Annotated in this window: 40 protein-coding genes, 1 tRNA gene and 1 pseudogene (1 of these 42 running past the window's edge); 26 read left to right on the top strand and 16 right to left on the bottom strand. The window is 50.5% G+C overall.

Translation table 11 applies throughout. The features are described from left to right. Positions 1–325: 325 nt before the first annotated feature. Complete coding sequence (gene aqpZ, locus ACJHYW_RS07525) at positions 326–1,021, bottom strand: aquaporin Z (protein WP_001361933.1); 696 nt, start codon at positions 1,019–1,021, stop codon at positions 326–328. A 425-nt stretch (positions 1,022–1,446) separates the two neighbouring features. Here aqpZ and ACJHYW_RS07520 point away from each other — a divergent pair, with 425 nt between their 5' ends. Then, complete coding sequence (locus ACJHYW_RS07520; protein WP_061092627.1) at positions 1,447–3,105, top strand: ATP-dependent endonuclease; 1,659 nt, start codon at positions 1,447–1,449, stop codon at positions 3,103–3,105. Here the strand turns inward: ACJHYW_RS07520 and ACJHYW_RS07515 are convergent. Further along, positions 3,102–4,058, bottom strand: coding sequence for a VirK/YbjX family protein (locus ACJHYW_RS07515; protein ID WP_130090942.1), 957 nt, complete (start codon positions 4,056–4,058; stop codon positions 3,102–3,104). The genes ACJHYW_RS07520 and ACJHYW_RS07515 overlap by 4 nt on opposite strands. Before the next feature lie 150 nt (positions 4,059–4,208). Here ACJHYW_RS07515 and macA point away from each other — a divergent pair, with 150 nt between their 5' ends. Next, on the top strand, positions 4,209–5,324 hold the full coding sequence (gene macA / locus ACJHYW_RS07510) for a macrolide transporter subunit MacA (protein ID WP_000746460.1): 1,116 nt from the start codon (positions 4,209–4,211) through the stop codon (positions 5,322–5,324). Further along, a complete protein-coding gene (gene macB, locus ACJHYW_RS07505; RefSeq protein ID WP_000188136.1) occupies positions 5,321–7,267 on the top strand; it encodes a macrolide ABC transporter ATP-binding protein/permease MacB in 1,947 nt (648 codons plus the stop codon). The genes macA and macB overlap by 4 nt, the downstream gene beginning before the upstream one ends. Before the next feature lie 72 nt (positions 7,268–7,339). Here macB and cspD read toward each other — a convergent pair whose 3' ends face one another. After that, positions 7,340–7,564, bottom strand: a complete 225-nt coding sequence (gene cspD / locus ACJHYW_RS07500) for a cold shock-like protein CspD (protein ID WP_000410785.1) — start codon at positions 7,562–7,564, stop codon at positions 7,340–7,342. 149 nt (positions 7,565–7,713) lie between these two features. Here cspD and yljB point away from each other — a divergent pair, with 149 nt between their 5' ends. The 3 genes from yljB to clpA all read left to right on the top strand — a co-directional run bounded on the left by yljB (position 7,714) and on the right by clpA (position 10,514). Next, positions 7,714–7,788: a protein YljB gene (gene yljB, locus ACJHYW_RS07495; protein ID WP_001406719.1), complete on the top strand. Its 75-nt coding sequence runs from the start codon at positions 7,714–7,716 to the stop codon at positions 7,786–7,788. Positions 7,789–7,886: 98 nt separating this feature from the next. Next, positions 7,887–8,207 carry an ATP-dependent Clp protease adapter ClpS gene (clpS, locus tag ACJHYW_RS07490; RefSeq protein ID WP_000520781.1) on the top strand — a complete coding sequence of 107 codons (321 nt, stop codon included), beginning with the start codon at positions 7,887–7,889 and terminating at the stop codon, positions 8,205–8,207. 30 nt (positions 8,208–8,237) lie between these two features. Then, positions 8,238–10,514, top strand: a complete 2,277-nt coding sequence (gene clpA, locus ACJHYW_RS07485; RefSeq protein WP_000934036.1) for an ATP-dependent Clp protease ATP-binding subunit ClpA — start codon at positions 8,238–8,240, stop codon at positions 10,512–10,514. A gap of 283 nt (positions 10,515–10,797) precedes the next feature. Here clpA and ACJHYW_RS07480 read toward each other — a convergent pair. The 7 genes and pseudogenes from ACJHYW_RS07480 to trxB form a co-directional block, all read right to left on the bottom strand. After that, positions 10,798–10,885 (bottom strand) — tRNA-Ser (locus tag ACJHYW_RS07480). Positions 10,886–11,138: 253 nt separating this feature from the next. Continuing rightward, complete coding sequence (gene infA / locus ACJHYW_RS07475; RefSeq protein WP_001040187.1) at positions 11,139–11,357, bottom strand: translation initiation factor IF-1; 219 nt, start codon at positions 11,355–11,357, stop codon at positions 11,139–11,141. After that, positions 11,285–11,437 (bottom strand): annotated as a pseudogene (locus ACJHYW_RS07470) (hypothetical protein); the annotation flags it as partial. The pseudogene ACJHYW_RS07470 and the gene infA, both read right to left, overlap by 73 nt. Positions 11,438–11,640: 203 nt before the next feature. Beyond that, positions 11,641–12,345, bottom strand: a complete 705-nt coding sequence (aat, locus tag ACJHYW_RS07465) for a leucyl/phenylalanyl-tRNA--protein transferase (RefSeq protein WP_001241678.1) — start codon at positions 12,343–12,345, stop codon at positions 11,641–11,643. A gap of 41 nt (positions 12,346–12,386) precedes the next feature. Next, positions 12,387–14,108, bottom strand: coding sequence for a heme ABC transporter ATP-binding protein/permease CydC (gene cydC, locus ACJHYW_RS07460; protein ID WP_061092629.1), 1,722 nt, complete (start codon positions 14,106–14,108; stop codon positions 12,387–12,389). Next, positions 14,109–15,875 carry a heme ABC transporter permease/ATP-binding protein CydD gene (gene cydD / locus ACJHYW_RS07455; protein WP_061092630.1) on the bottom strand — a complete coding sequence of 589 codons (1,767 nt, stop codon included), beginning with the start codon at positions 15,873–15,875 and terminating at the stop codon, positions 14,109–14,111. Between the two features lie 122 nt (positions 15,876–15,997). Next, positions 15,998–16,963 carry a thioredoxin-disulfide reductase gene (trxB, locus tag ACJHYW_RS07450; protein ID WP_000537432.1) on the bottom strand — a complete coding sequence of 322 codons (966 nt, stop codon included), beginning with the start codon at positions 16,961–16,963 and terminating at the stop codon, positions 15,998–16,000. A gap of 544 nt (positions 16,964–17,507) precedes the next feature. On the opposite strand from trxB, the gene lrp reads away from it, so the two are divergent. From lrp to dmsC, 8 genes are all read left to right on the top strand, one after another. Further along, positions 17,508–18,002 (top strand): leucine-responsive transcriptional regulator Lrp, encoded by a 495-nt coding sequence (lrp, locus tag ACJHYW_RS07445; protein WP_000228473.1) that lies wholly within the window; start codon positions 17,508–17,510, stop codon positions 18,000–18,002. 134 nt (positions 18,003–18,136) lie between these two features. Continuing rightward, complete coding sequence (gene ftsK, locus ACJHYW_RS07440; protein WP_061093092.1) at positions 18,137–22,204, top strand: DNA translocase FtsK; 4,068 nt, start codon at positions 18,137–18,139, stop codon at positions 22,202–22,204. Positions 22,205–22,362: 158 nt separating this feature from the next. Further along, complete coding sequence (lolA, locus tag ACJHYW_RS07435; protein ID WP_001361928.1) at positions 22,363–22,974, top strand: outer membrane lipoprotein chaperone LolA; 612 nt, start codon at positions 22,363–22,365, stop codon at positions 22,972–22,974. A 10-nt stretch (positions 22,975–22,984) separates the two neighbouring features. Then, entirely contained in the window at positions 22,985–24,328 is a 1,344-nt protein-coding gene (rarA, locus tag ACJHYW_RS07430) for a replication-associated recombination protein RarA (protein ID WP_000067771.1), read from the top strand. 90 nt (positions 24,329–24,418) lie between these two features. After that, on the top strand, positions 24,419–25,711 hold the full coding sequence (gene serS, locus ACJHYW_RS07425) for a serine--tRNA ligase (protein ID WP_000886683.1): 1,293 nt from the start codon (positions 24,419–24,421) through the stop codon (positions 25,709–25,711). Between the two features lie 238 nt (positions 25,712–25,949). Beyond that, positions 25,950–28,394 carry a dimethylsulfoxide reductase subunit A gene (gene dmsA, locus ACJHYW_RS07420; RefSeq protein WP_000850332.1) on the top strand — a complete coding sequence of 815 codons (2,445 nt, stop codon included), beginning with the start codon at positions 25,950–25,952 and terminating at the stop codon, positions 28,392–28,394. A 10-nt stretch (positions 28,395–28,404) separates the two neighbouring features. Further along, a complete protein-coding gene (gene dmsB, locus ACJHYW_RS07415; protein ID WP_000213098.1) occupies positions 28,405–29,022 on the top strand; it encodes a dimethylsulfoxide reductase iron-sulfur subunit DmsB in 618 nt (205 codons plus the stop codon). Position 29,023: 1 nt separating this feature from the next. Beyond that, on the top strand, positions 29,024–29,887 hold the full coding sequence (gene dmsC / locus ACJHYW_RS07410) for a dimethyl sulfoxide reductase anchor subunit DmsC (protein WP_112916812.1): 864 nt from the start codon (positions 29,024–29,026) through the stop codon (positions 29,885–29,887). Between the two features lie 34 nt (positions 29,888–29,921). On the opposite strand, the gene ycaC is transcribed toward dmsC, so the two are convergent. Next, positions 29,922–30,548, bottom strand: a complete 627-nt coding sequence (gene ycaC / locus ACJHYW_RS07405) for an isochorismate family cysteine hydrolase YcaC (RefSeq protein WP_000165876.1) — start codon at positions 30,546–30,548, stop codon at positions 29,922–29,924. Between the two features lie 314 nt (positions 30,549–30,862). Between ycaC and ACJHYW_RS07400 the strand changes: the two genes are divergently transcribed. Continuing rightward, the gene (locus tag ACJHYW_RS07400) at positions 30,863–32,011 is read left to right on the top strand and encodes an MFS transporter (protein ID WP_000109288.1); all 1,149 of its coding nucleotides are present in this window, start codon (positions 30,863–30,865) and stop codon (positions 32,009–32,011) included. Between the two features lie 209 nt (positions 32,012–32,220). Continuing rightward, the gene (locus tag ACJHYW_RS07395; RefSeq protein WP_000918503.1) at positions 32,221–33,651 is read left to right on the top strand and encodes an APC family permease; all 1,431 of its coding nucleotides are present in this window, start codon (positions 32,221–32,223) and stop codon (positions 33,649–33,651) included. Here ACJHYW_RS07395 and ACJHYW_RS07390 read toward each other — a convergent pair whose 3' ends face one another. Continuing rightward, a complete protein-coding gene (locus ACJHYW_RS07390) occupies positions 33,652–34,560 on the bottom strand; it encodes a LysR family transcriptional regulator (protein WP_061092632.1) in 909 nt (302 codons plus the stop codon). It abuts the gene before it with no gap. A gap of 99 nt (positions 34,561–34,659) precedes the next feature. On the opposite strand from ACJHYW_RS07390, the gene ACJHYW_RS07385 reads away from it, so the two are divergent. Continuing rightward, positions 34,660–35,250, top strand: a complete 591-nt coding sequence (locus ACJHYW_RS07385) for an NAD(P)H oxidoreductase (RefSeq protein ID WP_022645458.1) — start codon at positions 34,660–34,662, stop codon at positions 35,248–35,250. 81 nt (positions 35,251–35,331) lie between these two features. Here ACJHYW_RS07385 and pflA read toward each other — a convergent pair whose 3' ends face one another. From pflA to ycaO, 4 genes are all read right to left on the bottom strand, one after another. After that, the gene (gene pflA, locus ACJHYW_RS07380) at positions 35,332–36,072 is read right to left on the bottom strand and encodes a pyruvate formate lyase 1-activating protein (protein WP_000111043.1); all 741 of its coding nucleotides are present in this window, start codon (positions 36,070–36,072) and stop codon (positions 35,332–35,334) included. 191 nt (positions 36,073–36,263) lie between these two features. Further along, positions 36,264–38,546 (bottom strand): formate C-acetyltransferase, encoded by a 2,283-nt coding sequence (pflB, locus tag ACJHYW_RS07375; protein ID WP_001292812.1) that lies wholly within the window; start codon positions 38,544–38,546, stop codon positions 36,264–36,266. A gap of 54 nt (positions 38,547–38,600) precedes the next feature. Further along, entirely contained in the window at positions 38,601–39,458 is an 858-nt protein-coding gene (focA, locus tag ACJHYW_RS07370; protein ID WP_000642546.1) for a formate transporter FocA, read from the bottom strand. A 405-nt stretch (positions 39,459–39,863) separates the two neighbouring features. Next, on the bottom strand, positions 39,864–41,624 hold the full coding sequence (ycaO, locus tag ACJHYW_RS07365) for a 30S ribosomal protein S12 methylthiotransferase accessory factor YcaO (RefSeq protein WP_061092633.1): 1,761 nt from the start codon (positions 41,622–41,624) through the stop codon (positions 39,864–39,866). Between the two features lie 129 nt (positions 41,625–41,753). Between ycaO and ACJHYW_RS07360 the strand changes: the two genes are divergently transcribed. The 9 genes from ACJHYW_RS07360 to msbA all read left to right on the top strand — a co-directional run. Further along, on the top strand, positions 41,754–42,446 hold the full coding sequence (locus tag ACJHYW_RS07360; RefSeq protein ID WP_000642852.1) for a DUF421 domain-containing protein: 693 nt from the start codon (positions 41,754–41,756) through the stop codon (positions 42,444–42,446). Positions 42,447–42,644: 198 nt separating this feature from the next. Continuing rightward, positions 42,645–43,733 carry a 3-phosphoserine/phosphohydroxythreonine transaminase gene (gene serC, locus ACJHYW_RS07355; RefSeq protein ID WP_061092634.1) on the top strand — a complete coding sequence of 363 codons (1,089 nt, stop codon included), beginning with the start codon at positions 42,645–42,647 and terminating at the stop codon, positions 43,731–43,733. Between the two features lie 70 nt (positions 43,734–43,803). Further along, a complete protein-coding gene (gene aroA / locus ACJHYW_RS07350; RefSeq protein ID WP_061092635.1) occupies positions 43,804–45,087 on the top strand; it encodes a 3-phosphoshikimate 1-carboxyvinyltransferase in 1,284 nt (427 codons plus the stop codon). A 168-nt stretch (positions 45,088–45,255) separates the two neighbouring features. Then, positions 45,256–46,020: a metallopeptidase YcaL gene (gene ycaL, locus ACJHYW_RS07345; RefSeq protein ID WP_001353317.1), complete on the top strand. Its 765-nt coding sequence runs from the start codon at positions 45,256–45,258 to the stop codon at positions 46,018–46,020. 172 nt (positions 46,021–46,192) lie between these two features. Then, positions 46,193–46,876 (top strand): (d)CMP kinase, encoded by a 684-nt coding sequence (gene cmk / locus ACJHYW_RS07340; protein WP_000125016.1) that lies wholly within the window; start codon positions 46,193–46,195, stop codon positions 46,874–46,876. A gap of 110 nt (positions 46,877–46,986) precedes the next feature. Beyond that, entirely contained in the window at positions 46,987–48,660 is a 1,674-nt protein-coding gene (gene rpsA / locus ACJHYW_RS07335) for a 30S ribosomal protein S1 (RefSeq protein WP_000140327.1), read from the top strand. 159 nt (positions 48,661–48,819) lie between these two features. Beyond that, complete coding sequence (gene ihfB, locus ACJHYW_RS07330; protein ID WP_000167336.1) at positions 48,820–49,104, top strand: integration host factor subunit beta; 285 nt, start codon at positions 48,820–48,822, stop codon at positions 49,102–49,104. Between the two features lie 205 nt (positions 49,105–49,309). Further along, entirely contained in the window at positions 49,310–51,574 is a 2,265-nt protein-coding gene (locus ACJHYW_RS07325; RefSeq protein ID WP_061092636.1) for a ComEC family protein, read from the top strand. Positions 51,575–51,610: 36 nt separating this feature from the next. Further along, on the top strand, positions 51,611–51,738 hold the start of the coding sequence (msbA, locus tag ACJHYW_RS07320; protein WP_000551273.1) for a lipid A ABC transporter ATP-binding protein/permease MsbA. It continues 1,621 nt past the right edge of the window; the window shows 128 of its 1,749 coding nt (coding positions 1–128); its start codon is at positions 51,611–51,613; its stop codon lies beyond the right edge, outside the window.

The raw sequence follows: 51,738 nt of genomic DNA, 5'->3' as shown, positions 1-51,738 counted from the left end.
CCCATCAGAAACCGGATATATGGCTGCACCTACCCGTTTTATTACATAACTGAAGAAAGCATTGCATTCCGGGAGCGTCCATATATGTTACCTCGCGCCCGACCCGGTAGCCGCAAGGGATAAGCCGAGGGTACCGCGCAGCGGCGATTTTGTTCGCCAGAGCCCGGGGGTGCAGGGGGCGGCGGCGATTGGCCGCCCCCTGCGCGCTCCTTGCGCCAGTGGCAATATGTGGCTTAGCTCATGAAAGGAGCGCAACAAGATGATGAATCAACATATAACAACATTTTAAAAAAAGCCTGACATTGCGCCAGGCCTTCTGCGTTAATTAATTACGTTTTTCCAGTAGAGTCCGGTAAATCAGACCACCGATAATACCGCCGACAATTGGCACCACCCAGAAGAACCACAGTTGTTCTAACGCCCAGCCGCCCCGGAAGATAGCAACCGCGGTGCTGCGCGCCGGGTTAACAGAAGTGTTAGTCACCGGAATACTGATTAAGTGAATCAGGGTTAAGGCCAGACCAATAGCGATCGGCGCAAAACCAGCAGGAGCGAATTTGTCGGTTGCGCCGTGGATCACCAGCAGGAAACCTGCACTCAATACCAGTTCAACTACCAGCGCGGAAAGCATGGAATAACCGCCTGGCGAATGCTCGCCATAACCGTTAGAAGCAAAACCGCTGGCTGCCGCGTCAAAACCCGTTTTACCACTGGCAATTAAATACAGCAGCGCCGCCGCAACAATACCGCCGACAACCTGGGCAATTACGTAGCCAACGACTTCTTTTGCCGGGAAACGTCCGCCAGCCCATAAACCAATAGTGACCGCCGGGTTAAAATGACCACCAGAAATATGACCAACAGCAAAGGCCATCGTCAGAACGGTCAGACCGAATGCCAGCGCCACGCCGGCAAAACCAATGCCTAATTCCGGGAAGCCTGCGGCCAGTACGGCACTACCACAGCCACCAAAAACAAGCCAGAAAGTACCAAAACATTCAGCTGCTAATTTTCTGAACATATCCACCTCAATTAAAAATTGACCCTGTGAAAAATATGGTCTTTTTATAGGGTCGTCGTAAAAAAGTGACGACGGAAATAATGCGCGGCTATTTTAAAAACGAAGGCGAGTCATTCACCAGATAAATAAATCCAGTAAATTTGATTTAGGGCAACAGCGGGTTGCCCCATATAGTCATTTGTCTGATTGACAGTGTAGTGCAAGCAAAAGATTTAATCCTTTAGGCGTAATAAAAAATAATTTATCATGCTAATTATTTGATTTTGTTGTTTTTGCAGGCTTATCAGCAAGAGGGAGTATAACGCGATTATTCGCTCATTTTTCAGACATTTGCCATGCTTAAATGTGATGTCATCACGTATTAGCATGGCCTTTCCCGTTATACTGCCAGCGTAAAGGATAAGTCACATATTTCTGGAGGGGATATGATTCTTGAGCGCGTTGAAATTGTGGGTTTTCGCGGTATCAACCGTTTGTCGTTGATGCTGGAACAAAACAACGTCCTGATTGGGGAGAACGCGTGGGGTAAATCCAGCTTGCTGGACGCCTTAACCCTGCTGCTATCGCCAGAATCAGATCTCTACCATTTTGAGCGCGACGATTTCTGGTTCCCGCCGGGAGATATCAACGGACGGGAACATCATCTGCATATTATTTTGACCTTCCGCGAATCGCTGCCAGGCCGACATCGGGTACGCCGCTATCGGCCACTGGAAGCGTGCTGGACGCCATGCACCGATGGCTATCACCGTATTTTTTATCGTCTGGAAGGGGAGAGTGCGGAAGACGGCAGCGTGATGACACTCCGCAGTTTTCTCGATAAAGACGGACATCCGATTGATGTCGAGGATATTAACGATCAGGCACGCCATCTGGTGCGTTTAATGCCGGTGCTGCGCTTGCGTGATGCCCGTTTTATGCGCCGTATTCGTAACGGCACGGTGCCAAATGTCCCTAATGTGGAAGTCACCGCGCGCCAGCTCGATTTCCTCGCCCGTGAGTTGTCCTCACATCCGCAAAATCTCTCTGATGGACAGATTCGTCAGGGACTTTCCGCAATGGTACAGCTGCTTGAGCATTATTTCTCTGAGCAGGGGGTCGGACAGGCGCGATATCGTTTAATGCGGCGGCGAGCCAGCAATGAGCAACGAAGCTGGCGCTATCTGGATATCATCAACCGGATGATTGACCGACCTGGTGGGCGCTCGTATCGGGTTATTTTGCTCGGCCTGTTTGCTACTTTGTTGCAGGCAAAAGGCACATTGCGACTGGATAAAGACGCCCGTCCATTGTTGCTGATCGAAGATCCAGAAACCCGTTTACACCCCATTATGCTTTCAGTTGCCTGGCATCTGTTGAATCTTCTGCCATTGCAGCGCATCGCTACTACCAACTCGGGAGAGTTGCTTTCGTTAACGCCGGTAGAGCATGTTTGCCGACTGGTACGTGAGTCCTCGCGCGTTGCCGCCTGGCGTCTGGGGCCGAGTGGTTTGAGTACCGAAGATAGCCGACGCATCTCTTTCCACATTCGTTTTAATCGTCCATCATCGCTGTTTGCACGCTGCTGGCTGCTGGTGGAAGGGGAAACAGAAACCTGGGTTATCAACGAACTGGCGCGCCAGTGTGGACACCATTTCGATGCCGAAGGGATTAAGGTCATTGAATTTGCCCAGTCCGGGCTAAAACCACTGGTGAAATTTGCCCGGCGAATGGGGATTGAATGGCATGTACTGGTCGATGGCGATGAAGCAGGGAAGAAATATGCCGCTACGGTACGCAGCCTGTTGAATAACGATCGGGAAGCCGAACGAGAACATTTAACGGCGTTACCGGCGCTGGATATGGAACATTTTATGTATCGCCAGGGATTTTCCGATGTGTTCCACCGCGTGGCGCAAATCCCGGAAAATGTACCGATAAATCTGCGCAAAATTATCTCGAAAGCGATCCATCGCTCTTCCAAACCCGATCTTGCCATTGAAGTGGCAATGGAGGCCGGACGTCGTGGTGTGGATTCCGTACCGACGCTGCTGAAAAAAATGTTCTCACGCGTGCTGTGGCTGGCGCGCGGTCGGGCCGACTAACTACAAAACATCGTGTCCATTTGTGGCTGAATAGCGTCGAGCATCTCATAGCGCCGACGGTATTCAGCCCGTTTTTTACTGGCGATTTCGGCAATCTCTTTTCGTGCTATCTGTGCCGGAAGGCGGTAATGGCGTTCAGCATCACATACGCCGCCAACCGACTCCCAGAACGCGTTGTAATCGGCATGGATCTTGCCTTCTTTATCACGATAACGCAGGCTGCGGTAAATATGCGTTTCATTGCTGACGGCAATAATCTGCTCTACCTGCAAACGTTGGGCAAACAGACAGGCCGCTTCCATCACAAGGCGTTTGGGAAATAGCCCGTGGCAGGCTTTCGTCGCATTCTGGATTTCCTGATGTGGAATTTCCCATTTTGCGCCTTGCAGTCCGCCAATAAACATTGTTCTTTTCCCCTGATATTCACACAGGGTAAACGTGATCTCTGCCAGAGGAATACCTTCGCTGTTGCGGAACAGGATTGTGCTGTCACCTTCTTTATCCATTGAGATCATCATGGTCAGCTCAAGTGTGAACTGCTCGCCGTTTTTGCCTTCCAGCTTCGCCAGTTGCAGCCCGGGGGTATTCAAATATAAGCTGAATTCTTCCGCCGACATACACCCGCGGAGTAACGCATAATGGTAACGTAACGCCTCCAGCAATTGCTTACGGCTAAGATTCGCCGCAAGGTAAGGGCGATGCAGACGCACAGGCAGTCGCGGCTGGCGCGTTAACAACACATTGAGATTGGGCCAGTGGGAAAGTTCGTTCATCCACTCAACGCTTAAACGCGGCATAATCAACGAGCGCAGCAAAAATTTCTGGCGAAAACTACGGCGATGCCAGAATTTACCCGGCCGACACTGTCCACGTGCCAGACTAAGAAAAAGTGACAGGCTGCTGAGAGATTCAGATGGCGTAAAGGTCCGTTCAGTTAGCTGCGACATATTCATGAAATCAATGGTTATACATGACGTCGATTTCACCATTGCGTATCTTAACCAAACATCAATAGTGTGATTACTAACGTAAATTTTAGGGTTTTGTTGATATTTCGTTGAAGTTAATGACCCGGATTGGCATATGGAGTATTCAGAATATTTATGAAAAAGCGGAAAACCGTGAAGAAGCGTTACGTTATTGCGCTGGTGATAGTCATTGCCGGGCTGATTACGTTATGGAGAATTCTTAACGCACCCGTGCCGACTTATCAGACGCTGATTGTGCGCCCCGGTGATTTACAGCAAAGCGTGCTGGCGACCGGAAAGCTGGACGCGCTGCGTAAGGTTGATGTGGGCGCGCAGGTCAGCGGTCAGTTGAAAACGCTGTCGGTGGCGATTGGCGATAAAGTAAAAAAAGACCAGCTTTTAGGGGTTATTGATCCTGAACAGGCTGAAAACCAGATCAAGGAGGTGGAAGCAACTCTGATGGAGCTACGCGCGCAGCGGCAGCAGGCGGAAGCGGAGCTGAAACTGGCGCGGGTGACGTATTCCCGTCAGCAACGTCTTGCACAAACGCAAGCGGTTTCACAGCAGGATCTCGATACCGCCGCGACGGAGATGGCTGTGAAACAGGCGCAAATTGGCACCATTGACGCGCAAATCAAGCGCAATCAGGCCTCACTCGATACGGCTAAAACCAATCTCGATTACACCCGCATCGTTGCCCCGATGGCCGGGGAAGTCACACAAATCACCACTCTGCAAGGCCAGACGGTGATTGCCGCACAACAAGCACCGAACATTCTGACGCTGGCAGATATGAGCACCATGCTGGTAAAAGCGCAGGTTTCTGAAGCGGATGTAATCCACCTGAAGCCGGGGCAAAAAGCCTGGTTTACGGTGCTTGGCGATCCACTGACGCGCTACGAGGGGCAAATCAAGGATGTGCTACCGACGCCGGAAAAGGTTAACGACGCTATTTTCTATTACGCCCGTTTTGAAGTACCCAACCCCAATGGTTTGCTGCGGCTGGATATGACCGCGCAAGTGCATATTCAGCTCACCGATGTGAAAAATGTGCTGACGATCCCTCTGTCGGCGTTAGGCGATCCGGTTGGCGATAATCGTTATAAAGTCAAATTGTTGCGTAATGGTGAAACACGCGAGCGTGAAGTGACGATTGGCGCACGTAACGATACCGATGTTGAGATTGTCAAAGGGCTGGAAGCGGGCGATGAAGTGGTGATTGGTGAGGCCAAACCAGGAGCTGCACAATGACGCCTTTGCTCGAATTAAAGGATATTCGTCGCAGCTATCCTGCCGGTGATGAGCAGGTTGAGGTGCTGAAGGGCATCAGCCTCGATATTTATGCCGGTGAGATGGTAGCGATTGTTGGCGCTTCGGGTTCCGGCAAATCGACCCTGATGAATATTCTCGGCTGCCTGGATAAGGCCACCAGCGGCACCTATCGCGTAGCCGGTCAGGATGTTGCCACGCTGGACGCCGATGCGCTGGCGCAACTGCGTCGCGAACACTTCGGCTTTATTTTCCAGCGTTACCATTTGCTTTCGCATTTAACCGCCGAGCAGAACGTTGAAGTACCCGCCGTCTATGCCGGTCTTGAGCGGAAACAGCGGCTGCTTCGCGCCCAGGAGTTGCTGCAACGACTGGGGCTGGAAGACCGTACAGAGTATTATCCGGCACAGCTTTCGGGTGGTCAGCAACAGCGTGTCAGCATCGCGCGGGCATTGATGAACGGCGGTCAGGTAATTCTTGCCGATGAACCAACCGGCGCACTGGACAGCCATTCTGGCGAAGAGGTGATGGCGATCCTGCATCAGCTGCGCGATCGCGGGCATACGGTGATTATCGTTACCCACGATCCGCAGGTCGCTGCTCAGGCCGAGCGGGTGATCGAAATTCGTGACGGTGAAATTGTGCGCAATCCTCCCGCCATTGAAAAAGTGAATGTTGCTGGCGGGACGGAACCTGTTGTCAACACGGCCTCTGGCTGGCGGCAATTTGTCAGCGGTTTTAACGAAGCGCTGACGATGGCATGGCGGGCGCTGGCAGCGAATAAAATGCGTACTTTACTGACCATGCTGGGGATTATTATCGGTATTGCGTCGGTGGTTTCCATTGTCGTGGTGGGCGACGCCGCCAAACAAATGGTGCTGGCGGATATTCGTTCTATTGGTACGAATACTATTGATGTCTATCCCGGGAAAGATTTTGGCGATGACGATCCGCAATATCAGCAGGCGCTGAAGTACGACGACTTAATCGCCATTCAAAAACAACCGTGGGTCGCCTCAGCCACACCTGCCGTCTCGCAAAACCTGCGCCTGCGTTATAACAATGTCGATGTGGCTGCCAGTGCCAATGGCGTGAGCGGCGATTATTTTAATGTCTATGGCATGACCTTCAGTGAAGGGAACACCTTTAATCAGGAGCAGCTGAACGGTCGTGCGCAGGTGGTGGTTCTCGACAGTAATACTCGCCGCCAGCTTTTCCCCCATAAAGCAGATGTGGTTGGCGAGGTGATTCTGGTCGGCAATATGCCCGCCAGAGTCATTGGTGTGGCGGAAGAAAAACAGTCGATGTTTGGTAGCAGTAAAGTGCTGCGTGTCTGGCTACCTTACAGCACGATGTCCGGGCGAGTTATGGGCCAGTCGTGGCTGAACTCCATTACTGTCAGGGTGAAAGAAGGATTTGACAGCGCCGAGGCGGAACAGCAACTCACGCGTTTACTTTCACTGCGCCACGGTAAGAAGGATTTCTTTACCTGGAACATGGATGGCGTCTTGAAAACCGTTGAAAAGACCACACGTACTTTACAACTGTTTCTGACGCTGGTGGCGGTGATTTCGCTGGTGGTGGGCGGTATTGGTGTAATGAATATTATGCTGGTGTCAGTGACCGAGCGGACGCGGGAAATTGGCATTCGCATGGCTGTAGGTGCGCGAGCAAGCGATGTTTTGCAACAGTTTCTGATCGAAGCCGTACTGGTTTGCCTGGTCGGTGGCGCGTTGGGAATAACACTGTCACTGTTAATTGCTTTCACCTTGCAGCTTTTCTTACCCGGCTGGGAGATTGGTTTTTCACCGTTGGCACTGCTGCTGGCGTTTCTCTGCTCGACGGTCACCGGGATTTTATTTGGCTGGTTACCCGCACGAAATGCGGCACGACTGGATCCAGTAGATGCTCTGGCACGAGAGTAATTTTTGCGATAAAAATGCCAGCCGATCGGGCTGGCATTTTGCCTTTAGGATGTACACAATGAGACAGAAGAGCTATGCGACTGCCGCTTCTACTTCGACGGGCACAATAACACTGGCGTGATTGCCTTTTGGCCCCTGGTGGACATCAAACTGAACGGATTGTCCAGCTTTTAGCGTTCTGTAACCATCCATCTGAATGGTGGAATAATGAGCGAAAATATCTTCGCCGCCGCCTTCAGGGCAGATGAAACCAAACCCTTTGGCATTGTTGAACCACTTAACAGTACCCTTTTCCATGCTTCGACATCCTTCGCAAATCTTATACAAGTAAGATGGAATAAACCGGGGTCAGAGAGGGGGCTGTTCAAAACCTCGCCAACTCTAGAAATACAATTTAGAGAATTAGGGCGAGCCGTCAAGCATTTGACAGGGGCCAGGGGGCAGGTATGAATCAAAAATTTGAAGCAGTTAACGCTATTGACAGGAATGTGACAGATGTCGCTGATGCCAACGATAGATGATAGTTATCTATCATGTGGAGTAGATTGGTCAGGCAAATAAGCTCTTGTCAGCGGCAGGGCGTTCTGCCGATAACCGTAACCGAAGATGATAACTGACAATGGGTAAAACGAACGACTGGCTGGACTTTGATCAACTGGCGGAAGAAAAAGTTCGCGACGCGCTAAAACCGCCATCTATGTATAAAGTGATATTAGTCAATGATGATTATACTCCGATGGAGTTTGTTATTGACGTGTTACAAAAATTCTTTTCTTATGATGTAGAACGTGCAACGCAATTGATGCTCGCTGTTCACTACCAGGGGAAGGCCATTTGCGGAGTCTTTACCGCTGAGGTTGCAGAAACCAAAGTGGCGATGGTGAACAAGTACGCGAGGGAGAATGAGCATCCATTGCTGTGTACGCTAGAAAAAGCCTGAATGCAGGCATAAAAATTGGGGGAGGTGCCTATGCTCAATCAAGAACTGGAACTCAGTTTAAATATGGCTTTCGCCAGAGCGCGCGAGCACCGTCATGAGTTTATGACCGTCGAGCACTTGTTACTGGCGCTGCTCAGTAACCCATCTGCCCGGGAGGCGCTGGAAGCGTGTTCTGTGGATTTGGTTGCGCTCCGTCAGGAACTGGAAGCCTTTATTGAACAAACCACACCCGTTCTGCCTGCCAGTGAAGAGGAGCGCGACACACAGCCGACGCTGAGTTTTCAGCGTGTACTGCAACGTGCGGTCTTCCATGTCCAGTCCTCCGGTCGCAATGAGGTTACCGGTGCAAACGTTTTGGTCGCTATCTTTAGCGAACAGGAGTCGCAGGCGGCATATCTGTTGCGTAAACATGAAGTCAGCCGTCTCGATGTGGTGAACTTTATCTCTCATGGCACGCGTAAAGACGAGCCGACACAGTCTTCTGATCCTGGCAGCCAGCCAAACAGCGAAGAACAAGCTGGTGGGGAGGAACGTATGGAGAATTTCACGACGAACCTGAATCAGCTTGCGCGAGTGGGCGGAATCGACCCACTGATTGGTCGTGAGAAGGAGCTGGAGCGTGCTATTCAGGTTCTCTGCCGTCGCCGTAAAAACAACCCGCTGCTGGTGGGGGAGTCTGGTGTCGGTAAAACCGCGATTGCGGAAGGTCTTGCCTGGCGAATTGTTCAGGGCGATGTGCCGGAAGTGATGGCTGACTGTACGATTTACTCTCTCGATATCGGTTCTCTGTTAGCGGGCACAAAATATCGCGGCGACTTTGAAAAACGTTTTAAAGCGTTGCTCAAGCAGCTGGAGCAGGACACTAACAGCATCCTGTTTATTGATGAGATCCACACCATTATCGGTGCGGGTGCAGCGTCTGGTGGCCAGGTCGATGCGGCTAACCTGATCAAACCGCTGCTCTCCAGCGGTAAAATTCGCGTAATTGGTTCGACAACCTATCAGGAGTTCAGCAACATTTTCGAGAAAGACCGTGCTCTGGCGCGTCGCTTCCAGAAAATTGATATTACTGAACCGTCGATCGAAGAAACTGTTCAAATCATCAATGGCCTGAAACCGAAGTATGAAGCGCACCACGACGTGCGTTATACCGCAAAAGCGGTGCGTGCGGCGGTAGAGTTGGCGGTGAAATACATTAACGATCGTCATCTGCCGGATAAAGCGATTGATGTTATCGACGAAGCGGGCGCTCGCGCGCGTCTGATGCCGGTCAGCAAACGCAAGAAAACCGTTAATGTGGCGGATATTGAGTCCGTGGTGGCCCGTATTGCACGCATTCCAGAGAAGAGTGTTTCTCAGAGTGACCGCGATACCCTGAAAAACCTCGGCGATCGCCTGAAAATGCTGGTCTTCGGTCAGGATAAAGCCATTGAGGCGCTGACTGAAGCCATTAAGATGGCGCGTGCAGGTTTAGGTCACGAACATAAACCGGTCGGTTCGTTCCTGTTTGCCGGCCCTACCGGGGTCGGGAAAACAGAGGTGACGGTACAGCTTTCGAAAGCTTTGGGCATTGAGCTTCTGCGCTTTGATATGTCCGAGTATATGGAACGCCATACCGTCAGCCGTCTGATTGGTGCACCTCCGGGATACGTTGGTTTTGATCAGGGCGGTTTGCTGACTGATGCGGTCATCAAGCATCCACATGCGGTGCTGCTGCTGGACGAAATCGAGAAAGCGCACCCGGACGTGTTCAATATTCTGTTGCAGGTGATGGACAACGGTACGCTGACCGATAACAACGGACGTAAAGCGGACTTCCGTAACGTGGTATTGGTGATGACCACCAACGCTGGGGTACGAGAAACTGAGCGTAAATCGATTGGTCTTATCCACCAGGACAACAGTACCGATGCGATGGAAGAGATCAAGAAGATCTTTACGCCGGAGTTTCGTAACCGTCTCGACAACATTATCTGGTTCGATCATCTCTCCTCCGACGTGATCCATCAGGTAGTGGATAAATTCATCGTCGAGTTGCAGGTTCAGCTGGATCAGAAAGGTGTTTCTCTGGAAGTGAGCCAGGAAGCGCGTAACTGGCTGGCCGAGAAAGGTTACGACCGGGCAATGGGCGCACGTCCGATGGCGCGTGTCATCCAGGACAACCTGAAAAAACCGCTCGCCAACGAACTGTTGTTTGGTTCGCTGGTGGACGGCGGTCAGGTGACGGTTGCGCTGGATAAAGAGAAAAATGAGCTGACTTATGGATTCCAGAGTGCACAAAAGCACAAGGCGGAAGCAGCGCATTAATCTAATTGTTAGGTAGGTTGGTGAAGTCCGTAATCTCGAAAGAGGTTACGGACTTTTTGTTTATGGGGTGGAGGAGGTTCAGACCCTTTTTTTGATGATGATGGTAAGTTATTGATAATTAGTGCTGCGGGTAGGTAAGGATAAAAAAGGGGGGCAGCAGGAAAATGAGATGGTTTTGCTTTATTAACAACGGGCTAGACGTGTAGTATTTGAGTTCACTGCCGTACAGGCAGATAAAATGCGAAAAAAAGCCCGTACTTTCGTACGAGCTCTTCTTTGAATATGGCGGTGAGGGGGGGATTCGAACCCCCGATACGTTGCCGTATACACACTTTCCAGGCGTGCTCCTTCAGCCACTCGGACACCTCACCAAATTGTTTTGCTGCCTGACCTCATGGGGGGCAACGGGGCGCTACTATAGGGAGTTGGAGTAAAACGGTCAAGAAGAATTTTAATGATAATTATTGTTTGCTCATACTGTAAACAAGTTGTGCAGTATATCTACATCGAGACAAGTTATGGACTTATACTTCCAAAGTACTTCCTACATATCACAAAATAAAAAGGCCGGTTAAACCGACCTTTTACTCGTTCTTTCTCTTCGCCCATCAGGCGGTAAAACAATCAGCGACTACGGAAGACAATGCGGCCTTTGCTCAGGTCGTACGGGGTCAGTTCAACAGTCACTTTGTCGCCCGTCAGGATGCGGATGTAGTTTTTGCGCATTTTACCGGAGATGTGTGCAGTAACCACGTGACCGTTTTCTAACTCTACGCGGAACATGGTATTAGGCAACGTTTCAAGAACGGTACCTTGCATTTCAATATTGTCTTCTTTGGCCATCTAATCCTCTGGGGTATCACTACCGTAATTTGAACCGGCAAGATAATGCCGAAGTTCTGTAAATAAGTAAAGATTTGCGCGCTAAATCGCAACAAACAGGTTCGGCACATTACTCCGAAAACACACGGCTAAGCCGCACCAAAAGCGCAACGTATAAGGGAGCGGTGAGATAAACGATAGGCGTTACCTGACGCGAAAATTCCTTATCGGCAGCGGGGTAATGAGCGTAACCAACTCTGCGACCGCAATTATAACACTCTGGGGAGAAATGTGCCGAAAACATTCATTCTTGTGGTGAAAACAAGCACCGTGGTACCCAGAAATTATTCGGCAATCGTCCGAGGCGCATTTGATTGAGATAATTTAGATAATCCCGGCGGGGAATTTCGCAGGCACCAAGCGAAGCTGTGTGATCGTTAAGGACCTGGCAGTCGATAAGCTTACCGCCATGACCAATAAATTCCTCACAGAATACCAGAAGCGCCGTTTTAGACGCATTTTCCATCCGGCTGAACATGGACTCGCCACAAAATAGCGTTCCCTGGGCCACGCCGTACATACCGCCGACAAGCTCATCTTCACGCCAGACTTCAATAGAGTGGGCATGACCGAGTTCGTGAAGGCGATGGTAGGCTTCGACCACGCCACGCGTGATCCAGGTTCCTTCTTCGCGATCGCTGGCACAGCCTTCAATGACCTGACCAAAAGCGTAATTCATCGTGACTCGATAGGGCGAGCGTTTATGAAATCGCTTCATACTACGGCTGATATGCAGTGATTCTGGCCATAGCACCGCGCGGGGATCGGGCGACCACCAGAGGATGGGGTCGCCTGGAGAAAACCACGGAAAAATACCACGCTGGTAAGCCATTAACAGGCGCGCAGGGCTAAGATCGCCCCCCAGTGCCAGCAGGCCGTTAGGCTCACGTAATGCGCCTTCCGGGGAAGGGAAGGCTATTGAATGGCGAGAAAGCTGAACCAGGCGCATGACCGCAAAACTCCACGCAAGTCGGATCGTTCAATAATAGCTTACAAACCCTGCTTAAACTGGTAATAACGCCCCTGTCGGGCAAGCAGTTCTGCGTGAGTACCTTGCTCAATAATTTGCCCGTTGTCCATCACTATTATTTGCTGGAAACGAGAGAGCCCGCGAAGTCGATGGGTGACCATTAACACCGTTTTCTCACGCATCATTTCTGCAAGTAATTCAAGGATCTGACTTTCAGTTGTGGCATCTAAGCCTTCGGTAGGTTCATCCAGCAATACCAGTGGCGCATCATGTAACAGCGCACGGGCGATAGCCAGACGGCGCAGTTCACCACCGGAGAGCTGGCGTCCGCCTTCACCCAACCAACTGTTGAGACCTGCATCCTCGAGCAGCTTCTCCAGACCAACGCGACGCAAGATCTCCGCCAGAGCCTCATCACTACTATCAGGCGAGGCGAGTAACAGATTATCACGCAGCGTGGCGCTAAACAGATGCACTCGCTGTGGCACAACGCTGATGGTCTGTCGTAGAGTCGCTTCATTCAGGCTGGCTATGGGGCTATCGTTAAGCAAAATCTCGCCCTGTTGCGGGTCCCATGCGCGGGTCAGCAGTTGTAACAATGTTGATTTGCCGCATCCGGTTCGCCCGAGAATCGCTATATGTTCTCCGGCGTTTACCTGAAGAGAAATCCCTTTAAGTGCCTGTTGGGATTGCTCTGGATAAGTGAACTGAACATCCCGTAATGTCAGCGAAACACGATCGGCAACACGAGTTTGGGTATCAGGGAAGGTGACTTCCGGTTTTTGATCCGTTAAGTCAGTGATCCGTACGGCAGAGGCAATGACTTGCCCCAGATGCTGAAATGCACCCGTTACTGGTGCCAGTGCTTCAAACGCGGCTAACGCGCAGAAGACAAACAGGGCAATTAACGCGCCGGGTTGAGCATTGCCGCCAACGCCGCCAGACGCCATCCACAGCATCAGGATCACCGCTAACGCGCCAATGAGCAGCATTATCGCTTGTGACAATGCGGTGAGTTCAGATTGACGACGTTGCGCTTCCAGCCACTGAATTTCGGTATTCTCTAACTGCGTGCGATAACGATCGCTGGCACCAAAAATGGTCAGCTCAGCTTGCCCTTGCAGCCAGGCCGTCAGTTGTTGGCGATACTGCCCGCGAAGATGAGTCAGATTTTGCCCGGTGCTTTTTCCCGCACGATAAAACAGTGGTGGCATAAGGAAAAGCGTCAGTAACATAATGCCGCCCAGCGTAAAGGCGAGGGTGAAATCAAGGAAACTTAACCCGATTGTCACCACCATAATCACCACAAAAGCGCCCACCAGCGGCGAGATAACGCGCAGGTAAAGATGATCGAGCGTATCAACATCCGCCACCACGCGGTTGAGCAATTCGCCCTGACGATAGCGCGCCAGTCCGGCAGGGGAGAGGGGCAGCAATTTGCTGAAGGTATAAATGCGCAGATGCTGCAACACGCGGAAAGTCGCGTCGTGACTTACCAGACGTTCAAAATAGCGCCCGGCAGTACGGGTGATTGCTGCGCCACGCACGCCCGCAGCGGGTAGCATATAGTTGAAGCTGTACAGTCCGGCAACCCCCGCTACCGCTGAGGCGGAGAGGAACCAGCCGGAAAGTGTCAACAGACCGATACTGGCGAGCAGCGTGACAATTGCCAGCACAATACCAAGACTTAACATCCATTTATGACGTTTATACAGTGCCAGATAGGGTAGCAAAGCGCGCATTTAAATCTCCTCCTGACGATGGGCCAGCAATGTGGCGAAAGGGCCACCAGCCACACTTAATTCCGCGTAACGTCCTTGCTCAATAATCTGACCATCCTGCATTACCCAAATGACATCCCAGTCAGCAAGATCTTCTAACTGGTGGGTGACCATTAACGTTGTCTGGCGCAGAGAGGCGGCATTAAGCGCCTCCATTACGCGCTGTTCACTGTGAGCATCAAGGCTGGCAGCGGGTTCATCCAACAGTAATAGCGAACAGGGATTTAGTAATGCTCGGGCCACCGCCACGCGCTGTGCCTGCCCCACGGAAAGGCGGGCAGCCTGGTCGCCAACAGGCGTATCAACGCCTTGTGGCAGGAGCGGTAGAAACTCACTGACCCAGGCGTTATCCAGCGCTGTTTGTAACTCGTGTTCGCTGGCATCAGGTCGTGCCAGTAGTACGTTATCCCGTAGTGTTGCTGCCGGTAATTGTGGGTTTTGCCCAACCCAGGAGAGATGCTTACGCCATGATTCCGGTGATAAATCGCGTAATTCTATCCCGTTGATTCGTAGCGATCCCTGATATGAGAGAAAACCAGAAAGCGCGTTCAGCAGTGAGCTTTTACCTGAACCGCTGCGACCAACCAACACTGCACGTTGGCCTGCTGGCAAAGTAAAGTTCAGCGGTCCAGCCAGCGTTTTACCTTCTGGTGATGTAATAAACAGCTCCTCGGCTTCAATGGTCACCGGATCGGTCGATGCTAATTCCGCCTCACCACGCTGCGGATGGGCAAGCGGGGTTTCCATAAACGTTTTCAGACTGTCAGCTGCACCAACAGCCTGGGCTTTAGCATGATAAAACGTACCGAGATCGCGTAATGGCTGGAAAAACTCCGGCGCAAGGATCAGGGCCAGAAAACCCGCAGCCAGCGTCACGCCAGTATCGTAGTGACCAAAATCCAGCTCGCCGAGATAGGAAAAACCAAAGTAGACCGCCACCAGAGCAATTGACAGCGAGGTAAAAAATTCGAGAATGCCGGAGGATAAAAACGCCAGCCGTAGCACTTCCATTGTCCGTTGGCGGAAATCTTCCGAAGCAGAACGAATACTTTCAATTTCAGCTTCACCACGACCAAAAATACGCAATGTTTCCATGCCGCGCAGGCGATCGAGAAAATGCCCACTTAAGCGAGCAAGAGCGAGAAAGTTACGTCGGTTAGCATCGGCAGCCCCCATTCCAACCAGCGCCATAAACAACGGAATTAACGGAGCAGTGCCCAGCAGAATGAGCGCCGCAGCCCAGTTAGAGGGGAAGATAGCCACCACAATCAGCAACGGCACCGACACTGCCAGCGCCATTTGCGGCAGGTAGCGTGCATAGTAATCATGCATATCGTCAATTTGCTCGAGTACCAGCGTCGCCCAGCTCCCCGCCGGTTTACCCTGAATCCATGCTGGCCCTGCTTGTTGCAGACGGTCGAGAACCTGACGGCGGATGGCAAAGCGGATATGTTGCCCGGCGTGATAACCCACTCGTTCGCGTAACCAGACTACCCATGCGCGCAGTACAAAGGTCAGAACCAGTAACGTAAAGGGAAGCAGCAGGGCTTCACGGGGAATACTCTCCATAATCATATGTTGCAGAATTCGCGCCATGAACCAGGCCTGGGCAATGATCAATATGCCGCTCACAAAGCCCAGCAGACGAGAAATATTCAGCCAACGTTGGGAGATGACGCTTTGCTGTTTTAACCAGCGGGTTAACTCTTTTTGACGGGATTTATTCATTGCACGCTTAGCAGGTGAGTTATCAGAATTATTTGCAGAGCAATGTTACAACGAGGAAAAAATAAAGGCGACCCATAGTCGCATGGTGTCGCCTTCTTTACTTTTGTTACTGATTTGTAAAATTATTTTGCGTCAGCTAAACCATCGAGGTAGCGTTCCGCATCAAGTGCTGCCATGCAGCCTGTACCCGCAGATGTAATAGCCTGGCGATAAATGTGATCCATCACGTCGCCTGCGGCAAAGACGCCAGGGATGCTGGTCTGGGTGGCATTACCATGAATACCCGACTGTACTTTGATGTAGCCGTTTTCCAGTTCCAGCTGCCCTTCGAAAATGGCAGTATTCGGGCTGTGACCGATAGCAACAAACAGACCTGCAACGTCGAGTGACTCGATGTTATCGCTGTTTTGCGTATCGCGCAGACGAACGCCAGTGACGCCCATCTGATCGCCGGTCACCTCTTCCAGCGTACGGTTGGTGTGTAGAATGATGTTGCCGTTCTCCACTTTATCCATCAGACGCTTAATAAGGATTTTTTCCGCGCGGAAACCGTCACGGCGGTGAATCAGATGCACTTCCGAAGCGATGTTAGACAGATACAACGCCTCTTCAACCGCGGTATTGCCGCCGCCGATGACCGCAACTTTCTGGTTGCGATAGAAGAAACCGTCGCAGGTTGCACAAGCAGAAACCCCACGGCCTTTAAAGGCTTCTTCAGATGGCAGGCCGAGATAGCGTGCAGAAGCTCCGGTGGCAATAATCAGCGCGTCGCAAGTATATTCGCCGCTATCGCCAGTCAGACGGAACGGACGATTTTGCAAATCAACTTTGTTGATGTGATCAAAGATGATTTCAGTTTCAAATTTGGTGGCATGTTCGTGCATGCGCTCCATTAATAACGGACCGGTCAGATCGTTTGGATCGCCAGGCCAGTTTTCCACTTCCGTGGTGGTGGTCAGTTGGCCGCCTTTTTCCATGCCGGTAATCAGCACAGGTTGCAGGTTGGCGCGCGCCGCGTAGACAGCAGCGGTGTATCCCGCCGGGCCTGAACCCAGGATAAGCAGTTTACTGTGTTTGGTCGTGCCCATGAGATCCCCATAGTTGTTGGCAGACAATGGGCAGGATTGTAGGGAATTTACAGACGTAAAAAAAGAGTATGACGATTTTGTTAACAATTTGTGCAATCGGCAGCATCGATAAGCAGGTCAAATTCTCCCGTCATTATCACCTCTGCTACTTAAATTTCCCGCTTTATAAGCCGATTAAATGATGAATAAACGCCCCTGTTAATGAATATCTGGCATGTTGTACTAAAAATCGATGTTTTGCTTTGACAATCCCCTGGTGTTTTGCGAAAACATTCGAGGAAGAAAAAAAACAGTATTCTTATATGCGCATAACCATGCATGTAAATACCATGTTTACCGTGCTAGTGAAATCTACGTATGGCGTGGACAGACGCCATTCGTGATGTCGATAGCTGCCACAAGGCAACGGTCTTCTCACCGTAGACCCAGGCATTGCGCGCCGTGAATCTTCATGATTTCGGTCTATCGTGACGGGTAGCGACTCTGAACAGTGATGTTTCAGGGTCAGACAGGAGTAGGGAAGGAATACAGAGAGACAATAATAATGGTAGATAGCAAGAAGCGCCCTGGCAAAGATCTCGACCGTATCGATCGTAACATTCTTAATGAGTTGCAAAAGGATGGGCGTATTTCTAACGTCGAGCTTTCTAAACGTGTGGGACTTTCCCCAACGCCGTGCCTTGAGCGTGTGCGTCGGCTGGAAAGACAAGGGTTTATTCAGGGCTATACGGCGCTGCTGAACCCCCATTATCTGGATGCATCACTTCTGGTATTCGTTGAGATTACTCTGAATCGTGGCGCACCGGATGTGTTTGAACAATTCAATACCGCTGTACAAAAACTTGAAGAAATTCAGGAGTGTCATTTAGTATCCGGTGATTTCGACTACTTGTTGAAAACACGCGTGCCGGATATGTCAGCTTACCGTAAGTTGCTGGGGGAAACCCTGCTGCGTCTGCCTGGCGTCAATGACACACGGACATACGTTGTTATGGAAGAAGTCAAGCAGAGTAATCGTCTGGTTATTAAGACGCGCTAACACGGAACAGGTGCAAAATCGGCGTATTTTGATTACACTCCTGTTAATCCATACAGCAACAGTACTGGGGTAACCTGGTACTGTTGTCCGTTTTAGCATCGGGCAGGAAAAGCCTGTAACCTGGAGAGCCTTTCTTGAGCCAGGAATACACTGAAGACAAAGAAGTCACATTGACAAAGTTAAGTAGCGGCCGCCGCCTTCTGGAGGCGTTGCTGATCCTTATTGTCCTGTTTGCCGTCTGGTTGATGGCTGCCTTACTAAGCTTTAACCCTTCGGACCCCAGCTGGTCGCAAACGGCCTGGCATGAACCTATCCATAATTTAGGTGGGATGCCCGGTGCATGGCTGGCAGATACGCTGTTCTTTATTTTTGGCGTGATGGCTTACACCATTCCCGTCATTATTGTCGGCGGTTGTTGGTTTGCCTGGCGTCATCAGTCCAGCGACGAATACATTGATTATTTTGCCGTTTCGCTACGCATCATTGGCGTTTTGGCGCTCATCCTTACCTCCTGTGGTCTGGCGGCAATCAACGCTGACGATATCTGGTATTTTGCCTCCGGTGGCGTCATTGGCAGCTTACTGAGCACTACGCTACAACCACTGCTACACAGTAGCGGGGGAACTATTGCACTGCTCTGCGTTTGGGCAGCGGGCCTGACGCTGTTCACCGGTTGGTCATGGGTGACCATTGCTGAAAAACTCGGCGGCTGGATTTTAAATATTCTTACCTTCGCCAGTAATCGTACCCGTCGCGATGATACCTGGGTCGATGAAGATGAGTATGAAGACGACGAAGAGTATGAAGATGAAAATCACGGCAAACAGCATGAATCACGCCGTGCCCGTATTCTTCGCGGCGCGCTAGCGCGTCGTAAACGGTTGGCGGAAAAATTCATTAATCCGATGGGGCGGCAAACAGACGCTGCGTTGTTCTCCGGTAAGCGGATGGATGATGACGAAGAGATTACCTACACTGCACGCGGTGTGGCTGCCGACCCTGACGACGTCCTCTTTTCGGGCAATCGTGCAACGCAGCCAGAATATGACGAGTACGATCCATTATTAAACGGTGCGCCAATTACCGAACCTGTTGCTGTAGCAGCTGCTGCTACCACGGCGACACAAAGCTGGGCTGCACCGGTTGAACCTGTGACTCAGACGCCGCCAGTTGCCTCTGTTGATGTTCCACCTACGCAACCTACAGTAGCCTGGCAGCCTGTACCGGGGCCGCAAACAGGAGAACCGGTTATTGCACCTGCACCGGAAGGTTACCCACAGCAGTCACAATATGCGCAGCCTGCAGTGCAATATAATGAGCCGCTGCAACAACCTGTACAGCCACAGCAGCCGTATTATGCGCCTGCAGCGGAACAGCCTGTGCAACAACCTTACTACGCTCCTGCGCCGGAACAACCGGTGGCAGGTAACGCCTGGCAAGCCGAAGAGCAGCAATCCACTTTTGCTCCACAGTCTACATACCAGACTGAGCAAACTTATCAGCAGCCAGCCGCTCAGGAGCCGTTGTACCAACAGCCGCAACCCGTTGAACAGCAGCCTGTTGTGGAGCCTGAACCCGTTGTAGAAGAGACAAAACCCGCGCGTCCGCCGCTTTACTATTTTGAAGAAGTGGAAGAGAAGCGTGCCCGTGAACGTGAACAACTTGCGGCCTGGTATCAACCGATTCCTGAACCGGTTAAAGAACCAGAACCGATCAAATCTTCGCTGAAAGCACCTTCTGTTGCAGCAGTACCTCCAGTGGAAGCCGCTGCCGCCGTTTCTCCGCTGGCATCTGGCGTGAAAAAAGCGACACTGGCGACGGGGGCTGCCGCAACCGTTGCCGCGCCAGTCTTCAGTCTGGCAAATAGCGGTGGACCGCGTCCGCAGGTCAAAGAGGGGATTGGCCCCCAGTTGCCACGACCGAAACGCATCCGCGTGCCAACTCGTCGTGAACTGGCGTCTTACGGTATTAAGCTGCCCTCACAGCGTGCGGCAGAAGAAAAAGCCCGTGAAGCCCAGCGCAATCAGTATGATTCTGGCGATCAGTATAACGATGATGAAATCGATGCGATGCAGCAGGATGAACTGGCGCGTCAATTCGCCCAGACACAGCAGCAACGCTACGGCGAACAGTATCAACATGATGTGCCCGTGAACGCAGAAGATGCAGATGCTGCGGCAGAGGCTGAACTGGCTCGTCAGTTTGCTCAAACTCAACAACAACGTTATTCCGGCGAACAACCGGCTGGGGCGAATCCGTTCACTCTGGATGATTTTGAATTTTCGCCAATGAAAGCGTTGCTGGATGATGGTCCACACGAACCGCTGTTTACGCCAATTGTTGAACCTGTACAGCAGCCGCAACAACCGATTGCACCGCAGCAACAGTATCAGCAGCCGCAGCAACCAGTTGCGCCGCAGCCGCAGTATCAGCAGCCGCAACAGCCGGTTGCACCGCAGCAGCAATATCAGCAGCCGCAACAGCCGGTTGCACCACAGCCGCAATATCAGCAGCCGCAACAGCCAGTTGCGCCGCAGCCGCAGTATCAGCAGCCACAACAACCGGTTGCGCCGCAGCCGCAATATCAGCAACCACAACAGCCAGTTGCGCCGCAGCCGCAGTATCAGCAGCCACAACAGCCAGTTGCGCCACAGCCGCAGGATACCCTGCTTCATCCGCTGTTGATGCGTAATGGCGACAGCCGTCCGTTGCATAAACCGACGACGCCGCTGCCTTCTCTGGATTTGTTGACGCCGCCGCCGAGCGAAGTGGAGCCGGTAGATACCTTTGCGCTTGAACAAATGGCGCGTCTGGTGGAAGCGCGTCTGGCTGATTTCCGTATTAAAGCCGATGTCGTCAATTACTCTCCGGGGCCAGTTATCACTCGCTTTGAACTTAACCTGGCACCTGGCGTAAAAGCGGCGCGCATTTCTAACTTGTCACGGGACCTTGCCCGTTCACTTTCGACGGTGGCGGTGCGTGTCGTTGAAGTTATTCCTGGCAAACCCTATGTAGGTCTGGAGTTACCGAATAAAAAACGACAAACCGTTTATCTGCGCGAAGTTTTGGATAACGCCAAATTCCGCGATAATCCGTCGCCATTAACCGTGGTGCTGGGTAAAGATATCGCCGGTGAGCCGGTGGTTGCCGATCTGGCAAAAATGCCGCACTTGTTGGTTGCGGGGACTACCGGTTCCGGTAAGTCTGTCGGGGTGAACGCGATGATCCTGAGCATGCTTTATAAAGCACAGCCAGAAGATGTGCGTTTCATCATGATCGACCCGAAAATGCTGGAGCTTTCGGTTTATGAAGGCATTCCGCATCTGTTAACGGAAGTTGTTACTGATATGAAAGATGCCGCCAACGCGCTGCGCTGGTGTGTTAACGAGATGGAGCGTCGTTATAAACTGATGTCTGCGCTGGGTGTGCGTAATCTGGCGGGTTATAACGAAAAAATTGCTGAAGCCGATCGCATGATGCGTCCGATTCCAGACCCGTACTGGAAGCCGGGTGACAGTATGGATGCCCAGCATCCGGTGCTGAAAAAAGAACCGTACATTGTGGTGTTGGTGGACGAATTTGCCGACCTGATGATGACGGTAGGTAAAAAAGTGGAAGAGCTTATAGCACGTCTGGCGCAAAAAGCCCGTGCCGCGGGTATCCACCTCGTACTGGCAACTCAACGTCCATCGGTTGATGTTATTACTGGTCTGATTAAAGCGAATATTCCGACCCGTATCGCCTTTACCGTATCCAGTAAGATTGACTCACGTACCATTCTTGATCAGGCTGGCGCGGAATCACTGCTGGGTATGGGGGATATGCTTTACTCTGGGCCGAACTCCACGTTGCCGGTACGTGTTCATGGTGCTTTTGTTCGCGATCAGGAAGTTCATGCCGTGGTGCAGGACTGGAAAGCGCGTGGTCGCCCACAGTATGTTGATGGCATCACCTCCGACAGTGAAAGCGAAGGTGGCGCGGGCGGTTTCGATGGCGCTGAAGAACTGGATCCGTTGTTCGATCAGGCGGTGCAGTTTGTCACTGAAAAACGCAAAGCATCAATTTCTGGCGTACAGCGTCAGTTCCGCATTGGTTATAACCGTGCAGCGCGTATTATCGAACAGATGGAAGCGCAGGGGATTGTCAGCGAACAGGGGCACAACGGTAATCGTGAAGTGCTGGCCCCACCGCCGTTTGACTAATTAATGCATCGTATGCCGGAAAAGGCGCGGTAGCGTCGCATCCGGCACTCTATCAACTGAAAATTCAGTATTTTCTTCTTTCCTCAAGCTGATTATTAGCCTGGAATAGAGAGTAGAGGGAGCTCCCGGTCGGGAGTGACGTAATTTGAGGAATAATGATGAAAAAAATTGCTATCACCTGTGTATTACTCTCAAGCTTAGTAGCAAGCAGCGTTTGGGCTGATGCCGCAAGCGATCTGAAAAGCCGCCTGGATAAAGTCAGCAGCTTCCACGCCAGCTTCACACAAAAAGTGACTGACGGTAGCGGCGCGGCGGTGCAGGAAGGTCAGGGCGATCTGTGGGTGAAACGTCCAAACTTATTCAACTGGCATATGACTCAACCTGACGAAAGCATTCTGGTTTCTGACGGTAAAACACTGTGGTTCTATAACCCGTTCGTTGAGCAAGCTACGGCAACCTGGCTGAAAGATGCCACCGGTAATACGCCGTTTATGCTGATTGCCCGCAACCAGTCCAGCGACTGGCAGCAGTACAATATCAAACAGAATGGCGATGACTTTGTCCTGACGCCGAAAGCCAGCAATGGCAATCTGAAGCAGTTCACCATTAACGTGGGACGTGATGGCACAATCCATCAGTTTAGCGCGGTGGAGCAGGACGATCAGCGCAGCAGTTATCAACTGAAATCCCAGCAAAATGGGGCTGTGGATGCAGCGAAATTTACCTTCACCCCGCCGCAAGGCGTCACGGTAGATGATCAACGTAAGTAGAGGCACCTGAGTGAGCAATCTGTCGCTCGATTTTTCGGATAATACTTTTCAACCTCTGGCCGCGCGTATGCGGCCAGAAAATTTAGCACAGTATATCGGCCAGCAACATTTGCTGGCTGCGGGGAAGCCGTTGCCGCGCGCTATCGAAGCCGGGCATTTGCATTCTATGATCCTCTGGGGGCCACCGGGTACCGGCAAAACAACCCTCGCTGAAGTGATTGCCCGCTATGCGAACGCTGATGTGGAACGTATTTCTGCTGTCACCTCTGGCGTGAAAGAGATTCGCGAGGCGATTGAGCGCGCTCGGCAAAACCGCAATGCAGGTCGCCGCACTATTCTTTTTGTTGACGAAGTTCACCGTTTCAACAAAAGCCAGCAGGATGCATTTCTGCCACATATTGAAGACGGCACCATCACTTTTATTGGCGCAACCACTGAAAACCCGTCATTTGAGCTTAATTCGGCACTGCTTTCCCGTGCCCGTGTCTATCTGCTGAAATCCCTCAGTACAAAGGATATTGAGCAAGTACTAACTCAGGCGATGGAAGACAAGACCCGTGGCTATGGTGGTCAGGATATTGTTCTGCCAGATGAAACACGACGCGCCATTGCTGAACTGGTGAATGGCGACGCGCGCCGGGCGTTAAATACGCTGGAAATGATGGCGGATATGGCCGAAGTCGATGATAGCGGTAAGCGGGTCCTGAAACCTGAATTACTGACCGAAATCGCCGGTGAACGTAGCGCCCGCTTTGATAACAAAGGCGATCGCTTTTACGATCTCATTTCCGCACTGCATAAGTCGGTACGTGGTAGCGCACCCGATGCGGCGCTGTACTGGTATGCGCGAATTATTACTGCCGGAGGCGATCCGTTATATGTCGCGCGTCGCTGTCTGGCGATAGCGTCGGAAGATGTGGGTAATGCTGATCCACGAGCGATGCAGGTGGCAATTGCGGCCTGGGATTGCTTTACTCGCGTTGGCCCGGCGGAAGGTGAACGCGCCATTGCTCAGGCGATTGTTTACCTCGCCTGCGCGCCAAAAAGCAACGCTGTCTACACCGCGTTTAAAGCCGCGCTGGCCGATGCTCGCGAACGTCCGGATTATGACGTGCCGGTTCATTTGCGTAATGCGCCGACGAAATTAATGAAGGAAATGGGCTACGGGCAGGAATATCGTTACGCTCATGATGAAGCAAACGCTTATGCTGCCGGTGAGGTTTATTTCCCGCCGGAAATAGCACAAACACGCTATTATTTCCCGACAAACAGGGGCCTTGAAGGCAAGATTGGCGAAAAGCTCGCCTGGCTGGCTGAACAGGATCAAAATAGCCCCATAAAACGCTACCGTTAATGTTATCGTTGCGGTAATGTTGTTACTGTATCCCTGTGGTCGCAGGCTGTGGCCACATCTCCCATTTAATTCGATAAGCACAGGATAAGCATGCTCGATCCCAATCTGCTGCGTAATGAGCCAGACGCAGTCGCTGAAAAACTGGCACGCCGGGGCTTTAAGCTGGATGTAGATAAGCTGGGCGCTCTTGAAGAGCGTCGTAAAGTATTGCAGGTCAAAACGGAAAACCTGCAAGCGGAGCGTAACTCCCGATCGAAATCCATTGGCCAGGCGAAAGCGCGCGGGGAAGATATCGAGCCTTTACGTCTGGAAGTGAACAAACTGGGCGAAGAGCTGGATGCAGCAAAAGCCGAGCTGGATGCTTTACAGGCTGAAATTCGCGATATCGCGCTAACCATCCCTAACCTGCCTGCAGATGAAGTGCCGGTAGGTAAAGACGAAAATGACAACGTTGAAGTCAGCCGCTGGGGCACCCCGCGTGAGTTTGACTTTGAAGTTCGTGACCATGTGACGCTGGGTGAAATGCACTCTGGCCTCGACTTTGCAGCCGCAGTTAAGTTGACCGGTTCCCGCTTTGTGGTAATGAAAGGGCAGATTGCTCGCATGCACCGCGCACTGTCGCAGTTTATGCTGGATCTGCATACCGAACAGCATGGCTACAGTGAGAACTATGTTCCGTACCTGGTTAACCAGGACACGCTGTACGGTACGGGGCAACTGCCGAAATTTGCTGGCGATCTGTTCCATACTCGTCCGCTGGAAGAAGAAGCAGACACCAGTAACTATGCGCTGATCCCAACGGCAGAAGTTCCGCTGACCAACCTGGTGCGCGGTGAAATCATCGATGAAGATGATCTGCCAATTAAGATGACCGCCCACACCCCATGCTTCCGTTCTGAAGCCGGTTCATATGGTCGTGACACCCGTGGTCTGATCCGTATGCACCAGTTCGACAAAGTTGAAATGGTGCAGATCGTGCGCCCGGAAGACTCAATGGCGGCGCTGGAAGAGATGACTGGTCATGCAGAAAAAGTCCTGCAGTTGCTGGGCCTGCCGTACCGTAAAATCATCCTTTGCACTGGCGACATGGGCTTTGGCGCTTGCAAAACTTACGACCTGGAAGTATGGATCCCGGCACAGAACACCTACCGTGAGATCTCTTCCTGCTCCAACGTTTGGGATTTCCAGGCACGTCGTATGCAGGCACGTTGCCGCAGCAAGTCGGACAAGAAAACCCGTCTGGTTCATACCCTGAACGGTTCTGGTCTGGCTGTTGGTCGTACGCTGGTTGCAGTAATGGAAAACTATCAGCAGGCTGATGGTCGTATTGAAGTACCAGAAGTTCTGCGTCCGTATATGAACGGACTGGAATATATTGGCTAATACCCAATTTTTCTGAATCTAAAAAGCGCCTGCGGGCGCTTTTTTTGTCTCCCTTTGATACCGAACAATAATTACTCCTCACTTACACGTAATACTACTTTCGAGTGAAAATCTACCTATCTCTTTGATTTTCAAATTATTCGATGTATACAAGCCTATATAGCGACCTGCTATAGAAATAATTACACAATACGGTTTGTTACTGGAATCAATCGTGAGCAAGCTTGAGTGAGCCATTATGAAAACGAAAATCCCTGATGCGGTATTGGCTGCTGAGGTGAGTCGCCGTGGTTTGGTAAAAACGACAGCGATCGGCGGCCTGGCAATGGCCAGCAGCGCATTAACATTACCTTTTAGTCGGATTGCGCACGCTGTTGATAGTGCCCTTCCGGCAAAGTCAGACGAAAAGGTAATCTGGAGCGCCTGTACAGTTAACTGTGGTAGCCGCTGCCCGCTACGTATGCACGTTGTGGACGGTGAAATTAAATATGTTGAAACGGATAATACCGGCGATGACAACTATGACGGCCTGCACCAGGTGCGCGCCTGTCTGCGTGGGCGTTCCATGCGTCGCCGTGTCTACAATCCGGACCGCCTGAAATATCCGATGAAACGAGTCGGGGCGCGCGGTGAAGGCAAATTCGAGCGCATTAGCTGGGAAGAAGCCTACGACATCATCGCGACCAATATGCAGCGCCTGATCAAAGAGTACGGCAACGAGTCTATCTATCTGAACTATGGTACCGGTACGCTGGGCGGCACCATGACCCGCTCCTGGCCGCCGGGAAATACCCTGGTCGCTCGCCTGATGAACTGCTGCGGCGGTTATCTGAACCATTACGGTGACTACTCTTCCGCGCAAATTGCGGAAGGTTTGAACTATACCTACGGCGGCTGGGCAGATGGTAACAGCCCGTCGGATATCGAAAACAGTAAACTGGTAGTGCTGTTTGGTAATAACCCTGGCGAAACGCGAATGAGTGGCGGTGGGGTGACTTACTATCTTGAACAGGCGCGCCAGAAATCTAATGCTCGCATGATCATCATCGATCCGCGCTATACCGACACCGGTGCCGGGCGCGAAGATGAGTGGATCCCTATTCGTCCGGGAACAGATGCCGCACTGGTTAACGGTCTGGCGTATGTCATGATCACCGAAAACCTGGTGGATCAGGCATTCCTCGATAAATATTGCGTTGGCTACGACGAGAAAACACTGCCAGCCAGTGCGCCGAAAAATGGTCACTATAAAGCTTATATTCTGGGTGACGGGCCAGATGGCGTGGCTAAAACGCCGGAATGGGCCTCGCAAATCACCGGTGTTCCGGCAGACAAAATCATCAAACTGGCTCGTGAAATCGGCAGTACCAAACCGGCGTTTATCAGCCAGGGATGGGGCCCGCAGCGTCACGCTAACGGTGAAATCGCAACCCGTGCTATCTCGATGCTGGCGATTCTGACCGGTAACGTTGGTATTAACGGGGGGAACAGCGGCGCGCGTGAAGGTTCATACAGCTTACCGTTTGTCCGTATGCCGACCCTCGAAAACCCGATCCAGACCAGCATTTCGATGTTTATGTGGACCGATGCCATTGAACGTGGCCCGGAAATGACAGCGCTGCGTGATGGTGTGCGCGGGAAAGATAAGCTGGATGTGCCGATCAAAATGATCTGGAACTATGCCGGTAACTGCCTGATTAACCAGCATTCTGAAATCAACCGTACCCATGAAATCCTTCAGGATGATAAGAAGTGCGAGCTGATTGTGGTTATCGACTGCCACATGACCTCATCAGCGAAATATGCTGACATCCTGCTGCCTGACTGCACCGCTTCCGAACAGATGGACTTTGCACTGGATGCATCCTGCGGGAATATGTCTTACGTGATTTTCAACGATCAGGTGATTAAACCGCGCTTTGAATGTAAGACCATCTATGAAATGACCAGCGAACTGGCAAAACGTCTTGGCGTTGAGCAACAGTTTACTGAAGGCCGTACACAGGAAGAGTGGATGCGGCATCTGTATGCCCAGTCGCGGGAAGCGATTCCTGAACTGCCAACGTTTGAAGAGTTCCGCAAGCAGGGGATCTTTAAAAAGCGCGACCCACAAGGGCACCACGTTGCTTATAAAGCTTTCCGTGAAGATCCTCAGGCAAATCCACTGACCACGCCATCGGGTAAAATTGAGATTTATTCGCAGGCGCTGGCTGACATTGCCGCGACCTGGGAATTGCCAGAAGGCGATGTGATCGATCCACTGCCGATCTATACGCCGGGCTTTGAAAGTTATCAGGATCCGCTGAACAAACAATATCCGCTGCAGCTTACGGGTTTCCACTATAAATCTCGCGTTCACTCAACTTACGGCAACGTTGATGTGCTGAAAGCGGCTTGCCGTCAGGAAATGTGGATCAACCCGCTTGATGCGCAAAAACGAGGTATCAACAACGGCGATAAAGTCAGGATCTTTAACGATCGTGGTGAGGTTCATATTGAGGCGAAAGTGACGCCACGAATGATGCCGGGTGTGGTCGCACTGGGTGAAGGTGCCTGGTATGACCCGGATGCAAAACGTGTCGATAAGGGCGGTTGTATCAACGTACTGACCACTCAACGTCCGTCTCCTCTCGCTAAGGGGAATCCGTCACATACAAACCTTGTTCAGGTTGAAAAGGTGTAAGGAGTAACCGATGACAACCCAGTATGGATTTTTTATTGATTCCAGCCGTTGCACCGGTTGCAAAACCTGCGAGCTGGCCTGTAAAGACTATAAAGATCTGACGCCGGAAGTCAGCTTCCGCCGCATTTATGAATATGCTGGCGGTGACTGGCAGGAAGATAACGGTGTCTGGCATCAGAACGTGTTTGCCTACTATCTGTCGATTTCATGTAACCACTGCGAAGATCCGGCTTGTACTAAAGTCTGCCCGAGCGGTGCGATGCATAAACGTGAAGATGGTTTTGTTGTGGTCGATGAAGATGTGTGCATTGGCTGCCGCTACTGCCATATGGCTTGCCCGTATGGCGCACCGCAATATAACGAAACGAAAGGCCATATGACCAAATGCGATGGTTGTTATGACCGTGTTGCGGAGGGGAAAAAGCCGATCTGTGTTGAATCTTGCCCGCTGCGGGCGCTGGATTTCGGCCCTATCGACGAGCTGCGTAAAAAACATGGCGATCTGGCGGCCGTTGCGCCGTTGCCGCGAGCTCACTTTACCAAACCGAATATTGTGATCAAACCCAATGCCAACAGCCGCCCGACCGGGGATACCACTGGCTATCTGGCAAACCCGAAGGAGGTGTGAGATGGGAAGTGGATGGCATGAATGGCCGCTGATGATCTTCACGGTCTTCGGGCAATGTGTAGCGGGTGGTTTTATCGTTCTGGCTTTGGCGCTGCTCAAAGGCGACCTGCGAGCAGAAGCCCAGCAGCGTGTTATTGCCTGCATGTTTGGTTTATGGGTGCTGATGGGCATTGGCTTTATCGCCTCTATGCTTCATCTTGGTTCACCGATGCGCGCCTTTAACTCGCTCAACCGGGTAGGGGCTTCAGCACTCAGTAACGAAATCGCCAGCGGTTCGATCTTTTTTGCTGTTGGTGGCATCGGCTGGTTGCTGGCAATGCTGAAAAAGCTGTCACCGGCATTGCGTACGCTGTGGCTGATAGTGACGATGGTTCTTGGCGTCATCTTTGTCTGGATGATGGTGCGTGTGTATAACAGCATTGATACCGTTCCGACCTGGTACAGCATCTGGACGCCGATGGGCTTCTTCCTGACGATGTTTATGGGCGGCCCGTTACTGGGTTACCTGTTGTTGAGTCTGGCTGGCGTCGATGGCTGGGCGATGCGTCTGCTGCCAGTAATTTCTGTACTGGCACTGGTAGTGAGTGGCGTGATGTCAGTGATGCAGGGCGCAGAGCTGGCGACTATTCATAGTTCTGTGCAGCAGGCCGCAGCGCTGGTGCCGGACTATGGTGCGCTGATGTCCTGGCGGATCGTGCTTTTGGCTGTTGCCCTGTGCTTGTGGATTGCACCACAGCTAAAAGGTTATCAGCCTGCGGTTCCGCTACTTTCCGTATCATTCATTCTGCTTCTGGCAGGGGAATTAATCGGTCGTGGCGTATTCTATGGTTTGCATATGACCGTGGGGATGGCCGTCGCAAGCTAATCATAACAACCGGGGTTTCGGCCCCGGTTCTCTTTTATTTCTGCTTCGTTAACGTGTCATAACTGGTCATCAAATTACGATAATCAGGAATATGGTTAGAGAACAACGTCGCCAGTCCTTCAATATCATTACGCCAGTCGCGATGCAGCTCGCACGCCACGCCGAACCATGTCATCAATTGCGCACCAGCTTGCGACATGCGATCCCACGCCGAATGCCGGGTAATTTCATTAAAGGTCCCTGACGCGTCAGTCACGACAAAGACGTCAAACCCTTCTTCAATGGCTGAAAGCGCCGGGAATGCCACGCAAACTTCGGTTACCACACCGGCAATAATTAACTGTTTTTTACCTGTCGCTTTGACAGCTTTTACAAAATCTTCGTTATCCCAGGCGTTAATATTTCCCGGGCGAGCAATGTAAGGTGCATCGGGAAACTGTGCTTTCAGTTCTGGAACTAATGGGCCGTTAGGACCGGTTTCAAAACTGGTGGTAAGAATAGTAGGTAAGTTGAAATACTTAGCCAGATCACCCAGCGCCAGCACGTTATTTTTAAACTTATCGGGTTCGATATCCCGTACAAGGGAAAGTAAACCAGCCTGGTGATCAACAAGCAAAACGGCAGCATCATTTTTATCAAGACGAACATACGGTTTGGTCATCCTCTTCTCCTTTCGAGAGTCAGTGGTACGTCTGAAATCGGTCAGACGCGATGCATTGCTCTGAAAGCATAGACGGGAAATATGAGTTTGCTGTGACCATGAAATTTTTCGACTGAACGAAGCGTATGAAATTTGTGTTAGATCAATAAAAACAATCAGATGAGATTAATCGTCTCTCCAGCATTAGCGTTATGAATGAGTAATATAAATCGATAATACCTCAGCTGCGATATGCGCGTATTTTCACCCATTGACAATGTTTTTGGCGGTGGCATGATGCGCATGAAATTTGAACTTCCTCACGGTTTTAATTCATGTCCACGTATACCCGGCCTGTCATGCTTTTGCTGTCTGGCCTGCTTTTGTTGACTCTGGCGATCGCAGTGTTAAATACACTCGTGCCGCTTTGGCTCGCCCAGGAACACATGTCCACATGGCAGGTAGGCGTTGTCAGCTCATCCTATTTTACCGGCAACCTGGTCGGTACATTGCTGACAGGGTATGTCATTAAGCGCATTGGCTTTAACCGCAGCTATTATCTGGCCTCCTTCATTTTTGCCGCTGGCTGTGCCGGCCTTGGCCTGATGATTGGATTCTGGAGCTGGTTGGCTTGGCGTTTTGTCGCCGGCGTCGGCTGTGCCATGATTTGGGTGGTTGTTGAGAGCGCGCTGATGTGCAGTGGGACGTCACGTAACCGTGGGCGTTTGCTTGCTGCGTATATGATGGTTTATTACGTGGGAACGTTTTTAGGCCAGTTACTGGTCAGCAAAGTCTCAACCGAGTTGATGAGTGTATTGCCGTGGGTTACAGGTTTGACGTTGGCAGGGATCTTACCGCTGTTGTTTACGCGTGTCCTGAATCAGCAGGCTGAAAACCATGATGCGACGTCAATTACGTCAATGCTAAAACTCCGTCAGGCGCGGCTTGGCGTGAATGGCTGCATTATCTCAGGAATCGTTCTGGGATCTCTATATGGCCTGATGCCGCTGTACCTCAATCACAAAGGGGTGAGCAATGCCAGCATTGGTTTCTGGATGGCGGTACTGGTCAGTGCGGGTATCCTTGGACAATGGCCGATTGGACGTCTGGCGGATAAGTTTGGTCGACTGCTGGTGTTGCGTGTTCAGGTCTTTGTCGTCATTCTCGGCAGTATCGCGATGCTTAGCCAGGCGGCGATGGCCCCAGCGTTATTCATCCTCGGTGCCGCTGGCTTTACGCTATATCCGGTGGCGATGGCATGGGCTTGCGAGAAAGTTGAACATCATCAACTGGTGGCGATGAACCAGGCCTTACTGTTGAGCTATACTGTGGGAAGTCTGCTTGGCCCGTCATTTACTGCCATGCTAATGCAGAATTTCTCCGATAATTTATTGTTTATCATGATCGCCAGCGTATCGTTTATCTATTTGCTGATGCTGCTTCGCAACGCCGGTCATACGCCGAAACCCGTTGCTCACGTGTAAATGAATTCAAGCAGAGTGTGAACTTACTGTTTCACACTCTGCTTTTTTGTTTCTTCTATCTGACTTGCTTTATTCCAAATTTTATTCGTTTAAAAATAAAATGTGCAGCAGGTTATAATTTTGCATTTCGCTATTTCCGCACTTCTTATTTGCCGCGCATAATCCCTCGTTTTACAGATGCCCCTTTAATTTTGGCGAAGGATTTGTCTATGGCTGGGAATGTTCAGGAAAAACAGCTGCGATGGTACAACATTGCGCTGATGTCTTTTATCACTGTCTGGGGTTTTGGCAACGTTGTTAATAACTATGCCAACCAGGGGCTGGTGGTTGTTTTTTCATGGGTGTTTATCTTTGCGCTCTATTTCACACCTTATGCGCTAATTGTTGGTCAGTTAGGTTCGACCTTCAAAGATGGGAAGGGCGGGGTCAGTACCTGGATTAAACACACGATGGGACCCGGACTGGCTTATCTCGCCGCGTGGACCTACTGGGTGGTGCATATTCCCTATCTGGCACAAAAACCCCAGGCAATACTGATTGCGCTCGGTTGGGCGATGAAAGGCGACGGTTCGCTAATCAAAGAATATTCAGTCGTAGCGTTACAGGGGTTAACGCTGGTGCTGTTTATCTTCTTTATGTGGGTTGCTTCACGCGGTATGAAATCGCTGAAAATCGTCGGTTCTGTGGCAGGGATTGCGATGTTTGTTATGTCGCTCCTGTATGTGGCGATGGCGGTAACCGCGCCTGCGATTACTGAAGTGCATATTGCGACCACAAACATTACCTGGGAAACGTTCATTCCTCATATCGACTTTACCTACATCACCACTATTTCAATGCTGGTTTTCGCGGTTGGCGGAGCAGAGAAGATTTCTCCTTACGTTAATCAAACACGCAACCCAGGAAAAGAATTTCCAAAAGGGATGTTATGCCTGGCGGTGATGGTTGCGGTTTGTGCCATTCTGGGCTCGCTGGCGATGGGGATGATGTTTGATTCGCGTAATATCCCGGATGACTTAATGACTAACGGTCAGTATTACGCCTTTCAGAAACTGGGCGAGTATTACAACATGGGTAATACTTTAATGGTGATTTACGCCATTGCGAATACCCTGGGACAAGTAGCTGCGCTGGTATTCTCGATTGATGCCCCGCTTAAAGTGCTATTAGGTGATGCTGACAGCAAATATATTCCAGCCAGTCTATGTCGTACCAACGCTTCTGGTACGCCCGTTAATGGCTATTTTCTGACCCTGGTGCTGGTGGCAATTCTGATTATGCTGCCGACTCTCGGCATCGGTGATATGAACAATCTCTATAAATGGCTGTTGAATCTTAACTCGGTAGTGATGCCGCTGCGTTATTTATGGGTATTTGTTGCATTTATTGCAGTCATTCGCCTGGCGCAGAAATATAAGCCGGAATATGTCTTTATTCGTAATAAGTCTCTGGCAATGACCGTCGGGATTTGGTGTTTTGCCTTTACCGCTTTTGCCTGCCTGACGGGGATTTTCCCGAAAATGGAAGCCTTCACCGCAGAGTGGACCTTCCAGTTGGCGCTGAATGTTGCAACGCCGTTTGTGCTGGTAGGATTAGGGCTGATATTCCCGCTGCTGGCGCGTAAAGCGAATAGTAAATAATTATTGTGGTCGGTGACGCTGACTCTGGCAGATCTGACCCGTTTTTACATAATCGAGAAATGCGCGCAAGCCGCAGGACATATACTGGCGGTTTGGATAATAGATCTGGAAGCCTGGACGCTCTGTGATCCAGTCTTCCAGTACACATTCTAAACGACCGGTATCAAGGTACTCCTTGATCTGTTCATAGAGCAAATACCCGATACCAGCACCCATCAAAACGGCATCCAGTTCAGCATCAACATCATCCAGAATGATATTTCCTGCGACAGCAATTTTCAGCTCCTTTGCAAATTGCCAGTGGAAAGGTTTGCCGCTGGGATAACGAAAAACGACACATTGATGATTAAGCAGATCATGAGGATGGCGGGGTTTACCATATCTTGCAAAGTACTCTGGCGTTGCTGCTACACATAATTTCACTGGCGGGCCGATCGCCACGCTGATCATATCTTTTTCGACGATGCCACTAAGTCGAACGCCAGCGTCAAAGCCCTGCTGGACGATATCAACAAGAGAGTCGTCAGTTGTGAGCTCGACTTTAATATCAGGATATTCACGTGTGAAACCAACCAGTAAAGGCATTAAAAATATACGTGCAGCTACCCGGGCGGCATTGATTTTGAGCGTACCTGTCGGTGTCAGACGAAAATCATTCATCTCATCTAACATGATCTGAATTTCGTCGAAAGCTGGGCGCAATCGTTCATAGAGATTAGAACCCGCTTCCGTTAACGATACGCTTCGGGTTGTCCGATTGAATAAGCGAATTTTAAGACGTTGTTCCAGTGTTTTAATACTATGGCTAATGGCGGACGAGGATAAGCCTAACTCATCGCCCGCTGCACGAAAGCTTTGATTACGGGCCACGGCAAAGAAAGTGGCAAAGTCAGACATATTCATCCGCATTAGTGAAAATCCTTCATTAACTCATCCTGAATCATCACGTTTACAGGATGATGCCGCCTGCGTAAAGTGCGCTCCAGAACTTAACGTGGAGGTAAAATTATGCAGTCTGAACGTATTTATTTGGTATGGGCCCATCCTCGTCATGATTCATTGACCGCACATATTGCTGATGCGATCCATCAGCGGGCAATGGAGCGGAAAATACAGGTGACGGAACTCGATTTATATCGGCGTAATTTCAACCCGGTGATGACGCCGGAAGATGAACCAGACTGGAAGAATATGGATAAACGTTATTCTCCAGAGGTTCATCAGCTTTATTCAGAGCTGCTTGAACATGACACGTTAGTGGTGGTTTTTCCTCTCTGGTGGTACAGCTTCCCGGCAATGCTAAAAGGATATATTGACAGAGTATGGAATAATGGTCTGGCTTATGGAGAGGGGCATAAATTACCATTCAATAAAGTTCGTTGGGTGGCGTTGGTAGGGGGAGACAAAGAGTCATTTGTCCAGATGGGCTGGGGAAAAAATATAAGCGATTATTTGAAAAATATGTGCAGTTATCTTGGTATTGAAGATGCCGATGTCACTTTCTTGTGTAATACAGTGGTATTCGATGGGGAAGAACTTCACGCGAGCTATTATCAGTCGTTATTATCTCAGGTACGGGATATGGTAGATGCACTATAAGATGTATTAAAAACGCTGTAGCAGAATGAAGCGCGGAATAACAAAGCGGCAACTCAATAAAGTTGCCGCTTTACGGGGAAATTAGAACATTACCTTATGACCGTACTGCTCAAGAATGCCTTTCACGCGTTCCATGGTCTCTTTCTTCGGTGGTTTAACACCATCAAGTTTGTATTCTTCACCCATCGCCACCCATTTGTGTTTGCCCAGCTCGTGGTAGGGGAGAAGCTCGATTTTCTCAACGTTGCCCATATCACGGGTAAATTCACCGAGGCGATGCGCTGAATCGTCATCGTCAGACCAGCCTGGGACAACAACGTAGCGGATCCACACCTTCACATTTTTATTCGCCAGATATTTAGCAAACTCCAGCGTGCGGTGGTTGGAAACTCCAACCAGATTTTGGTGGATCTCGTCGTTCATCTGTTTGAGATCGAGCATTACCAGGTCGGTTACTTCCAGCAGTTCATCAATCACCGGATCGTAACGACGAACAAAACCGTTGGTGTCCAGACAGGTATGAATGCCTTCTTTTTTGCAGGCGCGGAACCAGTCGCGAACGAATTCGGCTTGCAGGATTGCTTCACCGCCGGATGCGGTAACGCCGCCGCCGGAAGCGTTCATAAAGTGGCGATAGGTCACCACTTCCTTCATCAAATCTTCAACGGTAACTTCTTTACCGCCATGCGTGTCCCAGGTGTCGCGGTTATGACAATACAGGCAGCGCATCAGGCAGCCCTGGAAAAAGGTGATAAAGCGAATACCCGGGCCGTCTACGGTTCCACAGGATTCAAAGGAGTGAATGCGACCAATAACTGACATTGCGGTGTTTCTCCAGATGTGGCCCATCTGAGGCCGTGTTGGTGCGCAGCTCGAAGGCTACGTCGAGTCTGTTTTGGCAGTCACCTTAAAGTATAGATAGCTGACAAAAAAGGCTCTCGTGCTAAAAAAGGCCCCACTTTCGTGGAGCCTTTATTGTACGCTTTTTACTGTACGATTTCAGTCAAATCTAATTACATAGATTGAGTGAAGGTACGAGTAATAACGTCCTGCTGCTGTTCTTTAGTCAGCGAGTTGAAACGTACTGCGTAGCCAGATACACGGATGGTCAGCTGCGGATATTTTTCCGGGTTTTCCATCGCGTCGAGCAGCATTTCACGGTTCATCACGTTAACGTTCAGGTGCTGACCACCTTCGATGGATGCTTCGTGGTGGAAGTAACCATCCATCAGACCAGCCAGGTTGGTCTTACGAACTTCGTCGTCTTTACCCAGTGCGTTCGGAACGATAGAGAAGGTGTAGGAGATACCATCTTTAGCGTAAGCAAACGGCAGTTTAGCAACGGAAGTCAGAGAGGCTACTGCACCTTTCTGGTCACGACCGTGCATCGGGTTAGCACCCGGTCCGAACGGCGCGCCAGCACGACGACCGTCTGGGGTGTTACCAGTTTTCTTACCATACACAACGTTAGAAGTGATGGTCAGAACAGACTGAGTCGGGATTGCGTCACGGTAGGTGTGCAGTTTCTGAATTTTCTTCATGAAACGTTCTACCAGGTCAACAGCCAGGTCATCTACACGCGGATCGTTGTTACCAAACTGCGGGTATTCGCCTTCGATTTCGAAGTCGATAGCCAGACCGTCTTCGTCACGAATCGGTTTAACTTTCGCATATTTGATTGCAGACAGGGAGTCAGCAGCAACGGACAGACCAGCGATACCACACGCCATGGTGCGGATAACGTCACGGTCGTGCAGCGCCATCAGAGAGGCTTCGTAGCTGTACTTGTCGTGCATGTAGTGGATGATGTTCAGTGCAGTGATGTACTGTTTAGCCAGCCAGTCCATGAAGTGATCCATGCGCTCCATCACTTCATCGTAGTTCAGGAGATCGCCTTTGATCGGTTCAGACTTCGGACCAACCTGCATTTTCAGTTTTTCGTCAACGCCGCCGTTGATTGCGTACAGCATGGTTTTCGCCAGGTTTGCACGCGCACCGAAGAACTGCATTTGTTTACCAACGATCATCGGGCTTACGCAGCAAGCGATAGCGTAGTCATCGTTGTTGAAGTCCGGACGCATCAGGTCATCGTTCTCATACTGCAGAGAAGAGGTGTCAATGGACACTTTAGCGGCGAATTTCTTGAAGTTCAGCGGCAGTTTTTCAGACCACAGAATGGTCATGTTCGGTTCCGGAGACGGACCCATGGTGTACAGGGTGTTCAGGAAACGGAAGCTGTTTTTGGTAACCAGGGTACGACCGTCGAGGCCCATACCACCGATAGATTCGGTTGCCCAGATCGGGTCGCCAGAGAACAGTTCATCGTATTCCGGAGTACGCAGGAAGCGAACCATACGCAGTTTCATGACCAGGTGGTCAACCATTTCCTGCGCTTCTTGTTCGGTGATCTTGCCAGCTTTCAGGTCACGTTCGATGTACACATCCAGGAAGGTGGAGGTACGACCGAAGGACATTGCAGCACCGTTCTGAGACTTAACAGCAGCCAGGTAGCCGAAGTAAGTCCACTGGATAGCTTCCTGAGCGTTGGTAGCCGGACCAGAGATGTCGTAGCCGTATTTCGCAGCCATTTCTTTCATCTGACCCAGAGCGCGGTGCTGTTCAGCGATTTCTTCGCGCAGACGGATAGTCTGTTCCAGGTTTACGCCGTTTTCCAGATCAGCCTGCAGAGAGGTGAACTGAGCGTATTTGTCTTTCATCAGGTAGTCGATACCGTACAGCGCAACGCGACGGTAGTCACCGATGATACGACCACGGCCATAAGCATCTGGCAGACCGGTCAGAACACCGGATTTACGGCAACGCAGGATGTCCGGAGTGTAAACGTCGAACACGCCCTGGTTGTGAGTTTTACGGTATTCAGTGAAGATTTTTTTGATCATCGGGTCCAGTTCGCGGTTGTACGCTTTGCAGGAACCTTCGATCATTTTGATACCACCGAACGGGATAAGAGCACGTTTCAGCGGAGCTTCAGTCTGCAGACCAACAACTTTTTCCAACGCTTTGTTGATGTAGCCAGCGTCGTGAGAGGTGATGGTGGAAGCAACAGCGGTGTCAAAGTCAACTGGCGCGTGAGTGCGGTTTTCCAGTTTAACGCCTTCCATTACTTTGTCCCACAGGGTGGTGGTCGCTTCAGTAGCGCCAGCCAGGAAGGACTCGTCACCCTCGTACGGAGTGTAGTTTTTCTGAATGAAGTCACGGACGTTTACTTCATTCTGCCAGTCACCTTTGGTAAAACCTTCCCAGGCTGTGGCTAACTTTTCATTAAGCTCGGACATGTAACACCTACCTTCTTAAGTGGATTTTTTATTTACTGCGTACTTCGACAACCATTAATGGTGATCGTTTTCACGCAGGTAAATGACCCAGTATGTCAACCCAACCAACAAACCACCGCCGATAATATTACCGATCGTAACCGGAATCAGGTTATCAGTGATGAAGTTCATCACGGTCAGGTGAGAAAAATTTTCCGGTGCAGAACCGACAGCGGTCCAGAATTCCGGAGATGCGAAGTCGCGGATTACAATACCCATCGGGATCATAAACATGTTTGCGATACTGTGCTCAAAACCGCTGGCAACAAACATCGCGACCGGCAGCACCATAATGAACGCTTTATCCATCAGGCTGCGGCCAGAATAACTCATCCATACTGCCAGACATACCATTAGGTTTGCCAGGATACCAAGGCAGACGGCCTCAATAAAAGTATGGTGCACTTTGTGGTCGGCGGTTTGTAGGACGTTTAGTCCCCATTGACCATTCGCGGTCATATACTCGCCGGAAAGCCACATTAAAAGTACAAACAGCAGTGCGCCGACCAGGTTGCCAAAATAGACATTTAGCCAGTTTTTCGCCAACTGACCCCAGGTGATGCGCCCACTCGCCTTAGCAACAACAATCAACACTGTGGAAGTAAAGAGATCGGCTCCGCAGACAACACAAAGAATCAGCCCCAGAGAGAAGCAAATGCCGCCAACCAGTTTTGCCATGCCGAAGGGCATTGTTCCTGTGCCAGTGGTTGCTGTGATATAGAAGACGAATGCGATTGAGATGAAAACACCGGCGGTAATCGCCAGATAGAAAGTCTTAAGCGGATGTTTCGTTGCTTTATAGACACCTGCCTCTTCGGCCACTTTGGCCATTGCTGCAGGAAGTAAAAGATCAAAAGGGTTGTCAGCTTTCACACTAACTCTCTCTTTATTAAGTCGGCGACGAGATACTAACAAAGCATTATAGATGAGAAATTGATATAGATCATATCTCGCCTGGCTTATAGGCCCGTAACTCGCATGGTTTTTATGCAAATACGGAGTAAATATTTGATTATCCAAATAAAAATAAATTTTAAAAATTAACAAATGAGTTGAATTTTTTCCGCATCCTCCGCTAAAACAGTTAATTAAAAGGGAGCACCAGGCGAATAAAGTAACAATATCGATCGTATTTATTAAATACAAATTACCGATATTTAACTTTATAATTACAATTATTTTATTAATGCAAATATATGTAAAGCGGGGCATTAAAAAAACGCCCCGTAATATAACTCAGACGAATCATTAAGCCTACATTGCGTAGGCTATTTGATTTTATTTTGCCCAGAATGCCGCTTTGGCGCGCTGCAGCTTTTCGTAGGCTTTCAGCAACGATTGATGTGCAGCAAATGCGTGCAGATCGCTATCTACGGGTTGCAGGCCATAAAACGCCGATTCACCGCTCATTGCCGCACTGGCAGCTTCTACGGCGTCTGCGCCATACATACGAACGAAGGCATTCAGATATTGCAGCGGTTGGCGGTCTTCTTCCTGTGCCAGTAATAACAACGTTTGCAGACAGCGATAATAGTTGGCGCGTTCCGGACTGAACACTGATGAGTTAAATTCCATCGTCCATTCAGTCCAGACCAGAGCCTGTTCCAGATCGCCACCAGCCAGCGCCAGCATGGCTTTTAATTCACCGATACGCAGGGTGTACCAACCGTTATCCGGTCCGGTCGCCAGACCCAGTAGTTCACGTACGCGAGTAAAGTCATCAAAACCTTCTTCATCCAGTTGCTCGATGAGGTTCAGGTAATCTTCTTTTTCCCACACACTGCCTGGTAGCGAGAGAATGGTTTCACGTAAATGGCTACCCATACTGTTATTCGCTAACCACAGATCTTCAGCCGGATAAATATCGGACATGCCAGGCACGATAATACGGCAAGCATAAACGCCCAGATGCTCGTAATCGGCAATATAAACTTCTTTATCTTCTTTGTTGAAGATAGCCATCAGCGTAGCAAACTCTTCTTCCGTAGTGCCGGAGAAATTCCAGTCCACAAACGGATAATCGGCATCCTGCTTGAACAGGTCCCAGGAGATTAAACCGCTGGAATCGATAAAGTGCGTTTCGAGGTTGGTATGTTCAGCAACTTCTTCATCATCGAAGGTTGGCGGAGTAAACACATCCAAATCTTTCAGGCCACGACCTTGCAGCAGCTCGGTCACGGTACGTTCCAGTGCTACGCCAAAATCAGGATGCGCACCGAAAGAGGCAAAGCAGGTACCGTTAGCAGGATTGAACAGTACCACGCAAATCACCGGATACTGGCCGCCAAGCGAACCATCATAAGCAAAGATTGGGAAACCTTCTGCTTCCAGCGTTTCGATGGCTTCAACCACCGCTGGGTAACGCGCCAGCACGTCTGCCGGGATTTCCGGCAAGCTGATGCTTTCAGCAATAATGCGGTTTTTCACGTAGCGTTCGAAAACTTCGGACAACCCCTGAACGCGTGCTTCGTTTCGGGTATTGCCAGCGGACATACCGTTAGAAACGTACAGGTTACCAATGATATTCATCGGAATATAAACGATCTGATTGTCGGATTGGCGCGTAAACGGCAGACCGCAAATACCACGATCTTCGTTACCGGATTGCAGGTCAATCAGCATGCTGCCGGTCAGTTCATTCTCCGGATCGTAAAATGCGCGCAGGCGGTCATCGAGCAGCCCTTCTGGTACATCGTCGTTTTCGGTCAGTGGGAACCATTTTTCGTTGGGATAATGCACGAATGGACCGTTGGCGATGGTTTCGCCCAGCCAGAAGTCAGCAAAAAAGTAGTTGGTTGAGAGACGCTCGAAATATTCACCGAGGGCAGAAGCCAGCGCCGCTTTTTTGGTTGCGCCTTTACCGTTGGTAAAACACAGGGCGCACTCTTTGTCGCGAATATGTACAGACCAGACGTTAGGCACCGGATTCAGCCAGGAGGCCTCTTCAATCTGAAAACCGAGGTCTGAAAGTTTTTGCTGGAAGCGTGCGATGGAATCTTCCAGAGCGGCATCTTTGCCGGGGATAAATGTTTGCGTCATGAAAATCACTTTAGTCGTACGGAAAGCGCGCAATAATACGGGTTTTATCTCAAAGGCGCTATCACCGCCGCCATGCCGATGAACTGTTGACTATGCTTTTAGTGGATAAACCACGATAAGAGCATAAAAATGAAGGCGTTCGATCTCCACCGTATGGCATTTGATAAAGTGCCTTTTGATTTCCTTGGCGAAGTGGCACTACGTAGTCTTTATACCTTTGTACTGGTTTTTTTGTTCCTCAAAATGACCGGAAGACGCGGTGTGCGGCAGATGTCGCTTTTTGAAGTGTTAATCATTCTGACGCTGGGGTCAGCGGCGGGAGATGTGGCGTTTTATGATGATGTGCCGATGGTCCCGGTACTTATCGTCTTTATTACTCTGGCGTTGTTATACCGCCTGGTAATGTGGTTGATGGCGCACAGTGAAAAACTGGAAGATCTTCTGGAAGGCAAGCCGGTTGTCATTATTGAGGATGGTGAGCTGGCCTGGTCGAAACTTAATAACTCCAACATGACGGAATTTGAGTTCTTTATGGAGCTGCGACTGCGTGGAGTGGAGCAGTTGGGGCAGGTACGTCTGGCGATTCTCGAAACCAACGGGCAAATCAGTGTCTATTTCTTTGAAGATGACAAGGTGAAACCGGGTTTACTTATTTTACCCAGTGATTGTACTCAGCGTTACAAAGTGGTACCCGAGTCGGCGGACTATGCCTGCATTCGTTGCAGTGAAATCATTCATATGAACGCGGGGGAAAAACAATTATGTCCGCGCTGTGCAAATCCAGAATGGACGAAGGCAAGTCGGGCAAAACGGGTGACGTGACAGTAAAAACATCGGCTTTTTGCTAATAATCCGAGAGATTCTTTTGTGTGATGCAAGCCACATTTTTGCCCTCAACGGTTTTACTCATTGCGATGTGTGTCACTGAATGATAAAACCGATAGCCACAGGAATAATGTATTACCTGTGGTCGCAATCGATTGACCGCGGGTTAATAGCAACGCAACGTGGTGAGGGGAAATGGCTCAAATCTTCAATTTTAGTTCTGGTCCGGCAATGCTACCGGCAGAGGTGCTTAAACAGGCTCAACAGGAACTGCGCGACTGGAACGGTCTTGGTACGTCGGTGATGGAAGTGAGTCACCGGGGCAAAGAGTTCATTCAGGTTGCAGAGGAAGCCGAGAAGGATTTTCGCGATCTTCTTAATGTCCCCTCCAACTACAAGGTATTGTTCTGCCATGGCGGCGGTCGCGGTCAGTTTGCTGCTGTTCCGCTGAATATTCTCGGTGATAAAACCACTGCAGATTATGTTGATGCCGGTTACTGGGCGGCAAGTGCCATTAAAGAAGCGAAAAAATACTGCACGCCTAATGTCTTTGACGCCAAAGTGACTGTTGATGGTCTGCGCGCGGTTAAACCAATGCGTGAATGGCAACTCTCTGATAATGCTGCTTATATGCATTATTGCCCGAATGAAACCATCGACGGTATCGCCATCGACGAAACGCCAGACTTCGGCAAAGATGTGGTGGTCGCCGCCGACTTCTCTTCAACCATTCTTTCCCGTCCGATTGACGTCAGCCATTATGGCGTGATTTACGCTGGCGCGCAGAAAAATATCGGCCCGGCTGGCCTGACAATCGTCATCGTTCGTGAAGATTTGCTGGGCAAAGCGAATATCGCGTGTCCGTCGATTCTGGATTATTCCATTCTCAACGATAACGACTCCATGTTTAACACGCCGCCGACATTTGCCTGGTATCTGTCTGGTCTGGTCTTTAAATGGCTGAAAGCGAACGGCGGTGTAGCTGAAATGGATAAAATCAATCAGCAAAAAGCAGAACTGCTGTATGGGGTGATTGATAACAGCGATTTCTACCGCAATGACGTGGCGAAAGCTAACCGTTCGCGGATGAACGTGCCGTTCCAGTTGGCGGACAGTGCGCTTGACAAATTGTTCCTTGAAGAGTCTTTTGCTGCTGGCCTTCATGCGCTGAAAGGTCACCGTGTGGTCGGCGGAATGCGCGCGTCCATTTATAACGCCATGCCGCTGGAAGGCGTTAAAGCGCTGACAGACTTCATGGTTGAGTTCGAACGCCGTCACGGCTAATGCCGAAATTTTGCTTAATCCCCACAGCCAGCCTGTGGGGTTTTTATTTCTGTTGTAGAGAGTTGAGTTCATGGAATCCCTGACGTTACAACCCATCGCTCGTGTCGATGGCACTATTAATCTGCCTGGTTCCAAGAGCGTTTCTAACCGCGCTTTATTGCTGGCGGCATTAGCACATGGCAAAACAGTATTAACCAATCTGCTGGATAGCGATGACGTGCGCCATATGCTGAATGCATTAGCAGCGTTAGGGGTAAGCTATACGCTTTCAGCCGATCGTACGCGTTGCGAAATCATCGGTAACGGCGGTCCATTACACGCAAAAAGTGCCCTGGAGTTGTTCCTCGGAAACGCCGGAACGGCAATGCGTCCGCTGGCGGCAGCTCTTTGTCTGGGTAGCAATGATATTGTACTGACCGGTGAACCGCGTATGAAAGAGCGCCCGATTGGTCATCTGGTGGATGCGCTGCGCCTGGGCGGGGCGAAGATCACTTACCTGGAACAAGAAAATTATCCACCATTGCGTTTACAGGGCGGCTTTACTGGCGGCAACGTTGACGTTGATGGCTCCGTTTCCAGCCAGTTCCTCACCGCACTGTTAATGACTGCGCCTCTTGCACCGGAAGATACGGTGATTCGTATTAAAGGCGATCTGGTCTCTAAACCTTATATCGACATCACACTCAATCTGATGAAGACGTTTGGTGTTGAAATTGAAAATCAGCACTATCAACAATTTGTCGTTAAAGGCGGGCAGTCTTATCAGTCTCCGGGTACTTATTTGGTCGAAGGCGATGCATCTTCGGCTTCTTACTTCCTGGCAGCAGCAGCAATCAAAGGCGGCACTGTAAAAGTGACCGGCATTGGACGCAACAGTATGCAGGGTGATATTCGCTTTGCTGATGTGCTGGAAAAAATGGGTGCGACCATTTGCTGGGGCGATGATTATATTTCCTGCACGCGTGGTGAACTGAACGCCATTGATATGGATATGAACCATATTCCCGATGCGGCGATGACCATTGCCACCGCGGCGTTATTTGCAAAAGGCACCACCACGCTGCGCAATATCTATAACTGGCGTGTTAAAGAGACCGATCGCCTGTTTGCGATGGCAACAGAACTGCGTAAAGTCGGTGCGGAAGTCGAAGAGGGGCACGATTTTATTCGCATTACGCCACCGGAAAAACTGAAATTTGCTGAGATCGCCACTTATAATGATCACCGGATGGCGATGTGTTTCTCGCTGGTCGCATTATCAGATACGGCAGTGACGATTCTTGATCCAAAATGTACCGCTAAAACTTTTCCAGACTATTTCGAGCAATTGGCGCGGATTAGCCAGGCAGCCTGAATGAACAACGGGCAATAAATAGCCAAATCTTTCTTTATCAAAACGTCGGCACATTGTCGGCGTTTTTTTTCGGACCTTGTGAGTCATTTTGATTAATGGTAGCGTCGCTTGTCAATGTAAGTTGTTGATACATAATATTTATATATGATTAATCAACGGATGATTCACATGAAGAATACTAAATTACTGCTGGCGATTGCGGCCTCTGCAGCATTACTGACAGGGTGTCAAAATACCCACGGTATTGATACCAATATGGCTATCAGCTCAGGTTTAAATGCCTATAAAGCAGCAACGTTAAGCGATGCTGATGCAAAAGCGATTGCCAATCAGGGCTGTGCCGAAATGGACAGCGGCAATCAAGTCGCAAGTAAATCCAGCAAGTACGGTAAACGTCTGGCAAAAATCGCCAAAGCATTGGGTAACAATATTAATGGCACGCCGGTCAACTATAAGGTTTATATGACCAGCGACGTCAACGCATGGGCGATGGCGAACGGCTGTGTTCGTGTCTACAGTGGCCTGATGGACATGATGAACGACAACGAAATTGAAGGCGTTCTGGGCCATGAACTGGGCCACGTCGCGTTGGGTCACTCGCTGGCTGAAATGAAAGCTTCTTATGCGATCGTTGCCGCACGTGATGCGATTTCCGCTACCAGCGGTGTGGCTTCCCAGCTTTCTCGCTCACAATTAGGTGATATCGCAGAAGGCGCGATCAATGCTAAATACTCCCGCGATAAAGAGTCCGAAGCAGATGATTTCTCCTTTGATCTGTTGAAGAAACGTGGCATCAGCACCCAGGGGCTGGTTGGCAGCTTTGAAAAATTGGCCAGCCTGGATGGCGGTCGTACCCAGTCCATGTTTGACTCTCACCCACCATCAACAGAGCGTGCGCAACACATCCGTGATCGTATCGCCTCTGGTAAGTAAATCATTGTCATCTTTCGGGCTGGTCTTCTGCCAGCCCGCTATAATTGCGCAATAAATCCCCATCTGAATACAGACAAAACTGGTTTTTGCACACAACGTTAACGATTTGTGGCGTCGGCGCGTATAATGCGCGCGGTTATGTTAACGGTACGCCTGTTTTAAGGAGATAAAGATGACGGCAATTGCCCCGGTTATTACCATTGATGGCCCAAGCGGTGCAGGGAAAGGCACCTTGTGTAAGGCTATGGCGGAAGCGTTGCAATGGCATCTGCTGGACTCGGGTGCAATTTATCGCGTACTGGCACTGGCGGCATTACATCACCATGTTGATGTTGCTTCGGAAGATGCGCTGGTGCCGCTGGCATCCCATCTGGATGTACGTTTTGTGTCGACCAATGGCAATCTGGAAGTGATCCTCGAAGGGGAAGATGTCAGCGGCGAAATTCGTACTCAGGAAGTGGCGAATGCTGCTTCACAAGTCGCGGCATTCCCACGCGTTCGTGAAGCATTATTGCGTCGCCAACGCGCGTTTCGCGAATTACCAGGCCTGATTGCCGATGGCCGCGACATGGGAACGGTGGTATTCCCTGATGCGCCAGTGAAAATTTTCCTTGACGCCTCCTCGGAAGAACGTGCGCACCGCCGCATGCTACAGTTGCAGGAGAAGGGCTTTAGTGTTAACTTTGAGCGCCTTTTGGCCGAGATCAAAGAACGCGACGACCGCGATCGTAACCGAGCGGTAGCGCCACTGGTTCCGGCAGCCGATGCTTTAGTGTTGGATTCCACCACCTTAAGCATTGAGCAAGTGATTGAAAAAGCGCTACAATACGCGCGCCAGAAATTGGCTCTCGCATAAGCGACCGAATTTGCAGTACCCCCGTTGCAATGGAATGACAGCGGGTATGTTAAACAACCCCATCCGGCATGGAGCCAGGTGGACGTTAAATATAAACCTGAAGATTAAACATGACTGAATCTTTTGCTCAACTCTTTGAAGAGTCCTTAAAAGAAATCGAAACCCGCCCGGGTTCTATCGTTCGTGGCGTTGTTGTTGCTATCGACAAAGACGTAGTACTGGTTGACGCTGGTCTGAAATCTGAGTCCGCCATCCCGGCTGAGCAGTTCAAAAACGCCCAGGGCGAGCTGGAAATCCAGGTAGGTGACGAAGTTGACGTTGCTCTGGACGCAGTAGAAGACGGCTTCGGTGAAACTCTGCTGTCCCGTGAGAAAGCTAAACGTCACGAAGCCTGGATCACGCTGGAAAAAGCTTACGAAGATGCTGAAACTGTTACCGGTGTTATCAACGGCAAAGTTAAGGGCGGCTTCACTGTTGAGCTGAACGGTATTCGTGCGTTCCTGCCAGGTTCTCTGGTAGACGTTCGTCCGGTGCGTGACACTCTGCACCTGGAAGGCAAAGAGCTTGAATTCAAAGTAATCAAGCTGGATCAGAAGCGCAACAACGTTGTTGTTTCTCGTCGTGCCGTTATCGAATCCGAAAACAGCGCAGAGCGCGATCAGCTGCTGGAAAACCTGCAGGAAGGCATGGAAGTTAAAGGTATCGTTAAGAACCTCACTGACTACGGTGCATTCGTTGATCTGGGCGGCGTTGACGGCCTGCTGCACATCACTGATATGGCCTGGAAACGCGTTAAGCATCCGAGCGAAATCGTCAACGTGGGCGACGAAATCACTGTTAAAGTGCTGAAGTTCGACCGCGAACGTACCCGTGTATCCCTGGGCCTGAAACAGCTGGGCGAAGATCCGTGGGTAGCTATCGCTAAACGTTATCCGGAAGGTACCAAACTGACTGGTCGCGTGACCAACCTGACCGACTACGGCTGCTTCGTTGAAATCGAAGAAGGCGTTGAAGGCCTGGTACACGTTTCCGAAATGGATTGGACCAACAAAAACATCCACCCGTCCAAAGTTGTTAACGTTGGCGATGTAGTGGAAGTTATGGTTCTGGATATCGACGAAGAACGTCGTCGTATCTCCCTGGGTCTGAAACAGTGCAAAGCTAACCCGTGGCAGCAGTTCGCGGAAACCCACAACAAGGGTGACCGTGTTGAAGGTAAAATCAAGTCTATCACTGACTTCGGTATCTTCATCGGCCTGGACGGCGGCATCGACGGCCTGGTTCACCTGTCTGACATCTCCTGGAACGTTGCAGGCGAAGAAGCAGTTCGTGAATACAAAAAAGGCGACGAAATCGCTGCAGTTGTTCTGCAGGTTGACGCAGAACGTGAACGTATCTCCCTGGGCGTTAAACAGCTCGCAGAAGATCCGTTCAACAACTGGGTTGCTCTGAACAAGAAAGGCGCTATCGTAACCGGTAAAGTAACTGCAGTTGACGCTAAAGGCGCAACCGTAGAACTGGCTGACGGCGTTGAAGGTTACCTGCGTGCTTCTGAAGCATCCCGTGACCGCGTTGAAGACGCTACCTTGGTTCTGAGCGTTGGCGACGAAGTTGAAGCTAAATTCACCGGCGTTGATCGTAAAAACCGCGCAATCAGCCTGTCTGTTCGTGCGAAAGACGAAGCTGACGAGAAAGATGCAATCGCAACTGTTAACAAACAGGAAGATGCAAACTTCTCCAACAACGCAATGGCTGAAGCTTTCAAAGCAGCTAAAGGCGAGTAATTCTCTGACTCTTCGGGATTTTTATTCCGAAGTTTGTTGAGTTTACTTGACAGATTGCAGGTTTCGTCCTGTAATCAAGCACTAAGGGCGGCTACGGCCGCCCTTAATCAATGCAGCAACAGCAGCCGCTAAATTTGCCTTTAAGGAACCGGAGGAATCATGACCAAGTCAGAATTGATAGAAAGACTTGCCACCCAGCAATCGCACATTCCCGCCAAGACGGTTGAAGATGCAGTAAAAGAGATGCTGGAGCATATGGCCTCGACTCTTGCGCAGGGCGAGCGTATTGAAATCCGCGGTTTCGGCAGTTTCTCTTTGCACTACCGCGCACCACGTACCGGACGTAATCCGAAGACTGGCGATAAAGTAGAACTGGAAGGAAAATACGTTCCTCACTTTAAACCAGGTAAAGAACTGCGCGATCGCGCCAATATTTACGGTTAAGTTTTTACTCAAACTTGAACGCGAGAAAAGCACCTGTCGGGTGCTTTTTTCATTTCTCTAATCTGGAACTGGAAGCTGCCTCGCAGAGTTTTGAGCAGTTTTCACCCTATCGTTAAATTCTTCTGAACGTGCCTCGGGGAACGCAAAACACCCACCAGACAACCGTTCAACAAAGTTGCACACTTTCTATAAACAGGGAGGGTGCATGAAAATAACGACAGTCGGCGTATGCATAATTTGCGGAATTTTTCCGTTGCTGATTTTGCCCCAATTGCCAGGGACAGTAACCCTTGCGTTTCTGACTCTCTTCGCCTGTGTACTGGCATTTATCCCTGTTAAAACCGTCCGTTATATCGCGCTGACGTTGCTGTTTTTCGTTTGGGGCATATTAGCAGCAAAGCAAATTTTGTGGGCAGGAGAAACCTTAACTGGCGCGACGCAGGATGCAATAGTTGAGATCACTGCTACTGACGGCATGACCACTCATTACGGTCAAATCACTCATCTACAAAGTCGACGTATATTCCCTGCGCCAGGCCTCGTACTGTATGGCGAATATCTTCCGCAAGCGGTTTGTGCCGGACAAGTATGGTCAATGAAACTCAAAGTTCGTGCAGTTCATGGCCAACTTAATGATGGCGGCTTTGATAGCCAGCGTTATGCCATTGCCCAGCATCAGCCGCTGACCGGCCGCTTTCTGCAGGCAAGTGTCATTGAACCGAATTGTAGCCTGCGTGCACAGTATCTGGCGTCATTACAAACAACGCTGCAACCCTATCCGTGGAATGCGGTTATTCTTGGTTTAGGTATGGGGGAACGGTTATCCGTTCCCAAAGAAATCAAAAATATCATGCGCGATACTGGAACGGCGCATTTAATGGCGATATCGGGATTGCATATCGCTTTTGCGGCGTTGCTGGCTGCCGGACTCATTCGCAGTGGACAAATTTTTCTGCCTGGGCGCTGGATCCACTGGCAAATGCCATTAATTGGCGGAATCTGCTGTGCTGCTTTTTATGCCTGGCTGACTGGGATGCAACCTCCTGCATTGCGTACCGTGGTGGCGCTTGCCATGTGGGGAATGCTTAAGTTAAGTGGGCGACAGTGGAGTGGCTGGGATGTATGGATATGTTGTCTGGCGGCAATTTTGCTGATGGATCCTGTTGCCATTCTTTCGCAAAGTTTATGGCTCTCTGCCGCTGCGGTCGCGGCGCTGATTTTTTGGTATCAGTGGTTTCCCTGTCCGGAGTGGCAACTGCCGCCAGTATTGCGCGCGGTTGTTGCCCTCATCCATCTACAACTGGGAATCACGCTCCTGCTAATGCCTGTGCAAATCGTCGTATTTCATGGCATTAGTCTGACCTCGTTTATTGCAAACCTATTTGCAATTCCCCTGGTGACATTTATCACGGTTCCGTTGATCCTCGCCGCGATGGTTATGCATTTAAGCGGGCCGTTAATCGTGGAGCAAGGAGTATGGTTTCTTGCCGACCGGTCTTTGGCTTTGCTTTTCTGGGGGTTAAAGAGTTTGCCAGAAGGGTGGATCAACATTGCTGAACGTTGGCAATGGCTATCATTTTCCCCATGGTTCTTACTGGTGGTATGGCGATTAAACGCCTGGCGAACGTTGCCAGCAATGTGTGTGGCTGGAGGCTTGCTGATGTGCTGGCCGCTGTGGCAAAAACCTCGACCTGACGAGTGGCAAGTGTACATGCTTGATGTCGGGCAAGGGCTGGCAATGGTGATAGCCAGAAACGGCAAAGCGATTCTCTATGACACGGGACTGGCCTGGCCTGAAGGGGATAGTGGGCAACAACTGATTATCCCCTGGCTCCACTGGCATAATCTTGAACCGGAAGGCGTTATTCTGAGTCATGAACATCTGGATCACCGGGGAGGGCTGGACTCAATATTGCATACATGGCCGATGTTATGGATCAGAAGTCCGTTAAACTGGGAACACCATCAGCCCTGTGTGCGTGGCGAAGCGTGGCAATGGCAAGGATTGCGTTTCAGCGCGCACTGGCCTTTACAAGGTAGCAACGATAAAGGAAATAACCATTCCTGTGTGGTTAAGGTTGATGACGGGACGAATAGCATTCTTCTAACCGGTGATATTGAAGCCCCTGCTGAACAAAAGATGCTAAGCCGTTACTGGCAGCAAATGCAGGCAACATTACTTCAGGTACCTCACCATGGCAGTAATACCTCATCATCGTTGCCATTAATTCAGCGAGTGAATGGAAAAGTGGCACTCGCATCGGCATCGCGCTATAACGCATGGCGACTGCCCTCAAGCAAAGTTAAACATCGCTATCAACAACAGGGTTATAAGTGGCTTGATACTCCACATCAGGGTCAAATAACGGTCAATTTTTCAGCGCAAGGCTGGCGGATTAGCAGCCTCAGAGAGCAAATTTTACCTCGTTGGTATCATCAGTGGTTTGGCGTGCCAGTGGATAACGGGTAGAATATGCGGCTATTTCAACAAATGCTGGTTTTTTGAATGCATAACGACAAAGATCTCTCTACGTGGCAGACATTCCGCCGACTGTGGCCAACCATTGCGCCTTTTAAAGCGGGTCTGATCGTGGCGGGCGTAGCGTTAATCCTCAACGCAGCCAGCGATACCTT

The organism is Escherichia sp. WS3063 (genome assembly GCF_046486595.1).
Lineage (GTDB): Bacteria > Pseudomonadota > Gammaproteobacteria > Enterobacterales > Enterobacteriaceae > Escherichia > Escherichia coli.
Note: the sequence above shows the minus strand (reverse complement) of the source record. Positions and strands in the feature narration are given on the sequence as shown.

What these genes read in the sequence shown, in the direction of transcription:
- aqpZ (WP_001361933.1), bottom strand. Translation starts at nt 1,021, where the DNA reads ATGTTCAGAAAATTAGCAGCTGAATGTTTTGGTACTTTCTGGCTTGTT.
- ACJHYW_RS07520 (WP_061092627.1), top strand. Translation starts at nt 1,447, where the DNA reads ATGATTCTTGAGCGCGTTGAAATTGTGGGTTTTCGCGGTATCAACCGT.
- ACJHYW_RS07515 (WP_130090942.1), bottom strand. Translation starts at nt 4,058, where the DNA reads ATGAATATGTCGCAGCTAACTGAACGGACCTTTACGCCATCTGAATCT.
- macA (WP_000746460.1), top strand. Translation starts at nt 4,209, where the DNA reads ATGAAAAAGCGGAAAACCGTGAAGAAGCGTTACGTTATTGCGCTGGTG.
- macB (WP_000188136.1), top strand. Translation starts at nt 5,321, where the DNA reads ATGACGCCTTTGCTCGAATTAAAGGATATTCGTCGCAGCTATCCTGCC.
- cspD (WP_000410785.1), bottom strand. Translation starts at nt 7,564, where the DNA reads ATGGAAAAGGGTACTGTTAAGTGGTTCAACAATGCCAAAGGGTTTGGT.
- clpS (WP_000520781.1), top strand. Translation starts at nt 7,887, where the DNA reads ATGGGTAAAACGAACGACTGGCTGGACTTTGATCAACTGGCGGAAGAA.
- clpA (WP_000934036.1), top strand. Translation starts at nt 8,238, where the DNA reads ATGCTCAATCAAGAACTGGAACTCAGTTTAAATATGGCTTTCGCCAGA.
- infA (WP_001040187.1), bottom strand. Translation starts at nt 11,357, where the DNA reads ATGGCCAAAGAAGACAATATTGAAATGCAAGGTACCGTTCTTGAAACG.
- aat (WP_001241678.1), bottom strand. Translation starts at nt 12,345, where the DNA reads ATGCGCCTGGTTCAGCTTTCTCGCCATTCAATAGCCTTCCCTTCCCCG.
- cydC (WP_061092629.1), bottom strand. Translation starts at nt 14,108, where the DNA reads ATGCGCGCTTTGCTACCCTATCTGGCACTGTATAAACGTCATAAATGG.
- cydD (WP_061092630.1), bottom strand. Translation starts at nt 15,875, where the DNA reads ATGAATAAATCCCGTCAAAAAGAGTTAACCCGCTGGTTAAAACAGCAA.
- trxB (WP_000537432.1), bottom strand. Translation starts at nt 16,963, where the DNA reads ATGGGCACGACCAAACACAGTAAACTGCTTATCCTGGGTTCAGGCCCG.
- lrp (WP_000228473.1), top strand. Translation starts at nt 17,508, where the DNA reads ATGGTAGATAGCAAGAAGCGCCCTGGCAAAGATCTCGACCGTATCGAT.
- lolA (WP_001361928.1), top strand. Translation starts at nt 22,363, where the DNA reads ATGAAAAAAATTGCTATCACCTGTGTATTACTCTCAAGCTTAGTAGCA.
- serS (WP_000886683.1), top strand. Translation starts at nt 24,419, where the DNA reads ATGCTCGATCCCAATCTGCTGCGTAATGAGCCAGACGCAGTCGCTGAA.
- dmsA (WP_000850332.1), top strand. Translation starts at nt 25,950, where the DNA reads ATGAAAACGAAAATCCCTGATGCGGTATTGGCTGCTGAGGTGAGTCGC.
- dmsB (WP_000213098.1), top strand. Translation starts at nt 28,405, where the DNA reads ATGACAACCCAGTATGGATTTTTTATTGATTCCAGCCGTTGCACCGGT.
- dmsC (WP_112916812.1), top strand. Translation starts at nt 29,024, where the DNA reads ATGGGAAGTGGATGGCATGAATGGCCGCTGATGATCTTCACGGTCTTC.
- ycaC (WP_000165876.1), bottom strand. Translation starts at nt 30,548, where the DNA reads ATGACCAAACCGTATGTTCGTCTTGATAAAAATGATGCTGCCGTTTTG.
- ACJHYW_RS07400 (WP_000109288.1), top strand. Translation starts at nt 30,863, where the DNA reads ATGTCCACGTATACCCGGCCTGTCATGCTTTTGCTGTCTGGCCTGCTT.
- ACJHYW_RS07395 (WP_000918503.1), top strand. Translation starts at nt 32,221, where the DNA reads ATGGCTGGGAATGTTCAGGAAAAACAGCTGCGATGGTACAACATTGCG.
- ACJHYW_RS07390 (WP_061092632.1), bottom strand. Translation starts at nt 34,560, where the DNA reads ATGCGGATGAATATGTCTGACTTTGCCACTTTCTTTGCCGTGGCCCGT.
- ACJHYW_RS07385 (WP_022645458.1), top strand. Translation starts at nt 34,660, where the DNA reads ATGCAGTCTGAACGTATTTATTTGGTATGGGCCCATCCTCGTCATGAT.
- pflA (WP_000111043.1), bottom strand. Translation starts at nt 36,072, where the DNA reads ATGTCAGTTATTGGTCGCATTCACTCCTTTGAATCCTGTGGAACCGTA.
- pflB (WP_001292812.1), bottom strand. Translation starts at nt 38,546, where the DNA reads ATGTCCGAGCTTAATGAAAAGTTAGCCACAGCCTGGGAAGGTTTTACC.
- ycaO (WP_061092633.1), bottom strand. Translation starts at nt 41,624, where the DNA reads ATGACGCAAACATTTATCCCCGGCAAAGATGCCGCTCTGGAAGATTCC.
- ACJHYW_RS07360 (WP_000642852.1), top strand. Translation starts at nt 41,754, where the DNA reads ATGAAGGCGTTCGATCTCCACCGTATGGCATTTGATAAAGTGCCTTTT.
- serC (WP_061092634.1), top strand. Translation starts at nt 42,645, where the DNA reads ATGGCTCAAATCTTCAATTTTAGTTCTGGTCCGGCAATGCTACCGGCA.
- aroA (WP_061092635.1), top strand. Translation starts at nt 43,804, where the DNA reads ATGGAATCCCTGACGTTACAACCCATCGCTCGTGTCGATGGCACTATT.
- ycaL (WP_001353317.1), top strand. Translation starts at nt 45,256, where the DNA reads ATGAAGAATACTAAATTACTGCTGGCGATTGCGGCCTCTGCAGCATTA.
- cmk (WP_000125016.1), top strand. Translation starts at nt 46,193, where the DNA reads ATGACGGCAATTGCCCCGGTTATTACCATTGATGGCCCAAGCGGTGCA.
- rpsA (WP_000140327.1), top strand. Translation starts at nt 46,987, where the DNA reads ATGACTGAATCTTTTGCTCAACTCTTTGAAGAGTCCTTAAAAGAAATC.
- ihfB (WP_000167336.1), top strand. Translation starts at nt 48,820, where the DNA reads ATGACCAAGTCAGAATTGATAGAAAGACTTGCCACCCAGCAATCGCAC.
- ACJHYW_RS07325 (WP_061092636.1), top strand. Translation starts at nt 49,310, where the DNA reads ATGAAAATAACGACAGTCGGCGTATGCATAATTTGCGGAATTTTTCCG.